This window comes from Streptomyces sp. NPDC001156, from assembly GCF_053598275.1.
Genome location: NZ_JBSFJX010000022.1, coordinates 1 through 57671, shown reverse-complemented (window position 1 = coordinate 57671; position 57671 = coordinate 1). Strand labels below are relative to the sequence as shown.

The 57671-nt window shown below is 70.4% G+C and carries 49 protein-coding genes, 1 tRNA gene and 1 pseudogene (1 of these 51 running past the window's edge); 34 read left to right on the top strand and 17 right to left on the bottom strand.

Going from position 1 to position 57671, the window contains the following annotated elements:
• The 3 genes from ACWDA7_RS14400 to ACWDA7_RS14390 form a co-directional block, all read right to left on the bottom strand.
• A protein-coding gene (locus ACWDA7_RS14400; protein ID WP_450604481.1) for an ABC transporter substrate-binding protein crosses the window boundary here: on the bottom strand, nt 1–431 show its 5' end (the start). The gene continues 709 nt to the left of window position 1, outside the view; 431 of the gene's 1140 nt are visible here — the first part of the coding sequence; its start codon is at nt 429–431; its stop codon lies beyond the left edge, outside the window.
• A 409-nt stretch (nt 432–840) separates the two neighbouring features.
• Nucleotides 841–3645: a SpoIIE family protein phosphatase gene (locus ACWDA7_RS14395; RefSeq protein WP_450604480.1), complete on the bottom strand. Its 2805-nt coding sequence runs from the start codon at nt 3643–3645 to the stop codon at nt 841–843.
• 329 nt (nt 3646–3974) lie between these two features.
• Nucleotides 3975–4745 (bottom strand): phytanoyl-CoA dioxygenase family protein, encoded by a 771-nt coding sequence (locus ACWDA7_RS14390; protein ID WP_450604479.1) that lies wholly within the window; start codon nt 4743–4745, stop codon nt 3975–3977.
• Nucleotides 4746–4935: 190 nt separating this feature from the next.
• On the opposite strand from ACWDA7_RS14390, the gene ACWDA7_RS14385 reads away from it, so the two are divergent.
• Nucleotides 4936–5802 carry a class I SAM-dependent methyltransferase gene (locus ACWDA7_RS14385; protein ID WP_450604477.1) on the top strand — a complete coding sequence of 289 codons (867 nt, stop codon included), beginning with the start codon at nt 4936–4938 and terminating at the stop codon, nt 5800–5802.
• Nucleotides 5803–5880: 78 nt separating this feature from the next.
• On the opposite strand, the gene ACWDA7_RS14380 is transcribed toward ACWDA7_RS14385, so the two are convergent.
• From ACWDA7_RS14380 to ACWDA7_RS14365, 4 genes are all read right to left on the bottom strand, one after another.
• Complete coding sequence (locus ACWDA7_RS14380; RefSeq protein ID WP_450604475.1) at nt 5881–6576, bottom strand: glycoside hydrolase family 75 protein; 696 nt, start codon at nt 6574–6576, stop codon at nt 5881–5883.
• A 289-nt stretch (nt 6577–6865) separates the two neighbouring features.
• A complete protein-coding gene (locus ACWDA7_RS14375; RefSeq protein WP_450604473.1) occupies nt 6866–7702 on the bottom strand; it encodes an aldo/keto reductase in 837 nt (278 codons plus the stop codon).
• A 636-nt stretch (nt 7703–8338) separates the two neighbouring features.
• The gene (locus tag ACWDA7_RS14370) at nt 8339–10165 is read right to left on the bottom strand and encodes an AMP-dependent synthetase/ligase (RefSeq protein ID WP_450604471.1); all 1827 of its coding nucleotides are present in this window, start codon (nt 10163–10165) and stop codon (nt 8339–8341) included.
• Between the two features lie 281 nt (nt 10166–10446).
• The gene (locus ACWDA7_RS14365) at nt 10447–11931 is read right to left on the bottom strand and encodes an MFS transporter (RefSeq protein ID WP_450604469.1); all 1485 of its coding nucleotides are present in this window, start codon (nt 11929–11931) and stop codon (nt 10447–10449) included.
• A gap of 117 nt (nt 11932–12048) precedes the next feature.
• Between ACWDA7_RS14365 and ACWDA7_RS14360 the strand changes: the two genes are divergently transcribed.
• The 5 genes from ACWDA7_RS14360 (at nt 12049) to ACWDA7_RS14340 (ending at nt 16637) form a co-directional block, all read left to right on the top strand.
• Nucleotides 12049–13023, top strand: a complete 975-nt coding sequence (locus tag ACWDA7_RS14360) for an Lrp/AsnC family transcriptional regulator (RefSeq protein WP_450604468.1) — start codon at nt 12049–12051, stop codon at nt 13021–13023.
• 315 nt (nt 13024–13338) lie between these two features.
• Complete coding sequence (locus ACWDA7_RS14355) at nt 13339–13857, top strand: toxin-antitoxin system HicB family antitoxin (RefSeq protein WP_450604467.1); 519 nt, start codon at nt 13339–13341, stop codon at nt 13855–13857.
• Nucleotides 13858–13933: 76 nt separating this feature from the next.
• The gene (locus tag ACWDA7_RS14350) at nt 13934–14776 is read left to right on the top strand and encodes a DUF4097 family beta strand repeat-containing protein (protein WP_450604465.1); all 843 of its coding nucleotides are present in this window, start codon (nt 13934–13936) and stop codon (nt 14774–14776) included.
• A 77-nt stretch (nt 14777–14853) separates the two neighbouring features.
• The gene (locus ACWDA7_RS14345; RefSeq protein ID WP_450604517.1) at nt 14854–15858 is read left to right on the top strand and encodes an ATP-binding cassette domain-containing protein; all 1005 of its coding nucleotides are present in this window, start codon (nt 14854–14856) and stop codon (nt 15856–15858) included.
• Nucleotides 15855–16637, top strand: coding sequence for an ABC transporter permease (locus tag ACWDA7_RS14340; RefSeq protein ID WP_450604463.1), 783 nt, complete (start codon nt 15855–15857; stop codon nt 16635–16637). Before ACWDA7_RS14345 ends, ACWDA7_RS14340 begins: the two co-directional genes overlap by 4 nt.
• 272 nt (nt 16638–16909) lie before the next feature.
• Here ACWDA7_RS14340 and ACWDA7_RS14335 read toward each other — a convergent pair whose 3' ends face one another.
• Nucleotides 16910–17359 carry a helix-turn-helix domain-containing protein gene (locus ACWDA7_RS14335; protein ID WP_450604462.1) on the bottom strand — a complete coding sequence of 150 codons (450 nt, stop codon included), beginning with the start codon at nt 17357–17359 and terminating at the stop codon, nt 16910–16912.
• Between ACWDA7_RS14335 and ACWDA7_RS14330 the strand changes: the two genes are divergently transcribed.
• Complete coding sequence (locus ACWDA7_RS14330) at nt 17349–17561, top strand: hypothetical protein (protein ID WP_450604460.1); 213 nt, start codon at nt 17349–17351, stop codon at nt 17559–17561. The genes ACWDA7_RS14335 and ACWDA7_RS14330 overlap by 11 nt on opposite strands.
• 25 nt (nt 17562–17586) lie before the next feature.
• On the opposite strand, the gene ACWDA7_RS14325 is transcribed toward ACWDA7_RS14330, so the two are convergent.
• A complete protein-coding gene (locus ACWDA7_RS14325; protein WP_450604459.1) occupies nt 17587–18195 on the bottom strand; it encodes a flavin reductase family protein in 609 nt (202 codons plus the stop codon).
• Nucleotides 18196–18260: 65 nt separating this feature from the next.
• Nucleotides 18261–19124 carry a LysR substrate-binding domain-containing protein gene (locus ACWDA7_RS14320; protein ID WP_450604457.1) on the bottom strand — a complete coding sequence of 288 codons (864 nt, stop codon included), beginning with the start codon at nt 19122–19124 and terminating at the stop codon, nt 18261–18263.
• Nucleotides 19125–19266: 142 nt separating this feature from the next.
• Here ACWDA7_RS14320 and ACWDA7_RS14315 point away from each other — a divergent pair, with 142 nt between their 5' ends.
• Together ACWDA7_RS14315 and ACWDA7_RS14310 are read left to right on the top strand one after the other, a co-directional pair.
• The gene (locus ACWDA7_RS14315; RefSeq protein WP_450604456.1) at nt 19267–20307 is read left to right on the top strand and encodes a bile acid:sodium symporter family protein; all 1041 of its coding nucleotides are present in this window, start codon (nt 19267–19269) and stop codon (nt 20305–20307) included.
• Nucleotides 20308–20388: 81 nt separating this feature from the next.
• Nucleotides 20389–20916: an isochorismatase family protein gene (locus tag ACWDA7_RS14310; protein WP_450604454.1), complete on the top strand. Its 528-nt coding sequence runs from the start codon at nt 20389–20391 to the stop codon at nt 20914–20916.
• A 3-nt stretch (nt 20917–20919) separates the two neighbouring features.
• Here the strand turns inward: ACWDA7_RS14310 and ACWDA7_RS14305 are convergent, their stop codons facing one another.
• Complete coding sequence (locus ACWDA7_RS14305) at nt 20920–21612, bottom strand: SDR family oxidoreductase (protein WP_450604452.1); 693 nt, start codon at nt 21610–21612, stop codon at nt 20920–20922.
• A gap of 171 nt (nt 21613–21783) precedes the next feature.
• Between ACWDA7_RS14305 and ACWDA7_RS14300 the strand changes: the two genes are divergently transcribed.
• A complete protein-coding gene (locus tag ACWDA7_RS14300) occupies nt 21784–22599 on the top strand; it encodes a LysR family transcriptional regulator (protein ID WP_450604451.1) in 816 nt (271 codons plus the stop codon).
• Between the two features lie 70 nt (nt 22600–22669).
• On the opposite strand, the gene fdhD is transcribed toward ACWDA7_RS14300, so the two are convergent.
• A complete protein-coding gene (gene fdhD, locus ACWDA7_RS14295) occupies nt 22670–23518 on the bottom strand; it encodes a formate dehydrogenase accessory sulfurtransferase FdhD (RefSeq protein WP_432934659.1) in 849 nt (282 codons plus the stop codon).
• 7 nt (nt 23519–23525) lie between these two features.
• Nucleotides 23526–23740 (bottom strand): annotated as a pseudogene (locus ACWDA7_RS14290) (2Fe-2S iron-sulfur cluster-binding protein); the annotation flags it as partial.
• 225 nt (nt 23741–23965) lie between these two features.
• On the opposite strand from ACWDA7_RS14290, the gene ACWDA7_RS14285 reads away from it, so the two are divergent.
• From ACWDA7_RS14285 to ACWDA7_RS14190, 20 genes are all read left to right on the top strand, one after another.
• Nucleotides 23966–25291, top strand: a complete 1326-nt coding sequence (locus ACWDA7_RS14285) for an OFA family MFS transporter (RefSeq protein ID WP_359402296.1) — start codon at nt 23966–23968, stop codon at nt 25289–25291.
• Nucleotides 25266–25430 (top strand): MFS transporter small subunit, encoded by a 165-nt coding sequence (locus ACWDA7_RS14280; RefSeq protein WP_450604450.1) that lies wholly within the window; start codon nt 25266–25268, stop codon nt 25428–25430. The genes ACWDA7_RS14285 and ACWDA7_RS14280 overlap by 26 nt, the downstream gene beginning before the upstream one ends.
• A gap of 159 nt (nt 25431–25589) precedes the next feature.
• Entirely contained in the window at nt 25590–26537 is a 948-nt protein-coding gene (locus ACWDA7_RS14275) for a beta-ketoacyl-ACP synthase III (RefSeq protein WP_450604448.1), read from the top strand.
• A 128-nt stretch (nt 26538–26665) separates the two neighbouring features.
• Complete coding sequence (locus tag ACWDA7_RS14270) at nt 26666–27343, top strand: GntR family transcriptional regulator (protein ID WP_450604446.1); 678 nt, start codon at nt 26666–26668, stop codon at nt 27341–27343.
• Nucleotides 27344–27517: 174 nt separating this feature from the next.
• Nucleotides 27518–28699 carry an ROK family protein gene (locus ACWDA7_RS14265; RefSeq protein WP_450604445.1) on the top strand — a complete coding sequence of 394 codons (1182 nt, stop codon included), beginning with the start codon at nt 27518–27520 and terminating at the stop codon, nt 28697–28699.
• 129 nt (nt 28700–28828) lie between these two features.
• Nucleotides 28829–30346 carry a sugar ABC transporter ATP-binding protein gene (locus tag ACWDA7_RS14260; RefSeq protein WP_450604444.1) on the top strand — a complete coding sequence of 506 codons (1518 nt, stop codon included), beginning with the start codon at nt 28829–28831 and terminating at the stop codon, nt 30344–30346.
• On the top strand, nt 30343–31362 hold the full coding sequence (locus ACWDA7_RS14255) for an ABC transporter permease (RefSeq protein ID WP_450604442.1): 1020 nt from the start codon (nt 30343–30345) through the stop codon (nt 31360–31362). Before ACWDA7_RS14260 ends, ACWDA7_RS14255 begins: the two co-directional genes overlap by 4 nt.
• A gap of 17 nt (nt 31363–31379) precedes the next feature.
• Nucleotides 31380–32426 carry a substrate-binding domain-containing protein gene (locus ACWDA7_RS14250; protein WP_450604441.1) on the top strand — a complete coding sequence of 349 codons (1047 nt, stop codon included), beginning with the start codon at nt 31380–31382 and terminating at the stop codon, nt 32424–32426.
• Nucleotides 32427–32485: 59 nt separating this feature from the next.
• Nucleotides 32486–33694: a Gfo/Idh/MocA family protein gene (locus tag ACWDA7_RS14245; protein ID WP_450604440.1), complete on the top strand. Its 1209-nt coding sequence runs from the start codon at nt 32486–32488 to the stop codon at nt 33692–33694.
• Between the two features lie 13 nt (nt 33695–33707).
• A complete protein-coding gene (locus ACWDA7_RS14240; protein ID WP_450604439.1) occupies nt 33708–34706 on the top strand; it encodes a sugar phosphate isomerase/epimerase family protein in 999 nt (332 codons plus the stop codon).
• A gap of 81 nt (nt 34707–34787) precedes the next feature.
• A complete protein-coding gene (locus ACWDA7_RS14235) occupies nt 34788–37301 on the top strand; it encodes a PQQ-dependent sugar dehydrogenase (RefSeq protein ID WP_450604438.1) in 2514 nt (837 codons plus the stop codon).
• A 14-nt stretch (nt 37302–37315) separates the two neighbouring features.
• Nucleotides 37316–38650, top strand: a complete 1335-nt coding sequence (locus ACWDA7_RS14230) for a ThuA domain-containing protein (protein WP_450604436.1) — start codon at nt 37316–37318, stop codon at nt 38648–38650.
• A gap of 85 nt (nt 38651–38735) precedes the next feature.
• The gene (locus ACWDA7_RS14225; protein ID WP_450604435.1) at nt 38736–39884 is read left to right on the top strand and encodes an inositol-3-phosphate synthase; all 1149 of its coding nucleotides are present in this window, start codon (nt 38736–38738) and stop codon (nt 39882–39884) included.
• Nucleotides 39881–40741, top strand: coding sequence for an SCO3242 family prenyltransferase (locus ACWDA7_RS14220; protein ID WP_450604434.1), 861 nt, complete (start codon nt 39881–39883; stop codon nt 40739–40741). The genes ACWDA7_RS14225 and ACWDA7_RS14220 overlap by 4 nt, the downstream gene beginning before the upstream one ends.
• Nucleotides 40738–41706, top strand: coding sequence for a sugar phosphate isomerase/epimerase family protein (locus tag ACWDA7_RS14215; RefSeq protein WP_450604433.1), 969 nt, complete (start codon nt 40738–40740; stop codon nt 41704–41706). Before ACWDA7_RS14220 ends, ACWDA7_RS14215 begins: the two co-directional genes overlap by 4 nt.
• On the top strand, nt 41703–42383 hold the full coding sequence (locus ACWDA7_RS14210) for an EboA domain-containing protein (protein WP_450604432.1): 681 nt from the start codon (nt 41703–41705) through the stop codon (nt 42381–42383). The genes ACWDA7_RS14215 and ACWDA7_RS14210 overlap by 4 nt, the downstream gene beginning before the upstream one ends.
• Nucleotides 42383–43231 (top strand): TatD family hydrolase, encoded by an 849-nt coding sequence (locus ACWDA7_RS14205; protein ID WP_450604431.1) that lies wholly within the window; start codon nt 42383–42385, stop codon nt 43229–43231. The genes ACWDA7_RS14210 and ACWDA7_RS14205 overlap by 1 nt, the downstream gene beginning before the upstream one ends.
• Before the next feature lie 3 nt (nt 43232–43234).
• The gene (eboE, locus tag ACWDA7_RS14200) at nt 43235–44404 is read left to right on the top strand and encodes a metabolite traffic protein EboE (RefSeq protein ID WP_450604430.1); all 1170 of its coding nucleotides are present in this window, start codon (nt 43235–43237) and stop codon (nt 44402–44404) included.
• Between the two features lie 14 nt (nt 44405–44418).
• Nucleotides 44419–45825 carry an alkaline phosphatase family protein gene (locus ACWDA7_RS14195; RefSeq protein ID WP_450604516.1) on the top strand — a complete coding sequence of 469 codons (1407 nt, stop codon included), beginning with the start codon at nt 44419–44421 and terminating at the stop codon, nt 45823–45825.
• Entirely contained in the window at nt 45822–46982 is a 1161-nt protein-coding gene (locus ACWDA7_RS14190) for a sugar phosphate isomerase/epimerase family protein (RefSeq protein ID WP_450604429.1), read from the top strand. The genes ACWDA7_RS14195 and ACWDA7_RS14190 overlap by 4 nt, the downstream gene beginning before the upstream one ends.
• Nucleotides 46983–47044: 62 nt before the next feature.
• Here the strand turns inward: ACWDA7_RS14190 and ACWDA7_RS14185 are convergent, their stop codons facing one another.
• From ACWDA7_RS14185 to frc, 4 genes are all read right to left on the bottom strand, one after another.
• On the bottom strand, nt 47045–48451 hold the full coding sequence (locus ACWDA7_RS14185; RefSeq protein WP_450604428.1) for an OFA family MFS transporter: 1407 nt from the start codon (nt 48449–48451) through the stop codon (nt 47045–47047).
• Between the two features lies 1 nt (nt 48452).
• On the bottom strand, nt 48453–49841 hold the full coding sequence (locus ACWDA7_RS14180) for an OFA family MFS transporter (protein ID WP_450604427.1): 1389 nt from the start codon (nt 49839–49841) through the stop codon (nt 48453–48455).
• Nucleotides 49842–49961: 120 nt separating this feature from the next.
• Nucleotides 49962–52157, bottom strand: a complete 2196-nt coding sequence (locus tag ACWDA7_RS14175; RefSeq protein WP_450604515.1) for an acetate--CoA ligase family protein — start codon at nt 52155–52157, stop codon at nt 49962–49964.
• A gap of 4 nt (nt 52158–52161) precedes the next feature.
• Complete coding sequence (gene frc, locus ACWDA7_RS14170; protein WP_450604426.1) at nt 52162–53391, bottom strand: formyl-CoA transferase; 1230 nt, start codon at nt 53389–53391, stop codon at nt 52162–52164.
• 248 nt (nt 53392–53639) lie between these two features.
• Between frc and sucC the strand changes: the two genes are divergently transcribed.
• The 4 genes from sucC (at nt 53640) to ACWDA7_RS14150 (ending at nt 57671) form a co-directional block, all read left to right on the top strand.
• The gene (gene sucC / locus ACWDA7_RS14165) at nt 53640–54770 is read left to right on the top strand and encodes an ADP-forming succinate--CoA ligase subunit beta (RefSeq protein WP_450604425.1); all 1131 of its coding nucleotides are present in this window, start codon (nt 53640–53642) and stop codon (nt 54768–54770) included.
• 11 nt (nt 54771–54781) lie between these two features.
• Nucleotides 54782–55681, top strand: coding sequence for a succinate--CoA ligase subunit alpha (sucD, locus tag ACWDA7_RS14160; protein WP_450604424.1), 900 nt, complete (start codon nt 54782–54784; stop codon nt 55679–55681).
• 146 nt (nt 55682–55827) lie between these two features.
• A complete protein-coding gene (locus tag ACWDA7_RS14155) occupies nt 55828–57369 on the top strand; it encodes an aldehyde dehydrogenase family protein (RefSeq protein ID WP_450604422.1) in 1542 nt (513 codons plus the stop codon).
• Nucleotides 57370–57586: 217 nt separating this feature from the next.
• A tRNA-Leu gene (locus tag ACWDA7_RS14150) sits at nt 57587–57671 on the top strand.

The window sequence follows — 57671 nt, the reverse complement described above, 5'->3', positions numbered from 1 at the left end:
ATCGAGTCGTACACGGCGACCTTGTACGGCGCGAGCAGGTGCTTCACCTCGGCCATGCGCGCGAACGTGTCGCCCAGGTCGATCACGTCGGGAGTCGTCGCCCGGCCGCCTCCCTTCTCCAGGGCGTCGACCTCCTCCTCGCTGTGGGCGTCGGGGGAGTCCACCGTCACCTCGATCCCGTACTTCTTCTCGAAGTCGTCGATGAGGGCGCCGTAGTTGGCCCAGTCACGCGGCAGGGCCATCGCCCGGAGCGCGCCCTCCCGCCGGGCGGCGGCGATCAGCGCGTTCATGCCGCCGACCTCGGCGGCGGATGTCGCTACCGACGGCTTCTGCGGCCCGGTGGGCGGAGGACTCCCGCAGGCGGTCAGGCCCTGTGTCACCACGGCGAGGCAGCCGATCGCGCCCGCTGCCCGGGCACGGAGTGCGGTCACGACGGCTCCAAGGGGTCCCAGGCGGGAAGCGCTGACACGTCCGGTCGTCGCGGGGAGTGCCCGGTCCGCCGGAGTGACCGGCCGGTGCCGCCCGACGCGCAGCCGCCGTTGCCGCCGCGCGGCGGTCGTGGAGTCCGCAGGCCTGAGCCCGCGCGTGCTCGGTCCGGCGGGCGCCCGGCACCCTCTCGCGGTCCCGGTGCCAAGGGCCCTTGGCGATGTCTCCCGGCCTCGTGGGAGGCGGTCTTGGGAGCCGGTGTACCCGGTCGTCCCGACGGCGGGTCCCCGGCGAAGAAACCTGTCATCGGCGTCCTCCGCGCCTCCGACACGGGATGGGAGGCCTGCGGGCGCCGCGGGCGGTGGTGCCCGTGCGTGGTGCCGTGCGGCCGCGCGGGCCTTTCGGAATGCGCTTTCACAGTGCCGTGTCGTCCCATTGGGAGAGCAGGATGTCGCCGAGTTCCTCCGCCTCCGGCGTGGCGCCGTCCAGCAGGGGCTGTTCGGCCCAGATGACCTTTCCGGTGGGCGTGTAGCGGGTGCCCCATCGTTCGGTCAGCTGCGCGACGAGGAAGAGTCCCCGACCGCCCTCGTCGGTGACGGCCGCCCGGCGCAGCCTGGGAGAGGTGCTGCTGCCGTCGGAGACCTCGAAGATCAGGGCGCGGTCGCGGATCAGCCGGACCCCGATGGGCTCGCTGCCGTAGCGGACCGCGTTGGTGATCAGCTCGCTGAGGACGAGTTCGGCGGTGAACGCCATGTGCTCGAGGCCCCACTCCGTGAGCCGGCGGACGCAGTCGTTGCGCACGGTGGCCACTGCGGCCGGGTCACGCGGCACCCGCCAGTCGGCGATCCGGGAGGGGTCCAGCCGGCGGGTGCGGGCCACCAGCAGCGCGATGTCGTCCCTGGGCTGAGTGGGCAGCACGGCCTCCATCACCGCCGCACACGTGGCCTCCGGGGTGCGATCGGGGCCGGTGAGAGCACGGCGCAGGGCCCTCAGACCGGCGTCCGGGTCATGGTCGTGGCCCTCGATCAGTCCATCGGTGTAGAGCACCAGCCGGGAGCGTTCGGGCACGCTCAGCTCGGTGCTCTCGAAGGGCAGACCGAGGCCAAGACCCAGGGGTGTGGAGACGGGTACCCGGGGGAATTCGACGCTTCCGTCGGGATGGACCACCGCCGGTCCGGGGTGGCCCGCGGTGGCGATGGCCAGGTTCCCGGAGGTGGGGTCGTAGACCGCGTACTGGCAGGTCGCGCCGGTCATGCCCTGTGCGTCGCCCTCCTGTGCGTCGAGCTGGGCCACCAGCTCGTCCAGCCGGCTCATCAGTTCCTCCGGAGGCATGTCGAGGCCGGAGAAGTTGTGCACGGCGGTGCGCAGCCGGCCCATGGTCGCCGCGGCGTGCAGTCCGTGCCCGACGACGTCGCCGACGACCAGCGCGACCCGGGTGCCGGACAGCGGAATCACGTCGAACCAGTCCCCGCCGACCCCGGCCCCTCCCGCTCCGCGGCCCCCGGCCGGCAGATAGCGGTAGGCCACCTCGAGTGCGGACTGCTCCGGCAGTCCGCGTGGCAGCAGGCTGTGCTGGAGGGTGACGGCCATGGTGTGTTCCCGCGTGTAGCGGCGGGCGTTGTCGATGGACACCGCGGCCCGGACGGCGAGTTCCTCGGCGAAGCTCACGTCGTCGTCCTCGAACCGCGGGGAGCTGTGCGACCGCCAGAAGTCCGCGGTTCCGAGCACCGCCCCGCGGGCCCGCAGCGGGACCACGAGCAGGGAGCGCAGGCCGCTGCCGAGGATGTGGCGGGCGCGTTCGGGGTCCTCGGCCCGCCACCCTTCGCATGTGCCCAGGTCGCGGACCAGGATCGTCCGGTTCTCGGTCATGGCGGCCGCGACGGGATGGCTGCCGGGGAACCGGATCAGCGCGCCGACGGGGTGAAGGAGCTGGTCCTCGTCCAGGCCCGCGACCGCGACACGGCGCAGTTCCGTGCTCACCTCGGGGGACTCCTCACCGTGCAGTACGGAATCCAGAAGCTCGATGGTGACGCCGTCGGCGAACCGGGGCGCGGCCACCTTCGCGAGTTCCTCGGCGGTGCGTCGCACATCGAGTGTGGTGCCGATCCGCGCCCCTGCGTCGTAGAGCAGTCGCAGCCGTTCCCGCGCTCCTTCGGCCCTGCCGTAGAGGGCCCGCAGCTCGGTGGTGTCCCGCAACGTCACCACGTTGCCGAGCGGTCCGCGCGGCGCGGTGGGCCGTTTGTTGACGGCCAGCAGCCGGTCGCCCGCCAGGTACACCTCGTCGGTGGCCGGCCGCTCGGAGGCCAGCAACTCGGCGAGATCCCCCTCCAGACCCAGATCGTTCACGAGGCGCCCTTCCGCGTCGACGGGAAGGTCCAGCAGACGCCGTGCCTCGTCGTTGGCCAGCAGCAGCCGGCCGTCGCCGCCGAGGATCAGCACCCCCTCCCGTACGGCGTGCAGGACCGCGTCATGGTGCTCGTACATCCGGGTCATCTCGGCCGGGCCGAGGCCATGGGTTACCCGTCGCAGCCGGCGGCTCACGAGTCCCGCCCCCGCCGCGGCGATGACCATGGCCCCGGCGGCACCGCCGAAGAGGACCGGCAGCTGGCGGTCCATCCGGTCCCGCACCTTGTCGACCGTGACGGGGACGGCGACAACGGCGATCACCGAGCCGTCCGGAGCCTGGACGGGCGCCGCCGAGACCACGGAAAGCCCCAGGGAGCCTTGGAAGGTCCTGGTGAACGCCTTGCCCATCGCGGCCGGCGCGTAGGGGCCGATGACATGCTTGCCGATCTGGCTCGGATCGCTGTGGGTGAGGGTGACGCCGTCCAGCCCGTAGACGATGACGGCGTCCACGCCCGCGGTCTTCCTGGTGGCCTCGGCGTACGGCTGCAGGTGTGCGGTGGGGTCGGGGCTCTTCAGGGCCGCCGCGATCCCCGGCGAGTGGGCGAACGTCTCGGCCGTCGCGAGCGTCCGGCGCTCGGCCTCGCCCATGATGTCGCGTCGGGCCTGTACCACGACAGCCGCCAGGGCGGCGACGACGAGGAGCACCACGACCGCCAGCTGCAGGAGGAAGACCTGGCCGGCGAGGCTGCGCACGCTCAGCCGCCGCACCAGGCGACGTGGCCAACGCGCCCTCGGACGCTGAGGCAGACCGGGCCCGTCGGACCGGGACGTACCAGCCGTCCCAGGACCGTCCTGACCCGAAATTTCACGCATATACCTTTTCTATCGCTTCTCGGGCGCTGACCACGGACTGCCATGACGACCGGACGTGCGGCGATGGCGGCGAGCGAGCCGTGCCCGGCAGTCGCCGGCGCGGTCGGCCACGCACAACCCGGTGGGTTCCACGGGGAAGCCCGACATCTGATGACCGCCTGCCACGGGGGACGGATGGCGCCGGGGGCGGCGGTCATGGCGTCGGGGGTGATGGCGTCAAACGGGTGGTCGGTCACGCGCCTCTACTGCACCGGTGGGGGCGAGGCGATCGCCACGAGGGCGGTCCGCAGCCCCAGGGACCCTCCCGTGGTCGGGGGCGACGCGCCGCGTCAGCCCTCGCGGGCCAGGCCCCGGCGGATCGCGCACTCCACGGGGGAGTGGTTCCCGTCCGCCCGTTCCAACTCGTACGGCACCGCCGGGTACAGCGGCGGCTGGGCCATGAAGCGGGGGCGTGTGCCGTGGTGGGGCTGGGCGGCGTGGACGAGGAAGGGGTGGCAGAGGTAGACGTCGCCCGGGCGGCCGGTGGCGTGGGCGAGCGGGCGGTGCGCGGAGGCAGCGTCGACCTTCGGGCCGAGTTCCAGGAACGAGGCGCCCCCTTCGCCGTACGGCTCGAGGACTGGGGGCACGTCGAGATGCGAGCCGACCCAGATGCGGGTCGGCGCGTCGCCCTCGGTGACCTCCGTGAACAGGAAGAGCATGAGCAGCGCGCGGCCCTTCGACCACAGGTTCGTGTGCCACAGGGTGGCCCCGTCGGGCAGATAGCTCCCCTCGATGTGCCAGCCCGCGTCGTCCGGCTCCTCCGCGTGCGGAAACCGCAGCGGGAAGCTGCCGAGCGAGTAGCGGGGCTCCCAGCGGCGCTCACCGACCAGCATGTCGAAGGCCTCGTGCAGAGCGGGGGAGTTGTGCGCGGCGGCGAACGGGCCCTGTGCCATTCCGCCCACCCAGTGCACCGGGTCCTTCCAGGTCCGGGGGTCGTCCGGGTCGTACCCGGTCTCCTGCCACAGCAGCCTCGCGCAGCCCTCGGCGACCCGCGGCGGAAAGGCGCCCTCGACCTTCACGAACCCGTCCTCGAGAAACCGCTCCACCAACTCTTCCGCCATGGGGCCATGGTGGGAGACGGCCGAGGACGGACGCATCCCGTTTTCCGGACGCGCTCTCTTTGCGGGTGCGGCGTGCGGCAGAGGACGCCGTGCCGTTTCCGCGTACGCGTTTGCCGTTCCTGCAACAGAAGTGGCCATGCACCGGTGCGTCGGCGCAGGCTGGGGTCCTCCGGACGAGAGGCTCACCACCATGGCGCACCACCACGACGACCACACCGATATCGACTGGGCCGTCATGGCTCCCCTGCTCGAGGCACAGGCAGAGCTGTTCACTCCCCTGTACGAGCGGGTCATGGCCTGGCTGGCCGAGGAGGTGAGCGCGCCCGGCCTGGTCGTCGACACGGGCAGTGGACCCGGTGTCGTCTCCTGCCTGTTCGCCGAGGCGTTCCCGGGCGCGCGGGTCGTCGCGGTGGACGGCTCCGAGCCCCTCCTCGAGCGGGCGCGCGCCCGGGCCGCACGCCTGGGCCTCGCCGATCGCTTCGCCACCGTCGCGGGCGAACTCCCCGACGCACTGGGTCACTTGGACTACCCCGCCGATCTGCTGTGGGCGAGCAACAGCCTGCACCACCTCGGTGACCAGCGGGCCGCCCTGGCCGCGTTCGCCGAGCGGCTGGCCCCCGGCGGCACTCTGGCCCTGCTGGAGGGCGGACTGCCCGCGCGGTTCCTGCCCCGGGACATCGGTATCGGCCGTCCCGGTCTGCAGGCACGGATCGACGCCGTGGAGACGGAGTGGTTCGCACGGATGCGGGAATCGCTGCCCGGTGCCGTGACCGAGACCGAGGACTGGCCGGCTCTGCTGACCGCCGCGGGTCTGAAGCACTCCGGCACGCGCAGCTTCCTGCTGGACCTTCCCGCACCCGTCACGGACCGGGCGCGTGCTTATGTGGCCGGCTCTCTGACCCGGCTCAGGGATGCGCTCACGGACGGCCTCGACGCCGAGGACCGCGCCACCCTCGACCGGCTCCTCGACCCGGAGGACGAGGCGAGCGTGCACCGCAGGCGCGATGTGTTCGTGCTGAAGGCGCACACGGTGTACACGGCCGTCCGGGCCTCCTGAGCCCTGCCGCCCGGCTGACGGGTGCCGGCGCCCGGTACCGCGCGTACCCGCGGTACCGGGCTTGTCGGCCCTGCCCGTTCAGTTGTTCCGGATGAACTGCTTGGCCAGCGACTGGCCGAGTGACACCGCAGCGCTGTGACTCTCGATCGGCGACACCTGCGAGTTCTTGAAGAGGATGTACGTCACGCCGGAGTCGGCGCCGCCGGTCTCCGGGTCGGGGTCGATGCCGAGCGCGTTGGCCGTGGCGTACGAGGCCTCGCCGATGATCTTCGTGGGGCCGGTGTCGCCGACGACGGCGTACTCGACCTTGTTGTTGTAGATGACGGCGACCACGCCGCCGCCCTTGATGCCGGAGCTGGAGTACTTCCAGATGCTGCTCGCGCTCGGCACGACGACGTACGGGAGGGAGTCGGCGCGCAGGGGCTTGCCGTCGGACTGGTGGAAGGCGGTGTCGTCCTGGAACCAGGGGTCGGTGTCGCCGTTGCACTTGCCGGTGACCTGGCCGTCGCAGTCGATGTCCATGTCGGCCTTCCAGAACACTGCGCCGTTCTTGCCGCACACGGGGACGGTGGCCGAGGTCTCGTCGTCGGTCTTGTACTTGCCGTTCGATATCTGCGAACAGGACGTCACCTTCGCGAGCAGGTCCGCGGCGCCGACCGTGCCCTCCTGAGCGGACTTGGGAGCGGCCGCTCCGGAGGCGCTGGTGGGGAGCACGGCGGTGGCGAGGAGCGCGGCGCCTGAGGCCGCGGCGAGGGTCAGTGTTCGAGTGCGCACTGTGGGGGATCCTTCTGTTAGGAAAGTTTCCTTACCGGGTGCCGTACAAGGTGGACCCGTCGGCATGGCCGCGTCAAGCCCCAACGAGGCCACAGATACGGTCAGTTGAGAGCCGACGGGAAACGGGCCGCCCGTGTGCGCGGTGGGGTGGAGCGACTCCCGACGCCTCTTGAGGCGTGCGGCCCCGAGGCTCGCCGGTCCTGGTCGGCGACTGCCCCCGGAACGCACGGCGACGCCCCTCGGAGCCGCCGGGCAAGCGGTCCGCGGGGCGTCGCCGGGATGTCGTCCGTCAGCCCATGTCGAACGTCGCCGGGTCCGGGCCGAGACGCCGGTCCTCGTTCAGCGCACTGATCGCCCCCATGTCCTCGACGTCCAGCGAGAAGTCGAAGACCTCGATGTTCTCCCTGATCCTGGCCGGAGTCACCGACTTCGGGATCACGATGTTCCCGAGCTGGAGGTGCCAACGCAGCACGACCTGGGCCGGCGTGCGGTTGTGCTTCTGTGCGATGGCGACGATCGCCGGGACCTCCAGAAGGCCCCTGCCCTGCCCCAGTGGGGACCAGCCCTCGGTCGCGACGCCCTGCTCGGCGTGGTACTCGCGCGCCGCGTGCTGCTGCAGGCGCGGGTGCAGCTCGATCTGGTTGACCGCCGGGATGACCAAGGTCTCGGCGATCAGCGTCCGGAGGTGTTCCGGGAGGAAGTTGGAGACACCGATCGCCTTCGCGCGGCCGTCGCCGTAGATCTTCTCGAAAGCCCTGTACGTGTCGACGAACTTGCCCCTCGAGGGCAGCGGCCAGTGGATCAGATAGAGGTCCACGTACTCCAGGCCGAGCTTCTCCAGCGACACGTCGAAGGCGCGCAGCGTGGCGTCGTACCCCTGGTCGCTGTTCCAGAGCTTGGTGGTGATGAAGAGGTCCTGGCGCGGGATCCCGGAGGCTGCCACCGCCTGGCCCACACCCTCTTCGTTGCCGTAGATCGCTGCTGTGTCGATGCTGCGGTACCCGGCATCCAGGGCGGTGGCCACGGCGGTCTCCGCCTCGTCGTCCGGCACCTGCCAGACGCCGAAGCCCAGCTGGGGCATCTCGACGCCGTTGTTCAGGATGATCGGGGGGACCTTGCTGCTCACGAACTCTCGATCCTTCAGTCGTCGGCTGGTACGTCCATCGTCAACGATCACAGCCCGTCGTGCATTCCTGGCCGGTCGTTTCCGCGCCGTATCCCGGCGGAGAGCAGCAGATCGGCCTGACATGGAACCGACCTTCTCGGTCCAGGGCATTGACCGGGTCCGGTCATCCCGTAACTCTGTATCGCGACCGAACGCGTCGTTGAACGCGGTGCAAGCATGTGTACATGCTGCCTGCCTGGGCCTTTCTGGGCTCATCCACTCCGCCCCATGCGGAAGCAGGTATGCGCACATGAACGAGAAGGTGTCCGCGGCGCGCCGACCGGAACCGCTCATTCGGGAGACATCGGAGGACAGGGTCTAGGAGAACCTTGACTCCTCGACGATGGAAACTGATCAGTCGGTCAGTAGACTTGACCGGCGAACAGCACACCGACACCTTGGGGTAAGCCGTCGAACCGGGCGTCGTCCCCGCCCCGTCCGTCCGGCACCGAACCACCGCCGGGCAGCACGGCACGCCCGGATTCGCCCGCCGCGCCCATCCACCGATCGAGACGAGCAGAGGTGCGGCGGACGGGTCCGACTTGATCTTCCGAGTGACCATCGACCACCCGTCGCCGCCGGGGCGGCGCGCCGGGCTCAGGCCCGGTACAACGCCTCCACCTCGGTCGCGTACGCGTTCTCGATCGCCTTGCGCTTCAGCTTCAGCGACGGGGTGAGCAGGCCGTGCTCCTCGGTGAACTGGTGCGCGAGGATACGGAAGGTGCGGATCGACTCGGCCTGCGAGACCAAGGTGTTCGCGGCGACCACGGCACGTCGCACCTCGGTCTCCAGATCGGAGTCGCGCACAAGCTGGGACGGGGACATCCTGGGCTTGCCCCGCATCTGCAGCCAGTGCTCCACGGCCTCCCCGTCGAGCGTGACCAGCGCGGCGATGTACGGGCGGTCGTTGCCGACCACGATGCACTGGGCGACCAGCGGATGGTCCCGCACCCGCTCCTCGAGCACCCCGGGCGAGACGCTCTTGCCGCCCGAGGTCACCAGGATCTCCTTCTTGCGCCCGGTGATGGTGAGAAAGCCGTCCTCGTCGAGCGAGCCCAGGTCTCCGGTGGCGAGCCAGCCGTCGTGCAGGGACTCGTCGGTGGCCTTCGGGTTGTTGAGGTACTCCTGGAAGACATGGCCGCCGTGCAGCCAGACCTCTCCGTCGTCGGCTATGTGCACGGTCGTGCCCGGGATGGCCTGGCCCACCGTGCCGTACCGGGTGCGCTCGGGCGGGTTGGCGGTCGCCGCCCCCGTCGACTCGGTCAGGCCGTACCCCTCGTAGATCTGGACCCCGGCACCGGCGAAGAACAGCCCGAGCCTGCGGTCCATCGCCGAGCCGCCGGACATGGCGTGCCGCACCCGGCCGCCCATCGCGGCACGGATCTTGGTGTAGACGACCTTGTCGAAGAACTGGTGCTGCATGCGCAGGCCCGCCGACGGGCCGGGGCCGATGCCCCAGGCTTTCGCCTCGATCGCGTCCGCGTACTTGACGGCGACCTCGACCGCCTTCTCGAAGGGGCCGGAGCGGCCCTCCTTCTCGGCCTTGCGGCGGGCCGCGTTGAAGACCTTCTCGAAGATGTAGGGCACGGCGAGGAAGAACGTCGGCCTGAACGCGGCCAGGTCGGGCAGCAGCGCCGCCGCGTTCAGCTGCGGCTGGTGGCCGATCTTGACCCGGCCGCGGATGCAGGCGACCTCGACCATCCGCCCGAAGACATGGGCCAGGGGCAGGAAGAGCAGGGTGGAGGCCTCGTCGCCCTTCTTGGAGTGGAAGACCGGCTCCCAGCGTTCGATGACCGTGTCGCCCTCGAACATGAAGTTGCCGTGCGAGATGACACAGCCCTTGGGGCGGCCGGTGGTGCCGGAGGTGTAGATGATCGTCGCCGTCGAGTCGGGGGTGACCGCCTGCCGGTGCCGGTGGACCACCTCGTCCTCGATGTGCGCGCCCGCGTCGTACAGCTGCTGCACGGCGCCGACGTCGAGCTGCCACAGCCGGTGCAGCTGCGGCAGCCGGTCGATGACCGTGGCGATCGTCATCGCGTGGTCCTCGTGCTCCACCATCGCGGCCGTCACCTGGGCGTCGTGGAGCATCCAGAAGACCTGCTCGGCCGAGGAGGTGGGATAGATGGGCACCACCTGGGCGCCGATCGTCCACAGCGCGAAGTCGAAGAGCGTCCACTCGTACCGCGTACGGCACATGATCGCGACCCGGTCCCCGAACCGGACGCCCTGGGCCAGCAGACCCTTGGCGAGGGCGAGGACCTCGTCGCGGAACTCGGCGGCGGTCACATCGCGCCACTGGCCCTCGTCGTCCTTGCGGCCGAGCGCGACACGGAGCGGATCTTCCTGGGCATAGTCGAAGACGACGTCGGCCAGACCGCCCACCGGCGGCGCCGATGCCAGTTGAGGGTTGGTGAACTCGTGCAATCCCCGCTCCTTGTGGCGCTCCGCACAGCGCCGTGAAAGCTACCCCACCGGGGGGCCGGGCGGGAGAGGGGCGAAATCCCGGGCACTCGTGGCAAACGCACAAGTCAGCCGGGAAGATAACCGCACAAGGGGGAAGGAGCGGACAGAATTCCTTACGGCCGCGTAGGTTCCTGGCCCGCAATCTCCACGGAATCTGTACGGCGCGCTTACCGCACGCGGCACTCTACCGGCCAGTAGCGACGGGGCGGTGGCCGGGGTCGCACGGACCACCGCCCCCGCGTTCAGCCCCGCGGCACCGACTCCTTCAGCGGATGGGGCGCCGATTGTGTCACTGCCTTCTTTGGCTGCCGCACCAGCATGAGGACCAGCGTGCCCGCGATCACGCCCGCCACACCCGCGACCTGCAGAGCCGCGTCGAGACCGGAGGCGAACGCGGTGCGCAGCACATGCTCGGAGAATCCGCCACGCAGGGCGCCGGCACCTCCACTCGCCAGGGTGTGCGCCGCATCGCGTGGCAACGTGTCCCGCATCCGGGAAGTCAGTACGGTGCCGAAGGCGGCGACCCCCAGCGCGTACCCCAACTGGCGGACCGTGTTCACCGCGCCGCCCGCCATGCCCGCCCGCTCCGGTGGCACCGAGGCGAGCGCCGCTCCGGCGACCGACGGCGACACGAAGCCGGTGCCGATGCCCACCACGACGAGCCCCGGGATGAGCGCGGTCCAGTCGCTGCCCGCATCCAGCACCGTCTGGCAGAGGGCGCCCGCGCCGATCAGCAGCAGCCCGCCGCCGACGGTCAGCCGGGCCGGCGCCCCGTGCAGCAGGCGCCCGCCCAGGATCGCGACCACCATGGCGGCGACCGTCAGCGGCAGCAGCGTCAGTCCGCCGCGCACCGGGCTCATGCCCAGCAGCGTCTGCGTCCAGATCGCGAGGTACGGCGTCACCCCGAAGGCCACGCCGCTGAAGGCGAACGCGCCCGCGAGCACGCCCACGAACGCGGGCTTGCGCAGCAGGGAGAGGTCCAGCAGCGGATGCGTCGACCGCAGCTCCACCAGCACGAAGAACATCAGAGCCAGCGCGGCGACCGTGAACGAGCCCAGCGTCACCGACGCGGTCCAGCCGCTCTCCCCGGCGCGCACCACAGCGTAGGTCGTCCCGCCCGCGAACCCCGCGATCATGACCGTGCCCGCCCAGTCGATCCGCCTGCCGTGGGCTCCCCGCGACTCCGGGACCGCCCGCAGCGTCATCCACACAGCGGCCACACTGACCGGCAGATTCACGAAGAAGATCCACCGCCAACCCGGCCCCTCGGTGAGCAGTCCGCCGAGCGCGGGGCCCACCGCCGCGGCCACGCCGCTGACCGCGCCCCACACACCGAGCGCCGCCGAGCGCTGCCGCCCTTGATATACCGAGCCGAGCAACGGCAGCGTCGTCGCGAACATCCCGGCCGCGCCCATGCCCTGCACCGCCCGCGCGGCCACCAGAGTCCCGGGCCCGGACGCGAGCCCGCACATCAGCGACGCCACCGCGAACACCACCACGCCCGCGACGTGCACCCGGCGCCGCCCGAGCACATCCGCCGCGGCCCCGGCCGCCAGCAGCAACGCCGCCAGCGCGAGCGCGTATCCGTCGACCACCCACTGCAGATCACTCAGCGACGCGTGCAGCGACCGCGCCATGTCCGGCAGCGCGACGACCACGATCGTCACGTCCACCAGCAACATGAACGTGCTCAGGCACACCGCCGTGAGCGGCTTCCATGCCCGCATGTCCCAACTCCTCGTGCGATGTATGCGCATGACTCCCTACGATGAGCGGACGGCGGCCGATCTCAGCGGAAGCGGATACATGAACGCCGGAACCCGACAGAGAAGGGGCCGACGGAGATGGAATCCCACACCCTCGACAGACTCGATCTGCAACTCCTCTCGGCCCTGGAGGTCGACGGCCGGGCCTCCTTCAGCCGGATCGGCGGGGTACTCGGCGTCTCCGACCAGACCGTCGCGCGCCGCTTCCGCAGGCTGCGTGCCGACGGCGGGCTGCGGGTCGTGGGTGTCCGTGACGCCCACCGGCTGGGCCAGGAGCAGTGGATGCTGCGGGTGCGCTGCGCCCCGGACACCGCGCTGACCATCGCGGACGCGCTCGCCAAACGCCCCGACACCAACTGGATCGGGCTTGCCTCCGGCGGCACCGAGGTCCTGTGCCTGACCCGGCCGCGCACTCGCGGCGACCACGACGACCTGCTGCTCGGCAAACTGCCGCGCACGCCCAGCGTGGTGGAGATCCGCGCCCACCAGCTGCTCCACCGCTTCTACGGCGGGGCCCACGGCTGGATCCGCAAGTTCGCCGCGCTCACGGACGATCAGATCGACGCACTGCGCCCCCACCCGGCCCCTGGTCCCGAGCAGGTGGGCCTCGACCCGGAGGACGAGCCGCTGCTGGCCGTACTGGAGCGGGACGGACGCGCCGGTTACCCCGAACTCCGGCGCGCCACCGGCCGTTCCGAGTCGGCGGTCAAACGCCGCCTGAACGCGCTGCTCGCCTCCGGCGCCCTGTACATCGACTCGGAGTGCAACCCCGATCTCCTGGGCCATCCGGTCGCGGCCGTCCTCTGGATCACCGCCGCCCCGGCCGCCCTGCGATCCGTCGGTGAAGCCCTCGCCGCCCACGACGAGATCGCCCACGCCTCCGCGACTGCCGGCCCCTCGAACATCGTCGCGACCGCACTGGCCAGGAACACACGGGCGCTGTACGCCTATCTGAGCGGCCCCCTCGGCTGTCTGGAGGGGGTCCAGCAGGTGGAGACGACACCGGTCCTGCGCCGGGTCAAACAACTCACCTACCAACCCCTGCCCCGCTGACCACAGCCCCGACCGGGCCGGGGCCGCCCGGTGCGTGCGCGGTCCCCTCGGCGCGCAGACGGCGAGGGGGCACGCACACCACCCCCTTGCGACCCGCATGGCATCACATGGCGCCGCGTGGTGCCACTTGGTGCCATCCAGTGCCGTCCTGGTGCCATTCCATGTTTTCGAGAGCGCGCAATCGCGCGTGGCGCCACAGTGGTCAGGCTGGTCCCATTATGTTTCCGCAGGCCAGAGCGGTGGTTCTCAGGCTTGTCCGACGTGCGGTGCCATTCGGGGTTGCATGTGGCGCCATAGTGGTGCCACCATGACGTCATGGACCTCACCCCGTATGTCGACACCCTCCGCCGCGAACTTGCGGTCGCCGCCGAAGCCGGCGGGGAAGACGCCCGTGAGCTGGCCGAGCGGCTCACCGCTCCTCTGGAGTCGGCGACCCGTCTGACCATGCTCAATGTGCTCTCCGCCGCGATGGACGAGATCACCCGCGAGCTCGCCCCCGGCTCGGTCGACGTACGGCTGCGCGGGCTCGACCCCGACTTCGTGGTGACGCTGCCGCCCGCCTACAGCGGCCCCACTGAAGCGACGGTCGCGCCCGTCGAACCGCTCAACGTGCAGGCACCCGCCGAAGGCGACGAAGGCGGCACCGCCCGCGTCAATCTGCGTCTGCCGGCCCACCTCAAGGCGCGCGCCGAGGAGGCCGCGAGCCGCGAGGGCCTGTCGGTCAACGCATGGCTGGTGCGGGCCGTGTCGGCCGCGGTCGACGGGGGCACGCGGCCGCGTACGCCGGAGAAGACCCGCACCATCGGACAGAACTTCACGGGCTGGGTGCGCTAGCCGCGCCCGCCCCGCCTCACCCACACCACGTCCCACCAGCGGGGACACCCCAAAGACTCAAGAGGACGGTACAGCCATGCCTTCTTTCGACACTCCCGAACCGATTTCGGTCACCGCCCACGTGGGCGCCGGGTCCATCCGGTTCACCGCGAGCGACCGCCTCGACACGGTCGTCGAGGTCCGGCCTCTCAACCCGAAGAGGGACAAGGACGTGCGGGCCGCCGAACAGACCGAGGTCGCCTACGCCAGCGGCGTCCTGACCGTCAGGACGAAAGAGCGCCGCCTCATCGGGCCCAGCGGCGCCGTCGACGTGACGGTGGACCTGCCCACGGGCTCGCGCATCGACATGAACGGCTCCTGGACCCAGGTGCTCGGCGAGGGCCGGCTCGGCGAGGTCCGGGTGAAGGCCTCGGGCGGTGACGTCCGCCTGGACTCGACCGGGCCGCTCCAGCTGACGGTCTCCCACGGCTCGATCACCGTCGACCGGGTCGAGGGGATGGCCGAGGTCGTCACCAGCTTCGGCAGCCTGCGGGTCGGCACCGTCGACGGCCCCGCCGTCCTGAAGAACTCGCACGGCACCACGACCGTCGGGGCCGCGATCGGCGACCTGCAGGTGAGCGGTGCCCACGGCAACATCGACATCACGCGCGCCGAGGGCTCGGTCACCGCCACCACCGCCCACGGCACCCTGCGCGTCGACGAAGTCGCCTGCGGAACCGTCCAGTTGGAGACCGCCTACGGCGCCATCGAGGTCGGCATCCGCGAGGGCACCGCCGCCTGGCTCGACGTCAGCTCCGAGCGAGGGCAGGTGCGCAACACGCTCGCCGCCTCCGAGGCCCCGGAGGAGAGCGAGGACACCGTCGAGGTCCGCGCCCGTACCCGCTGGGGCAACATCGACGTGCGCCGCGCCCGGGCCTGAGCGCCGGCCCGCCAACTCGCCCACTTCTCCCCGTCACTCCACCCTTCGAACGGGAGGGCTCCATGCCTTCATCTGTCATGCCCACGTCCAGGCGGGGCGACGGTTCGCAGTCGCCCGCCGCCGTCTCCACCATCGGCCTGCGCAAGTCGTACGGCGACAAGACCGTCCTGGACGGCATCGATCTGCGAATCCCGGCCGGGACCGTGTTCGCTCTGCTCGGGCCGAACGGCGCCGGCAAGACCACCACCGTGCAGATCCTGTCCACGCTCATCGCCGCCGACGGCGGGCAGGCCCAGGTCGCGGGCCACGACATCGCCACATCACCGGACGGGGTGCGCGCCGCGATCGGCGTCACCGGGCAGTTCTCCGCGCTCGACGACCTGCTCACCGCCGAGGAGAACCTGCTCCTCATGGCCGACCTGCTGCGCCTCGGCAAGCGTGCAGGACGGTTCCGTGCCCGGGAGTTGCTTCAGCGGTTCGACATCGCGGACGTCGCGGACAAACGGGCCGCGACCTTCTCCGGCGGCATGCGGCGCCGGCTCGACCTCGCCATGACACTGGTCGGCGACCCCCAGGTGATCTTCCTGGACGAGCCGACGACCGGGCTCGATCCGCGCAGCCGGCGCACCATGTGGGACACGGTGCGCTCGCTGGTCGCGGGCGGCACCACCGTCTTCCTCACCACTCAATACCTCGACGAGGCCGACCAGCTGGCCGACCGGATCGCTGTGCTCGACGGCGGCCGGATCGTCGCCGAGGGCACCGCCGACGAGCTCAAGGCGCAGATCCCCGGCAGCCACGTACGGCTGCGGTTCACCGACGCCGCCGAGTTCGAGCGCGCGGCGGCCACGTTCCCCGGCGCGGCCCGGGACGACGAGAACCTCGCCCTGCGCGTGGCGGGCGACGGTGGCCTCGACGCGCTGCGCGTCCTGATCGACCGGCTCGACGCCGCCGGCATCCGGTCCGTCGACTTCTCCGTGCACACCCCCGACCTCGACGACGTGTTCCTCGCACTGACCGGCCGCGGCAGCACCGAAACCGGCACCAGCACCCCGCTTCACGTCAAGGAGACCCTGCGATGAGCACCCTCACCTACGCCGTGCACGACTCCATGACGATGCTGCGACGCAACCTGAAGCACGCGATCCGCTACCCGTCCGTGGGGCTCGGCAGCGCCCTGATGCCGATCCTGATGCTTCTGTTGTTCGTCTACGCCTTCGGTGACTCGATCGGCGCCGGCATGGGCGGCGGCCGGGGCACGTACGTGAACTACCTCACCCCCGGCATCATCATCATGGGGGTGGCCGCCGGTTCGATGTCGACCTCGATCGCAGTCTGCTCCGACATGACCGAGGGCATCATCAACCGCTTCCGCACCATGAACATCACGCGCTCGTCGTTCATGACGGGGCATGTCATCGGCAGCGTCATCCAGACGATGGTGTGCATGGTCCCGGTCGTGGGCGTCGCACTCGCAGTCGGCTTCCGGTCCGGGGCGACCCCGCTGGAGTGGCTGGCCGCGGCCGGCCTCCTCACGGCCATCGCCTTCGCGGTGACCTGGCTGTCGGTGGCGCTCGGGCTGATCTCCAAGACCGTCGAGTCCGCGAGCAACAAGCCGCTGCTGATCCAGTTCCTGCCGTTCCTCGGCTCGGCGTTCGTACCGGCCGACTCGATGTCGCCGGGCCTGCGCTGGTTCGCCGAGTACCAGCCGTTCACGCCGATGACCGAGACCCTGCGCGGCCTGCTCTCCGGCTCGGAGATCGGCAACAACGGCTGGATCTCGCTCGCCTGGTGCGCCGGCATCACCCTGATCGGCTATGTCTGGTCGCGCTCGCTGTTCAACAGCACCACCAAGCGCTGAGAGAGCCCGTACGCAACCCCGCACGCAAGGCACTCTGCCCGCGGTGTCGGGCAGAGGGCCTGTTCACCAAATGCCTCCGAGGACGCCCCGGCCTTCAGGACTCCGTTGGGAAATCCGTGAAACGGCCGCATAAGCACCGCCTATGCGGCCGTTTCACGGATTTCCCAACGGAGTCCTTCAGCTGGGGGAGGATTCAAGTCGCACCAATACATCACCACAGCCGGCTCGACGCTGATCGCGATCTGATTCTGGTCGCCGTGGCAACAGCGACGTCAACGCCGTTCACGGGCCGAGCAACTGCTCCACCAAGGGAACCAGTTCCTCCGGGTCGGCCGCCGCCAGCGAGTCGATCCAATGGGACCAGACGCGGCGCGAAAGCGGGAGACCAGGACGCCCAACACCGTTCGGAGCGTCCGACTGAGCCTGTACACCTCATGCTCAGTCCCTAGGAACGGTCGACCAACCGGCGCCGCAGTTCCTCCCGTGCGGCGTTCTGGACCGCCGCATCCTGGCCCCTGGACCGCGGCCTGGAAAACGGGGCCCGGACCGTGCTGCCGGACGCGGTCGAGGAGCGCGAGCACGCGTCCGGGGTGGAGTAGGTCCTGCGGGACCTGGTGGCCTATTTCGGCGTCCAGCACGGCGATGTTGAGCTGGGTCTTGCCCCCGAAATATCGGGCGATCAGGGCCTGGTCCACTCCCGCCCGTTCGCCGATGTCCCGCACGGTGGTGCGCTCGAACCCACGCTCGGCGAGCAACTCAGGGCTCGCCTACTTCCACAACGACGGGGTCGCGGACGGAGTGACGATCCTCTCGGCCTGGGTGGTGTTCTGCTTCGCAGCCGTCTTCAGCCTCGACCGGATCGCCGCCTCGACGGCCATCGTGCACGTCGCACACCGCGGGAAGCCCTCGGGAGCGGGCTCCTGAACGCCGGTCGGCGTGCCGCCCGGGATCAGTCGGCGGAAGGCTCCTCGTACGGGATGCGCCTCAGGTGCAGGACCTCGCCCAGGGTGCCCCATTCGTCGCCGCCGAGCTTGGTGAGCGGGCGCAGCAGAGCGCTGCTGGGACGGCCGTCGACGAGGCGGTCCTCGTCGACTGCGGCGTGGACCACCCGTCCGAAGACCAGGGTGGAGTTGCCCATCCGCAGTGTGGTGTGCGAACGGCACTCCAGGACCACAGGGGAGACGGCCACCCTCGGTGGGCGCACGCGCCTGCTGGCTTCGCGTTCGATGCCGGCGGTGTCGAACTCGCTGACCGACCGGGGGTAGTCGATGGCGGTGGCGTTGATCAGATCCAGATGCGGCTCGGCGGAGAAGTTGACGACGAACTCCCCGGTGTCCTCGACGTTGCGCAGCGTGTCCTTCCGGCCGATCGAGGTGAACTGCACGATCGGCGGGTCGGTGCTGGCGATGCTGAAGAAGGAGTGCGGGGCGAGGTTCTCGCTGCTGCCGTCCGCAGTGACCGTGGAGATCCAGGCGATCGGCCGGGGAATCACGGCCGATGTCAGGAACCTGTAGAAGTCCGCGCTGCTCATCGCCTCGGGGTCGTGTTCGATCCGCATGCGCTCAGTATCGATGCGAACACACTGGGCGATGATCGCGACGCGGCCTCTCTTGGGGGCGAGTGTCAGCGACCGTGCAGCCGGTCCCCGCCGGCCAGGATCGCCGACGACAGTGCCTCTGCCGCGTGGCGTGCCGGGCCGGGGCGCTCTGCGTGCACCAGGACGAAGTCGACCTCGCCCAGGTCGGGCAGGCCCGCGCGCTCGGTGACGCGCACCAGGCCCGGTGGGACCAGCCCCCGGGAGTGCGCCATCACACCGAGACCTGCTCGTGCCGCCGCGAGCAGGCCGTTGAGGCTGCCGCTCGTGCACACGATGCGCCAGGCGCGGCCTTGTTCCTCCAGTGCCGCGAGGGCCCGGGTGCGGGTGATGCCCGGCGGTGGATAGACGATCAGTGGAACCGGGCGGTCGGGGTCCACGCGCAGCCGCTCCGCGCCGATCCACACCAGTCTGTCGTGCCGGACCAGGTCACCGCGCGGGTCCTGGGGCCGCCGCTTGGCGAGCACCAGGTCGAGCCGGCCGGCCGCGAGCTGTTCATGCAGTGTGCCCGAGAGCTCGACCGTCAGCTCCAGGTCCACCTCGGGGTGGTCGTACCGGAAGCCCTCCAGGATCTCGGGCAGCCGGGTCAGCACGAAGTCCTCCGAGGCGCCGAACCGCAGCCGCCCGCGCGGCCGTGTCCCGGTGAAGAAGGCGGTCGCCTGCTCGTGGACCTCGAGGATGCGCCGCGCGAAGCCGAGCATCGCCTCGCCGTCCTCGGTCAGCTCCACGGAGTGGGTGTCCCGGGAGAACAGCTGCCGGCCGGCTGCCTCCTCCAGCCGCCGTACGTGCTGGCTCACCGTCGACTGGCGCACGCCGAGCCGCCGAGCAGCCTGCGTGAAGCTGAGCGTCTGGGAGACGGCCAGGAAGGTACGCAGCTGGGAGGGGTCGTACATGCCTCAAGGCTATCGGGAAACGTGATGACAGTCAGAGCGGTATGCGGGATTCCCGATCGCGGACCGGAGGAGGACCATGGAGAGGTCACGTCCGTGCCCGGCACGGACGAACAGCGAACGCACAGCGAAGCAATGGAGCACAGTGAAACGCCTGCACTGGCCGCGTTGGGTGCCCGTCGACCCGTACATCCTCCTGTTGCTGGGGACCGTGGGTGTAGCGGCCCTGTTCCCGGCGCGGGGCACGATGGCCGATGTCGCGTCGGGCGCCTCCACCACGGCGATCGCGTTCCTCTTCTTCCTGTACGGGGCACGGCTCTCCACCCATGAGGCCCTGGCGGGGCTGAGGCACTGGCGGCTCCACACCACCGTGCTGGTCTGCACCTTCGTGATCTTCCCGCTGCTGGGTCTCGCCGCACGCGGTCTGGTGCCCGTGCTCCTGACGGACAACCTCTACACCGGGCTGCTCTTCCTCACCCTCGTCCCGTCGACCATCCAGTCCTCGATCGCCTTCACCTCGATCGCGCGCGGCAATGTGCCCGCCGCCATCTGTGCGGGCTCCTTCTCCTCCCTCGCCGGCATCGTCATCACCCCGCTGCTCGCGGCGGCCCTGCTCGGCAACAGCGGCGGCGGCTTCTCCGCGGACTCGCTCGTCAAGATCGTGCTCCAGCTGCTGGTGCCGTTCCTCGCGGGCCAGGTGCTCAGGCGCTGGATCGGCGGCTTCATCACCCGGCACAAGAAGGTCCTCGGCCTCGTCGACCGCGGCTCGATCCTGCTGGTCGTCTACACCGCCTTCAGCGAAGGCGTGGTCCAGGGCGTCTGGCACCAGGTGAGCCCGCTGCGGCTGGGCGGCCTGCTCGTCGTGGAGGGTGCGGTGCTCGCCGCGATGCTCGCCCTGACCTGGTACGGCGGCCGGGCGCTGGGCTTCGGCCGCGAGGACCGCATCGCCATCCAGTTCGCGGGGTCCAAGAAGTCTCTCGCCTCGGGACTGCCCATGGCGAGCGTCCTCTTCGGCGCGCACGCCTCCCTGGCCGTCCTGCCGCTGATGCTCTTCCACCAGATGCAGCTCATGGTCTGCGCCGTCATCGCCAAGCGCCGCTCCCGCGACCCCCAGCCGCGGGAGGCCGGCACCCGGACCGTCCCGGTGTCACGTACGGCGGTCGGTACGGGGACGCGCTCCGGCTGAGGGCCTCGTTCGTGACCCGTTCACGGGCCCGTCGATCCGGATTTCCGGTACGAACGAGTGATGGGGGTTTAACGTTCCGTCATGACCGCACCCCACGCACTTGATCCCGCGCGCACCGCCCTCGTGCTCGTCGATCTGATGGACCGCATCGTCGCCCTGCCGCTGGAGCCCCGCAAGGGCACCGAAGTCCTCGCCACGGCCGAGGAACTGGCGGCCGTGTTCCGCTCGGCCGGCGCCCTTGTCGTCCTGATCCGGGTCGAGCGTCCCTCGGTCGCCGAACAGCCGCCCGGCAGCGGACTGGTGCCCGGCCTGCTCCGGGAGGGCGACCTGGAGGTGGTGAAGCGGACCATCGGCGGCTTCCAGGGCACGGGCCTGGACGAAAGACTGCGCGAGCGGGGCATCACCACCGTGGTGCTCGGCGGTATCGCCACCAACCTGGGCGTCGAGTCCACCGCCCGCGCCGCCGCGGACCTCGGCTACGACCTCGTCTTCGTTGAGGACGCCATGAGCGCGTTCACCGCCGCTGAGCACGAGGCGTCCGTCAGGCTCGACTTCCCGCGGCTGGGATCGGTCGTGACCGCCGCCCAGCTGCGCCTCACCCGCGGCTGACCGTCACACCAGCACCCCGCCGCCGTCCACGACCACCACGGACCCGGTGCTGTAGCCGCCGCGCATCAAGTACAGGTACGCCTCGGCGATGTCGGCGGGCTCGCCCACCCGGCCGACGGGGAGTGACGCCGCGGAGGATTCGAACAGCCCGCTCTGTTCGTCCTGCGGCAGCTCCCGCCACACGTCGGTGCGGACCACGCCGGGTGACACCGCGTTGACCCGGATCGGGGCCAGCTCCAGGGCCAGTGCCCGGGTGAGCGACTCCATCGCGCCGCACAGGCTCGCCCCGACGGTGGAGCCGGGCAGCGGCCGGCGCCCCGCGGTCCCAGTGGTGAGCACCACGGAACCGCCCTTGCGGATGAACGACACGCCATGCTTGACGGCCGTGTAGGCGCCCCACAGCCGGGTGTCGAGAAAGCGCTTGGCCCGTGCCAGTTCGGAGTCCGCGAGGCTCTCCAGCAGCAGCGACTCACCGGCGGTGTAGACCAGGTGGTCGAATACGCCGATCCCCTGGAAGAAGTCGCGCACCGCGTCCTCGTCGCTCGCGTCGAGCAGCCGTCCCGTGGCGCCCTGCGGCAGCCGCTGCAGAGCCGCGTCCACGCTCTGCTGCCGGCGTGAGGCGACCACCACCTCCGCACCCTCCCGCGCGGCCCCCTCCGCGACCGCCAGTCCGATGCCGGACGTACCGCCGATCACGATGATCCGCTGTCCTTGCAGGCCATACCGATGTCCCTTTCACGCTGGTGCGGCGCCACTCCGGTGCCACGTGATCCAGCCTGCGGCCGCGGCCCCCCGGCCGTCCAAGACCTCTTTCGGCTGCGGCGATACCCTGAAGGCATCGCCACCCGTACGACGGAAGGGGCGGCCATGGATCTCGACCTGCGGAAGGTCCGCTACTTCACGGCGGTCGCCGAACAGCTGCACTTCGGGCGCGCGGCCGAGAGCCTGCACATCGCGCAGCCCGTGCTGAGCCGTCAGATCAGGGCACTGGAGAAGGACTTGGACGCCTGCCTCTTCGAACGGGACAGCCACGGGGTGACGCTGACGTCGGCGGGCCGGCAACTCCTCGACGACGCACGCCATCTGCTGGCGACCGCGGACGCCACCCGGCGCCGGGTGCTGAGGGCGGCCCGGGGACCACGCCGCCTCGTCGTCGGGTTCCGGGCGGGCGTCGTCGTCACCGGCGCACTGCGCGCCTTCGGCGCCGCGCACCCGGACGTCGAGGTCAAGGCGCGCCGCATCGAGTGGGACGACCAGGAGCAGCTGGTCCTGGATGGGACGGTGGACCTCGCGTACGTCCGACGGCCGATCCGCGAGCAGGGCCTGACGCTCGTTCCGCTGTTCAGCGAGAGTCGTGTGGCGATGCTGCCCGCCGACCACCGGCTCGCCGGCAAGCGGGAGCTGGTCCTGGCCGATCTGGAGGGCGAGCAGTGGCTGCGCTACTCCGACCCGGGGCCGGACGATCTGCCGATCCGGACCATCGAGGAGAAGTTCGAGTGCGTGGCGGCGGGTACCGGCATCACGCTCGTACCGCAGTCGGTCGCCGAACAGTACTCCCGCCCGGACATCGCGTATGTGCCGGTGCTCGACGCCAAGCCCGACCAGGTGTTCCTCGCCTGGGAGGCGGGGCGTGGAGCACCGCTGATCTCGGACTTCGCCCGGATCGCACAGGAACAGGGCTGAGGCGGGGCCCCTGCGGCGCAGGGGGCGCTCCCCGCCGTTCGGGGCCCCGCCGCCGTGACGCGGGAACCGGTCAGCCCTGCGTGGCCACGGCCCGCAGGGCGATGCGGTCCTCGCCCGCGTACACGTTCATGGAGCTGCCCCGCAGGAAGCCCACCAGGGTCAGGCCCGTCTCCGCGGCCAGGTCCACCGCCAGGGACGAGGGCGCCGAGACCGCCGCCAGCACCGGAATGCCGGCCATCACCGCCTTCTGCGCCAGTTCGAAGGAGGCCCGGCCCGACACCAGGAGGACGGCGCGGGACAGCGGCAGGTCCCCGTTCTGCAGGGCGCGGCCGACCAGTTTGTCGACGGCGTTGTGCCGCCCGACGTCCTCGCGGATGTCGAGCAGTTCGCCGTTCTCGGTGAACAGGGCCGCCGCGTGCAGACCCCCGGTCCGGTCGAAGACCCGCTGGGCGGCCCGAAGCCGGTCGGGGAGGCTAGCGAGCAATTCGGGATCCAGCCGGACCGGGGGAGTGTCGGCGATGGGCCAGCGCGCCGTCGTACGGACCGCGTCCAGGCTCGCCTTGCCGCACAGCCCGCAGGACGAGGTGGTGTAGACGTTGCGCTCCAGGGTGATGTCGGGGATCACCACGCCGGGGGCGGTCCTCACGTCCACCACGTTGTACGTGTTCGAACCGTCTGCGGTGGCCCCCGCGCAGTAGACGATGTTCAGCAGCTCCGACGCGGTCGCGAGGACGCCTTCGCTCACCAGGAAGCCGGCGGCGAGCGCGAAGTCGTCGCCGGGCGTGCGCATGGTGATCGCGAGCGGCTTGCCGTTCAGCCGGATCTCCAGCGGTTCCTCGGCCACGAGGGTGTCCGGGCGGGAGGACACGGCTCCGTCCCGGATGCGGATCACCTTGCGTCGTTCCGTGACTCGTCCCATGTCCTGATCAGCCCCGGTTCTGTAGGTGCTGGTGGCCGAATCGGCCCTTGCTGCCGAGGTCGCCGCCGGTCAAGGGTTGTTGTGCCCCGGGGTGACCTCGACGACCTCATTGTCCTGCACGTGCGGGGAGAGGTCGCGGCCCACTCCGCACGCGGCGCACACCGTGGTGGTCTGCGTCCCAGCCGGCTCGTCCCAGGTACCCGCCGCACGGATGTCGAACTTCCACCGGGGGACAGTCCGTTCGGTCGTGCGGGTGCCGCGGAGATATGGAGTGCCGAACCTTGTCGGCATAATACTGTCTACAGTATGGAACTTGCGGCGGCAAGAGTCCGCGGAGCATCCGGGAGGGGCCGACAACGACCGTTCGGCGCACACTGGATACCGCTCACCGCATACGGTCGACGCGAAGGTTCTCAACTCCGCCCCGCCTTCGTACCGTTCGGGATCATGAGTCCTCCGGTCGCTCCCCCGGGATGGAGCCGATGGCTGGTCCCGCCCGCCGCTCTGTCCGTCCATCTCTCCATCGGCCAGGCCTACGCCTGGAGTGTGTTCAAGCCGCCTCTCGAATCCGCGCTCCACCTCGACGGCACCGAGAGCGCGCTGCCCTTCCAGCTCGCCATCGTGATGCTCGGTCTGTCGGCCGCGTTCGGTGGCACGCTCGTCGAGCGCAAAGGGCCGCGCTGGGCGATGACCGTGGCCCTGATCTGCTTCTCGTCGGGCTTCCTGATCTCGGCGCTCGGCGCGCGGACCGAGCAGTACTGGCTGATCGTCCTCGGCTACGGCTTCGTCGGCGGCATCGGTCTCGGCATCGGCTACATCTCGCCGGTCTCCACGTTGATCAAGTGGTTCCCGGACCGGCCCGGCATGGCCACGGGCATCGCCATCATGGGTTTCGGCGGCGGCGCGCTGATCGCCTCGCCCTGGTCGGCGCAGATGCTGGAGTCGTTCGGCACCGGCCACTCCGGGATCGCGCTCGCCTTCCTCGTGCACGGGCTGTCGTACGCCGTCTTCATGCTGCTCGGCGTCCTGCTGGTGCGGGTGCCGCGCACCGAGCGGCCGGTCGAGTCCGGGCCGAGCGCCGTCGAGGGCGTGCAGGTCTCCGCGCGCAGCGCCGTGCGCACCCCGCAGTTTTGGTGCCTGTGGATCGTGCTCTGCATGAACGTGACCGCCGGGATCGGCATCCTGGAGAAGGCCGCCCCTATGATCACGGACTTCTTCGCGGACACCTCCACCCCCGTGTCGGTCTCCGCGGCCGCCGGCTTCGTCGCCCTGCTGTCGGCGGCCAACATGGCGGGCCGTATCGGCTGGTCCTCGACCTCCGACCTGATCGGGCGCAAGAACATCTACCGTGTCTACCTGGGCGTCGGCGCGCTCATGTACCTGGTCATCGCGTCGTTCGGCGACTCGTCGAAGCCGCTGTTCATCCTGTGCGCGCTGGTGATCCTCTCCTTCTACGGCGGCGGCTTCGCGACGATCCCCGCGTACCTGAAGGACCTCTTCGGGACCTACCAGGTCGGCGCGATCCACGGCCGGCTGCTCACCGCCTGGTCCACCGCCGGTGTCCTCGGCCCGCTGATCGTGAACTGGATCGCCGACCACCAGGAGGCCGCGGGCAAGCACGGATCGGCCCTCTACGGCCTGTCGTTCATGATCATGATCGGGCTGCTCGTCATCGGCTTCGTCGCCAACGAGCTGGTCCGGCCCGTCCACCCCCGCCACCACATCCCCGCACCGAAGGAGGCCGCCGATGGCCGGCGAGAGCAGCCCGCCTGAGACGCCCCCCGCCGGGCCTCACCCGGGCGGGGGCAACCGCACCGCATTGATCCTCTTCTCCTGGCTGTGGGTGGGCGCGCCCCTGTGCTACGGCCTCTACGAGCTCGTCCTGAAGGCCAGGCAGCTGTTCACGGGATGAGTTCCGTACGGCAGGGCAGGCGATGCCCGGGCGTCCAAGGGGCTGCGGGAAGCCGACAACGCGGGCGCCCCATTCCTGTCGCTTTGCATGCCGTCGTACTCGTCGGTCACTGATCAGACTGGTGGATCCCGCTACGCACGGCAACGAGGGGATCCGCCCATGAACGGCTCGCGCATCGCCGCCGTCGGTCATTACCAGCCCGCCAAGGTGCTCACCAACGAGGACCTGGCGGGCATGGTCGACACGAGCGACGAGTGGATCAGGACCCGGGTGGGTATCCGGACCCGCCACATCGCGGGGGGCGACGAGCCCGTCGACGAACTCGCCGGGCACGCCGCCGCCAAGGCGCTCGCCGCCGCGGGGCTGGCACCGGGCGACATCGACCTGGTCGTGGTCGCCACCTCCACCGCCGTCGACCGCTCGCCGAACACCGCCGCCCGGGTCGCGGCCCGGCTCGGCATTCCGTCGCCCGCGGCCATGGACGTCAACGTCGTCTGCGCCGGTTTCACCCATGCGCTGGCCACCGCCGACCACGCCGTGCGCGCGGGCGCGGCCACCCGGGCGTTGGTCGTCGGTGCCGACAAGATGTCCGACGTGACGGACTGGACCGACCGTACGACGTGTGTGCTGGTCGGGGACGGTGCCGGGGCCGCCGTCGTCGAGATCTGCCCGCCGGGCGAGGAGCCGGGGATCGGCCCGGTGCTGTGGGGCTCGGTGCCCGAGATGGGGCACGCGGTGCGGATCGAGGGCACGCCTCCGCGGTTCGCGCAGGAGGGGCAGAGCGTCTACCGGTGGGCGACCAACCAGCTGCCGCCCATCGCGCGCCAGGTCTGCGAGCGGTCCGGTATCGCGCCGGAGGACCTCGCCGCGGTCGTGCTGCACCAGGCCAACCTGCGCATCATCGAGCCGCTCGCCGAGAGGCTCGGCGCCGTCAACGCTGTCGTGGCGCGCGATGTGTCCGAGTCCGGCAACACATCGGCGGCGAGCATCCCGCTCGCGCTGTCCAAGCTCATGGAGCGCGGGCAGATCTCGACGGGCGACCGGGTGCTGCTGTTCGGCTTCGGCGGGAACCTGTCGTACGCGGGGCAGGTCGTCCGCTGCCCGTGAGCAGCCCGAAAAGGGCGGTGTGAGAAGTCCAACTCGCCCAGCCCCTGGCCATGGTGCGCCGTAGACTGTAGACGAAAGACACTGGCAGTCAGGCTACTGCGCTGCCGTTGCCCTGGAGGGGGACCGCGATGTTGTCGACAGGACTGCCGCACGGGTCGGTGCCCAAACTCGAGCGGCCCGGCCCGCTACGCGACCGGGTCTACGAGGCGCTGCTCGAACTCATCACCACGCGCGCCCTTCAACCCGGCCAGCACCTCGTCGAGAGCGAACTGGCCGGGCATCTCGGCGTCTCCCGGCAGCCGGTGCGCGAGGCCCTGCAGCGGCTGAACACGGAAGGATGGGTCGATCTGCGGCCGGCCCAAGGCGCGTTCGTCCATGAGCCCACGGAGGAGGAGGCCGACCAGCTCCTGACCGTGCGCACGCTGCTGGAGGCCGAGGCGGCCCGGCTCGCCGCCGTCAACGCGGGCAGCGCCGGTATCTCGGCCCTCGAAGAGCTGTGTGCGGAGGGCGAGCGTGCCGTCGCCGCCGACGACGTCGACGGGGCCGTCGCGATGAACGCCCGTTTCCACACGAAGGTGATGGAGCTGGCGGGCAACGCGGTGCTCGCCGAACTCGCCGCGCAGGTCGACCGCCGGGTGCGGTGGTACTACACACCGATCGCCCGTCAGCGCGGACAGCAGTCCTGGGTCGAGCACCGCGCACTGATAGCGGCGATCGCGGGCCGCGACGAGCAGCTCGCCACCCAGCTGATGCGCGAGCACACCGAGCACACGCGGCGGTCGTACCACGCGCGGCCGAAGTCCTGAACTCCGGTCTCTCCAGGCCACGGCGGCGCTGTCGGTTCTTCTTTGTCCTGTGAGTGGAGAAAGTTAGAGGCAATCGCTGCGCAACTTCTTCCCAGTCCCGGCAGCCGCTGCTACGTTCCTCTCGAAAGCCCGACGCTGGCGGCCAATTGAGGCGGGGAGGGGCGCGTGAGACGTATGACTGCACGACCCGCGAACGCGCACCAGGCCCGGCTGCTCAGGCTGTTGCGCGACGGGGGACCCAACTCCCGGGCCCGGCTGGGCGACGAGATCGACCTCTCGCGCTCCAAGCTCGCCGTGGAGGTGGACCGGCTCCTGGAGACGGGACTGGTCGTCGCGGACGGGCTCGCCGCCTCACGCGGCGGCCGGCGCTCGCACAACATCCGGCTCACCCCGGGCCTGCGCTTCCTCGGTGTCGACATCGGCGCGACCTCGGTCGACGTCGCGGTCACCAACCCCGAACTGGAAGTGCTGGGCCACCTCAACCAGCCCATGGACGTACGCGAGGGCCCCGTCGCGGTGTTCGAGCAAGTCCTGGCCATGACCGCGAAGTTGAAGGACTCTGGGCTCGCGGAGGGCTTCGACGGCGCCGGTATCGGGGTTCCGGGCCCGGTCCGCTTCCCCGAAGGCGTCCCGGTGGCGCCGCCGATCATGCCGGGCTGGGACGGCTTCCCGGTGCGGGAGGCGCTCAGCCAGGAACTCGGCTGCCCGGTCATGGTCGACAACGACGTGAACCTGATGGCGCTGGGGGAGCAGCACGCGGGCGTCGCACGCTCCGTGGGCGACTTCCTCTGCATCAAGATCGGTACCGGCATCGGCTGCGGCATCGTCGTCGGCGGTGAGGTCCACCGCGGGGTGACGGGCAGCGCGGGCGACATCGGGCACATCCAGGCCGTGCCCGACGGACGCCCGTGCGCCTGCGGCAACCGGGGCTGCCTGGAGGCCCACTTCAGCGGCGCGGCCCTTGCCCGTGACGCGCTGGAGGCGGCCCACGAGGGACTCTCGGCGGAACTCGCCTCGCGGCTGGAGACGAACGGCGGTCTGAGCGCCGTCGATGTCGCCGCCGCGGCAGCGGCGGGAGACGCCACTTCGCTCGACCTCATCCGGGAGGGCGGCACCCGCACCGGCCAGGTGATCGCTGGCCTGGTCAGCTTCTTCAACCCCGGCCTGGTGGTGATCGGCGGCGGAGTGACCGGCCTCGGCCACACCCTGCTCGCCGCGATCCGCACCCAGGTCTACCGCCAGTCGCTCCCGCTGGCGACCGGCAACCTGCCCATCGTCCTCGGGGAACTGGGCCAGAACGCCGGTGTCATCGGCGCGGCCCGGCTCATCAGCGACCACCTGTTCTCACCCGCGTAAGCACTCGTCCACCGCACCCGCACCGCGGGACCACCCGCACAGCGCCCTGCTCTGCCCTGCCCTGAAAACGCCTGCCCGGCACGCGTTCCGCCCTGAAACCGGCTCGCACGCCCGCCAAGGGGAACCCACATGGCACCAGAAACACCGCTGCTCAGCATGTCCGGCATCACCAAGTCGTTCCCCGGAGTCCGGGCCCTCGACGGCGTCGACCTCGACGTCCGGGCCGGTGAAGTGCACTGCCTGCTCGGCCAGAACGGGGCCGGGAAGTCCACCCTGATCAAGGTGCTGGCCGGTGCGCACCAGCCCGACACCGGCACCATCCAATGGCGGGGCGAATCCGTCACGCTCCGCTCGCCCATCGCCGCCATGCGCCTCGGTATCGCGACCATCTATCAGGAACTCGACTTGGTGGAGCATCTGTCGGTGGCCGAGAACGTCCATCTCGGCCACGAGCCCACGGCCGCCGGCTTCGTCGTACGGGCCAGGACCGCGAAGGCGTCGACGGCCGCGCTGCTGCGACGGCTCGGGCACCCCGAGATCGACCCGGCCAGGCTCGTCGGAGAACTCTCGGCGGCCCAGCAGCAGATCGTGTCCATGGCCCGGGCACTCTCCCACGACGTACGGCTCATCGTGATGGACGAGCCGTCCGCCGCGCTCGACCCGGACGAGGTCGACAACCTGTTCCGCATCGTCGGCGACCTCACCGCCGCCGACGTCGCCGTCGTCTACATCTCCCACCGCCTGGAGGAGATCCGCCGCATCGGCGACCGGGTCACCGTCCTCAAGGACGGGCGGGCGGTGGCCCGTGGACTTCCGGCGAAGACGACGCCGACCCGCGAGGTCGTGGCGCTGATGACGGGACGGAACGTCGAGTACGTCTTCCCGGAACGGCCGTCCTCGGCTCCCACGGGCACGCCCGTCCTTCAGGTGCAAGGGCTGGCGAGGGAAGGGGAGTTCGCGCCCCTTGACCTCGTCGTCCGTCCAGGCGAGATCGTCGGCCTCGCCGGACTCGTCGGCTCCGGGCGCTCCGAGATCCTCGAGACGATCTACGGCGCCCGCAAACCCACGACCGGTCAGGTCCTCGTCGACGGACGCCCGTTGCGTCCCGGGGGCGTCCGCGCTGCGGTCCGTGCCGGACTCGGGCTCGCCCCCGAGGAACGCAAGGCGCAGGCACTGCTCATGCTGGAGTCCGTCACCCGCAATGTGTCGGTCTCCTCCCTGTCCCGCTTCTCGCGCGGGGGCTGGATCGACCGGGGCGCCGAACGGGGCGCCGCACGCGCCGCGACCCGTGAGCTCTCGCTCCGCCCCGACAACCCCTCTGTACCGGTCCGCACGCTCTCCGGCGGCAACCAGCAGAAGGCCGTCCTGGCCCGCTGGCTGCTACGCGGCTGCCGCGTGCTGCTGCTCGACGAACCGACGCGCGGTGTCGACGTCGGCGCCCGCGCCGAGCTGTACGCGGTCGTCCGCCGCCTCGCCGACGAGGGCCTCGCGGTCCTGCTGGTCTCCAGTGAGGTACCCGAGGTGCTCGGCCTCGCCGACCGCGTCCTGGTGCTGCGCGAGGGGCACGTCGTGCACACGGCGCCCGCGCGCGAACTCGATGAGCACCGCGTCCTCGACCTCGTCATGGAAGGAAGTCCGGCGTCATGACGCAGCCCGTTTCCCCGCCGCGGGACAGCACCGGCAAGTTGCCGTCGTTCGGCCCGCTCCCCGCCTGGCGCGCCCTCGTCGCCCGCGCGGACGTCCGCACCCTGTCCCTGCTCGGCGTGCTCGCCGCGCTTGTCGTCATCGGCGGGATCACCAAGCCCGACGAGTTCCTCGACACCCGCAACCTCCAACTCGTCCTCACCCAGGCCTCGGTGATCGGGGTCGTCACCGTCGGTATGACCTTCGTCATCACCTCAGGCGGCATCGACCTGTCGGTGGGCGCGATCGTCGCTCTGGCCTCGGTGTGGGCCACCACCATCGCCACCCAGGAGTACGGCTTCTGGGGCATCCTCTTCACCGCGGTCGTCGTCGGAGTGGGCTGCGGTCTGGTCAACGGCGTGCTCATCGCGTACGGCGGGATGGTCCCGTTCATCGCCACGCTCGCCATGCTGGCCTCGGCACGCGGACTGGCCCTGCAGATCACCGATGGCAGGACGCAGATCGTCACGGTCGACGGGATCCTCAAGCTCGGTGAACGCGACTCCTATGTGCTCGGCATCCCGCCGCTCGTGCTGGTCTTCGCCCTCGTCACGGTCATCGGCTGGCTGGTGCTCAACCGCACCACCTTCGGGCGCCGCACGGTCGCCGTCGGCGGCAACGCGGAGGCGGCGCGGCTCGCCGGCATCGACATACGCCGCCAGCGCCTCTACCTCTACCTGCTGTCCGGCCTGTGCTGCGGTATCGCGGCCTTCCTGCTGATCATCCTGTCCGGCTCGGGCCAGAACACCAACGGCAACCTGTACGAACTGGACGCCATCGCGGCCGCGATCATCGGCGGCACCCTGCTCAGCGGGGGCCGCGGCACCATCACCGGCTCCGTCCTCGGCGTCCTGATCTTCACCACGATCACCAACATCTTCGCCCTGAACAACCTGCAGAGCGACGTCCAGCAGATCGCCAAGGGCGCGATCATCGTCGCCGCCGTGCTGGTCCAGCGCCGTACCGCAAGCACGACCTGAGGAAAGGGTTCACCGCCATGCCACAGCCGCCTGTCACAAGCCGCAGAGGACTGCTCTTCGGGACCGCCGCCGTCTCGGCCGGTGCCTTCCTCGCAGGTTGCACGAGTAACGAGACCAAGTCCGACAAGCCGGCCGCGAACGACAAGCCGGCCGCCGACGACAAGCCCGGCAAGCACGTCACCATCGGCTTCGCCGGCCCGCAGGCCGACCACGGCTGGCTCAACGCCATCAACGACAACGCCAAGAGCCGCGCCCAGAAGTACTCGGACCTCACGCTGGAGATCACCGAGGGCTCCAACGACACCGCGGCGCAGATCGGCCAGATCGAGACCCTCATCAACAAGAAGGTCGACGTGCTGGTGGTGCTGCCCGCCGACGGCAAGGCCCTCACCCAGGTCGGACTGAAGGCGATGCGCGCGGGCATCCCGGTCATCAACCTCGACCGCATCTTCAACACCCCGCAGGCCTACCGGTGCTGGATCGGCGGCGACAACTACGGCATGGGCCTGAACGCCGGTCACTACATCGGCGAGAAGCTCAAGGGGAAATCGGACGCCCGCGTCATCGAGCTGGCCGGCATCGACAACCTGGAACTGACCAAGCAGCGCACCCAGGGCTTCGACGACGCCCTGAAGAACTACCCGAACATCAAGAAGGTGGCCCGCCAGGCCGCCGAGTTCACGGTCGAGTCCGGACAGGCCAAGATGGCCCAGCTCCTCCAGGCACAGCCCAAGTTCGACGCGCTGTGGAACCACGACGACGACCAGGGCGTGGGCGCGCTGCGCGCCATCGAGCAGGCCGGTCGCGATGACTTCCTGATGGTCGGCGGGGCCGGGGCGCTGTCCGCCTTCCAGGCCATCAAGCAGGACAACGGCGTCCTCAAGGCGACCGTCCTGTACCCGCCGACCATGGCCGCATCCGCCATCGACCTCGCGCGCGCACTCGGCCAGGGCAAGGGCGTCGGCGGCCTCGCCGAGTACGAGATCCCGGCCTCGATCACCCTCTACTCGGCCGTCGTCGACAAAAACAACGTCGAGCAGTACATGCCCACCGGCTTCCGCTGACAGGTTCCGCCCCGCACCCCCCACGGCGTAACCACGACGAGGACGAGGAGGACATCCGTATGGGACAGCTGCAGCAGGCAGAAGGGGCCGAGGCCGGAACACCGCCGCTGCGCGTCGGCATGGTGGGGTACGCGTTCATGGGTGCCGCCCATTCACAGGGCTGGCGCACCGTGGGCCATGTCTTCGACCTGCCCCGACGCCCGGTGCTCGGCGCGATATGCGGCCGGAACGCGGCGGCGGTGCGTGCCGCGGCCGACCGGCACGGTTGGGCGGCGGTCGAGACCGACTGGCGGACGCTGATCGACCGGGACGACATCGACCTCGTCGACATCTGCACCCCGGGCGACAGTCACGCCGAGATCGCCCTCGCCGCCTTGGCGGCTGGCAAGCACGTGCTGTGCGAGAAGCCCCTCGCGAACACCGTCGAGGAGGCCGAGGCCATGGCGGCGGCGGCCGAAGCGGCGGCCGGACGGGGCCAGGTGGCGATGGTCGGCTTCAACTACCGCCGCCTCCCGGCCACCGCACTGGCCCGCCGCATGGTCGCGGACGGCCAGCTCGGCACACTGCGCCATGTGCGGGTGACTTACCTTCAGGACTGGCTGGTGGACCCGCAGTTCCCGCTCACCTGGCGGCTGCAAAGGGAACACGCCGGCTCGGGGTCGCTGGGCGACCTCGGTGCCCATGCCATCGACCTCGCCCAGTACCTCGCCGGCGAGGAGCTGGCCGGGGTCTCCGCCCTCACCGAGACCTTCGTACGGGAGCGGCCGCTGCCCGCCGGCGGGAGCAGCGGCCTGTCCGCGGTGTCCGCCGCCGGCACCGGACCGGTCACCGTGGACGACGCCGCCCTGTTCACCGGGCGCTTCGCCTCCGGCGCCCTCGCCTCGTTCGAGGCCACCCGGTACGCCACCGGACGGAAGAACGCCCTGCGCATCGAACTCAACGGGGAGCTCGGCTCACTCGCCTTCGACCTGGAGCGGCTCAACGAGTTGGAGTACCACGACGGTGCCGAGCCGGGCACGCTCGCCGGATTCCGCCGCATCCTCGTCACCGAACCCGACCACCCCTATCTGGACGCCTGGTGGCCGCCGGGCCATGGCCTCGGCTATGAGCACACCTTCGTCCACCAGGCCCGCGACCTCGTGCGCGCCGTCGCGGAAGGCCGCAGACCCGAACCCTCCTTCGCCGACGGACTCCAGGTCCAGCGTGTGCTCGCGGCGGTGGAGGAGAGCGCCCAGAAGAACTGCGTCTACACCCCCATAGCGGTCTGAGGAGGCCTTGCGCATGCCGCGTACCTTCACACTCTTCACCGGCCAGTGGGCCGACCTCCCGCTGGAGGAGGTCTGCCGCCTGGCCCGCGACTTCGGCTACGACGGACTCGAACTCGCCTGCTGGGGCGATCACTTCGAGGTCGACAAGGCGCTCGCGGACCCGTCCTACATCGCCTCGCGCCACCAACTGCTCGACAAGTACGGACTCAAGTGCTGGGCGATCTCCAACCACCTGGTCGGCCAAGCGGTGTGCGACGCCATCATCGACGAGCGCCACGAGGCCATCCTCCCGGCCCGTATCTGGGACGACGGGGACCCGGAGGGCGTACGCCGGCGGGCCGCCGCCGAGATCGCCGACACCGCCCGGGCGGCGGCCGCGTTCGGCGTCGACACCGTCATCGGCTTCACCGGCTCCGCGATCTGGCACCTGGTCGCCATGTTCCCGCCCGCCCCCGAGGCGATGATCGAGCGCGGCTACGACGACTTCGCCGAGCGCTGGAACCCGATCCTCGACGTCTTCGACGCCGAGGGCGTGCGGTTCGCGCACGAGGTCCACCCGAGCGAGATCGCCTACGACTACTGGACGACACAGCGCGCTCTGGCCGCCGTCGACCACCGCCCCGCCTTCGGGCTGAACTTCGACCCCTCGCACTTCGTCTGGCAGGACCTCGACCCGGTCGGCTTCCTGTGGGACTTCCGCGACCGCATCTACCACGTCGACTGCAAGGAGGCCCGCAAGCGTCTCGACGGCCGCAACGGCCGCCTCGGCTCCCATCTGCCCTGGGGCGACCCGCGCCGCGGCTGGGACTTCGTGTCGGCCGGGCACGGCGACGTGCCCTGGGAAGACGTCTTCCGGATGCTGCGCTCCATCGACTACCAGGGCCCGATCTCCGTCGAGTGGGAGGACGCCGGCATGGACCGGCTCCAGGGCGCACCCGAAGCCCTGACCCGGCTGAAGGCGTACGACTTCGAGCCCCCGTCGGCCTCCTTCGACGCGGCGTTCGGCAACTGACTTTCTCCGACTCTCCGGGATGACGGCGCATCCCGGCGTTCGCAACCGCCCGTACAACCGGCCCCTTTTCTGGAGGCATTCGTGCACGGGAACCACCGCACCACAGGCAACGACAGAATCGAGACCCACATACCAGGGCGATTCCGCAAGGCCCTGGCCCTGTTCAGCGGGGCGCTGCTCGCCGGCGCCACCCTCACCCTCACCTCCCCCCAGGCCGGCGCAGCCGTCGCCGACCGGGAAGCCGCACCGGCGGCCTCCGCCGCCGAGGACTTCCAGCAGGTCACTCTCGCCAAGGGCGAGGCGGAAGTCGGCGAGCCCATGTCGCTCGCCGTCCTCCCCGACCGCTCGGTCCTGCACACCTCCCGCGACGGTGAACTCCGCCTCACCGACGCGGCGGGCAACACCAAACTCGCAGGCAAGCTCGACGTGTACTCCCACGACGAGGAAGGCCTCCAAGGCGTCGGTGTCGACCCGGACTTCACCGACAACCGCTTCATCTACCTCTACTACGCGCCCCCGCTGAACACTCCGGCGGGCGACGCCCCGGAGAATGGCACCGCCGCCGACTTCGCCCCCTTCGACGGAGTGAACCGCCTCTCCCGCTTCGTCCTGAAGACGGACGGCACCCTCGACGCCGCGAGCGAGAAGAACATCCTCGAGGTCAAGACGTCGCGTGGCATCTGCTGCCACGTCGGCGGTGACATCGACTTCGACGCGGCGGGCAACCTGTATCTGTCGACGGGCGACGACAGCAATCCCTTCCAGTCGGACGGGTACGCCCCCATCGACGAACGCTCCGACCGCAACCCGGCCTTCGACGCCCAGCGCAGCGCCGGGAACACCAACGACCTGCGCGGCAAGATCCTGCGCATCAAGGTGAACGCCGACGGCTCCTACTCCATCCCCGACGGCAATCTCTTCCCGCCGGGCACCGCCAAGACGCGGCCCGAGATCTACGCCATGGGCTTCCGCAACCCGTTCCGCTTCAGCGTCGACAAGAGGACCGGCATCCTCTACGTCGGCGACTACGGCCCCGACGCCGGCACCGCTGACCCGAAGCGCGGGCCCGCCGGGCAGGTCGAGTTCGCCCGGGTCACCGGCCCCGGCAACTTCGGCTGGCCGTACTGCACCGGCAAGAACGACGCCTACGTGGACTACGACTTCGCCACCAAGGCGTCCGGCGCCACCTTCGACTGCAACGCCCCCAAGAACGACTCCCCGCACAATACGGGCCTCACCGACCTGCCCCCGGCGCAGCAGGCATGGATCCCCTATGACGGCGGATCCGTACCCGAGTTCGGCAGTGGCTCCGAGTCCCCGATGGGCGGCCCCGTCTACCACTACGACCCCGCCCTCGACTCGCCGGTGAAGTTCCCGCAGGCGTACGACGGGAACTTCTTCGCCGGTGAGTTCGGCCGCCGCTGGATCAAGCGGATCGTCAGTGACTCCAGCGGCACCGTGCAGTCGATCAACGCGTTCCCGTGGACCGGCACGCAGGTGATGGACATGGCCTTCGGGCCCGACGGCGCGCTGTATGTCCTGGACTACGGCACCGCCTGGTTCGGCGGGGACGACAACTCGGGCCTGTATCGCATCGAGAACGCGACCGATGGCCACTCGCCCGTGGCGCAGGCTTCGGCGGACCGGACCTCCGGGCAGGCACCGCTGAAGGTGGCCTTCTCCTCCGCCGGCTCGAGCGACCAGGATGGCGACGCGCTCACCTACAGCTGGGACTTCGGTGACGGCGGCACGTCGACCGTCGCCAATCCGACCCACAAGTACAAGGCCAACGGCACCTACACCGCGACCGTCACCGCGAAGGACCCGACCGGCCGCACCGGCAGCGCGAGCGTGCAGATCGTCGTCGGCAACACCGCACCCAAGGTCACCCTCGAACTCCCGCAGGACGGGCAGCTGTTCAGCTTCGGCGACGCCGTCCCGTTCAAGGTGAAGGTCACCGACCCCGAGGACGGGAGGAGCATCGACTGCTCCAAGGTCACCGTCAACTTCGTCCTCGGCCACGACACCCACGGCCACCCGCTGACCTCGGCCACCGGCTGCTCAGGCACCATCCAGACCAGCGCCGACGGCGGCCACGACCAGGACGCCAACATCTTCGGGGTCTTCGACGCCGAGTACACCGACGGCGGGGGCGGCGGCCAGGCCCCGCTCACCACCCACGATCAGAATGTCACCCAGCCCAGGCACCGCCAGGCCGAGCACTTCAGCGCCTCCTCCGGCGTCACGGTCAACAACAAGGCGACCGCACATGGCGGCCGGACCGTCGGTGATATCGACAACGGCGACTGGATCTCGTTCACGCCGTACGCGCTGAGCAACGCCAAGTCGATCAGCGCCCGGATCTCCTCCGGCGGCGTGGGCGGCACCCTCGAGGTCCGCGCGGGCTCGGCGACGGGCACCCTGCTCGGCAAGGCCACCGTGCCTGTGACCGGCGGCTGGGAGACCTTCCAGGACGTCAGCGCCGACCTGAGCCGGGCACCGCGCGGCACCACCACGCTCTACCTCGTCTTCAAGGGGACCACCGGCTCCGGCGCTCTGTTCGACGTCGACGACTTCACCTTCACGACGGCCTGAGAGGAGGGGACACCATGCGCTCAACCGGCAGACTGACCACCTCAGTCATGGGTGCCGCCCTGCTACTCGGTTGCGTGACCGCACCCGCCGTCTCGCACGACGCCGACGCCAAACGCGTCCTGGTCTTCTCGAAGACCGCCGGCTTCCGGCACGACTCGATTCCCGCGGGCATCGCGGCGGTCAAGCAACTCGGTGAGGCCAACGGCTTCACGGTCGACGCGACCGAGGACGCCGGCGCCTTCACCGGCAAGAACCTGCGCCGGTACGACGCGGTCGTCTTCATGTCAACGACCGGCGACGTGCTCGACGCCGGCCAACAGGAGGCATTCGAGGGGTACATCCGCCACGGCGGGGGCTACGTGGGCGTCCACTCGGCCGCCGACACCGAGTACGACTGGGCCTTCTACGGCGGACTCGCGGGCGCCTACTTCCAGAACCACCCGGCGATCCAGCCCGCCACGGTGAACGTGGAGGACCGCGCCCACCCGGCGACCTCGCACCTGGCCGCGACCTGGAACCGCACGGACGAGTGGTACAACTACCGCTCCAACCCACGCGAACGGGCCCACGTCCTCGCCTCCCTCGACGAGGCGTCGTACACCGGCGGCACCATGAACGACGACCATCCGATCGCCTGGTGCCAGGACTACCAGGGCGGCCGCGCCTTCTACACCGGCGGTGGCCACACCAGGGAGTCCTACGCCGACCCCGCCTTCCGGCAGCACCTGCTGGGCGGCATCCGCTGGGTCATCGGCGATGTTCAGGCCGACTGCCGCCCGGAGAACGGCTACCGGCCGCTCTTCGACGGCACGGCCGGCTCACTGTCCGGCTGGAAGCAGGCGGGCCCCGGCTCCTTCACCCTCGACGCCGACGGCACCCTGACGTCGACGGGCGGCATGGGCCTGCTCTGGTACGCCACGTCGGGCTTCTCCGCGTACTCGCTGAAACTCGACTGGAAGACGGCTGGCGACGACAACTCCGGTGTGTTCGTGGGCTTCCCGCCCTCGGACGACCCGTGGTCGGCCGTGAACAACGGCTACGAGATCCAGATCGACGCCACGGACGTGCCCGACAAGACCACCGGGTCCGTCTACGGCTTCCAGTCCGCCGACCTGAAGAAGCGCGACCGCGCGCTGAATCCGCCGGGGGAGTGGAACACGTACGAGATCCGCGTGGAGGGCGAGCGCCTCCGCCTCTGGCTCAACGGCGTGAAGATCAACGATTTCACCAACACCGATCCGGCCCGGAGCCTGCGCGACGGACACATCGGCATCCAGAACCACGGATCCGGTGACCAGGTGTCCTTCCGCGACATCCGGATCAAGGAACTGCCCGTCAAGGGCAACTGAGCGACGGCGGGCGGGGGACGCCGGACTCCCGCCCGCCGTCTTCCTCCCGTCTCTGCCGTTTCCCGCACGACCAGGAGGCTGACCCATGCCCGCGTCCCTTTCCCGAACCCGTGCCGGGGTGTGGCTGATCGGCGCCCGCGGCTCCGTCGCCACGACCGTCGTCGCCGGGTGCGCCGCCGTCAGCGCGGGCCTGCACCCGCCCACGGGCATGGTCACCGAGACGCCCGTGTTCGCCGGATCGCGCCTTCCGGAGTTGCCGTCCCTAGTCTTCGGCGGCCACGAAACGGTGGACTGCCCCTTGCCCAAACGCGCCGAGGCACTGGTGGCGGGCGGTGTGCTGCCGCCCGGTCTCCCCTCGGCGGTCTCGGCCGAACTCGGCGCCGCAGACCGTGAGATCAGGCCGGGCGGCCCCGTCCCGGCGGACACGCGGAGCGAGGAGGAGCTGATCGCCGCCTTCGCCGCGGACATCCGCGACTTCGTGGAACGGCGCGGGCTTGCCCGGGCGGTGGTGGTGAACGTGGCGTCCACCGAGCCCCCGGGCAGCGGTGACGCGCTGCCGCCGAGCTCGCTGTACGCGGCGGCGGCACTCCGGGCGGGCTGCCCCTATGTGAACTTCACCCCCTCGACGGGTCTGCACCACTCGGCGCTGGCGTCCGCCGCGGCAGCGAGCGGGCTGCCGTACGCGGGCCGCGACGGCAAGACCGGCCAGACGCTGCTCCGCTCCGTGCTGGGACCGATGTTCGCCCAGCGTGCGCTCGCCGTGCGGGCCTGGTCCGGGACCAACCTGCTGGGCGGCGGCGACGGCGCGTCCCTGGCTGACCCGGCCGCGGCGGCCGCCAAGAACGCGGGCAAGGAGCGGGTCCTCGCCGACACCCTCGGCACGGCCCCCGAGGGCGAGGTGCACATCGACGACGTCCCCGCCCTCGGCGACTGGAAGACCGCCTGGGACCACGTCGCCTTCGACGGCTTTCTCGGGACACGCATGGTGTTGCAGACCACCTGGCAGGGGTGCGACTCGGCGTTGGCGGCACCGTTGGTGCTCGACCTGGCCCGGCTGGTGCTGCGCGCGCACGAAGCCGGACTGTCCGGCCCGCTGGGAGAGCTGGGCTTCTACTTCAAGGACCCGGCGGGCGACGGGCCCGCGGCACTGGGGGAGCAGTACGCGGAGCTTGCGGGGTTCGCGGGCAGGCTGCGCGGAGCCCGGACGGCAGAGCACCCCGGGGTACCGCGATGACCCGGCTCGGTGCGGCGGACGTGCGGGCCTGGGCCGAACTGCTCCGCGTCCCCGCCCTGTTCACCGTCCCCGGCGACGCGATCGCCGGCGCGGCGGTCTCGGCGCGGCCCACCCGCCGCGCCCTCCTGGCCATCGGCTCCTCACTCTGCCTGTACGAGGCCGGTATGGCCCTCAACGACTGGGCCGACCGCGACGAGGACGCCGCGGAGCGCCCCCACCGCCCCCTTCCCTCCGGCCGTGTCCGTCCCGCCGCCGCCTTCACGGCCGCCTGTGCCCTCACCGCGGCGGGCCTCGCCCTCGCCGGGCGCGCCGGACGTCCCGCACTCTCCGTCGCCGCACCTCTCGCGGCCACCGTCTGGGCTTACGACCTCGGCCTGAAGCGGACCTGGGCGGGACCGGTCGCGATGGCGGCGGCACGAGGCCTGGACCTGCTCCTGGGGGCGGCGGCCACCGCGGGCCGCATTCGCCCCGCCCTCGCTCCGGCCCTCCTTCTCGGCACCCACACCCTGGCGGTCACGACCGTCTCCCGTGGGGAGACCCGGGGCGGCTCAGCCCTGCCTCCGCTGGCAGCGCTCGCCGCCACGGGCGTACTGACCCGCCTGCTGGCACAGGGACGTACCCCCCTGAGCGGGGCCCTCGCCGCGACCTACCTCGCGACCGCGGGCCGCCCCTACCTCCACGCCGGCCTCAACCCGTCACCCCCGCTCACCCAACGCGCCGTCGGCGGCGGCATCCGCGCCACGATCCCGCTCCAGGCAGCGCTGTCCGCCCGTTCCGGTGCTCCCGTAGCAGCGCTGCTCACCATGGCGCTGGCCCCGCTCGCAGGCCGACTCGCCAGGAAGGTGAGCGTCACATGACCCCGCAGCCACGTGTCGCCCCGGCGCCCGAGCAGGGCCCCGACAGCAATCCGCTCCGCTTCGGATACGGCACCAACGGCCTCGCCGACCTCCGCCTCGACGACGCCCTCTCCCTGCTCGCGGACCTCGGCTACGACGGCGTCGGCCTGACCCTCGACCACATGCACCTCGACCCGCTCGCCCTCGACCTCGCCCACCGCACCCGCCGGCTCGCGAGCCGCCTGCAGACGCTCGGCCTGGAGGTCACCGTCGAGACGGGGGCGCGCTATGTGCTCGACCCGCGCCGCAAACACGCTCCTTCCCTGCTCGACCCCGACCCGGACGACCGCGCCCGCCGTGTCGACCTGCTGCTCCGGGCCGTCCGGGTCGCCGCCGAACTCGGCGCCCACGCGGTGCACTGCTTCAGCGGCACCACCCCGGCGGGAGGCGACGAGGACACGGCGTGGCAACGGCTGGCCGAGAGCCTCACCCCCGTCCTGGACGTCGCCACCGCCGCCGGCATCCCCCTCGCCGTCGAACCCGAACCCGGCCACCTCCTCGCCACCCTCGCCGACTTCCATCGCCTGCGGCACGCCCTCGGGAACCCCGCAGGCCTCGGCCTCACCCTCGACATCGGCCACTGCCAGTGCCTCGAACCCCTCCCGCCCGCTGACTGCGTACGTGCCGCCGCACCCTGGCTGCGCCACGTCCAGATCGAGGACATGCGCCGCGGCGTCCACGAGCACCTCCCCTTCGGAGAGGGCGACATCCACTTCCCCGCCGTCCTCGCGGCCCTGTCCGCCGCCGGCTACCGCGGCCTGACCGTCGTCGAACTGCCCCGCCACTCCCACGCCGGGTCTTACCACGCACAACAGTCCCTGCCGTTCCTCCGCAAGGCGGCGGCGACCGCCACCGCCCGGCACGCGCCGGTCCCCGTCACCGCCCACGGCGAGCCCTCCGCCACCCCTGAAGGGAGCACCGCATGACGCACCCGCACGCCGCGTCGGACACCCCGGCGGCCGGCACCCCGCTGGGCGAGTTGCATGCTCACGTCGAAGCGGCCCTCGCGGGAGCCGCACGGGCCTGGCTCGACCAGGCACTCGACGAGGCCGCCGCTCTTCCGTCCGCCCACGGGCCCATTTCCGTCTGGGAGTTGCGCCTGGCCGAGGCCGGACGTCGCTGCGGCCCCGCGTACGCCGACGCCGTCCGTGTCCTCATCCTCCACACGGCCCGCGCCGACACCGCCGCGCTCACCCGGGTCTACCGCCAGGGCACCGCCGACGAACGCCGTGCGGTCCTGCACGCCCTGCCCCACCTCGTACCGGGCCCCGAGGCCGTCCCGCTCCTCGAGGACGCGCTGCGCACCAACGACACCCGGCTCCTCGCCGCCGCCGTCGGCCCGTACGCCGCACGCCACCTCGCCGCCCACGTCTGGCGGCACGCGGTCCTCAAGTGCCTGTTCACCGGCGTTCCCCTCGACGGCGTCGCGGAGCTGGCAGGGCGCGCCCGCGGTGACGCCGAACTCGCCCGCATGCTCCGCGACTACGCCGCCGAACGCACCGCCGCGGGCCGTTCCGTACCGGAAGACCTGTACCGCGTCCTGGCACTGGCCGAGTTTGCCCCTCCGCCCCCCACGGACGCCCCCCACGGCAAGGAGTCCTGATGCGCATCTTCGACCCGCACATCCATATGACGTCACGGACCACCGACGACTACGAGGCCATGTACGCCGCGGGCGTCCGTGCCGTGGTCGAACCCTCCTTCTGGCTCGGGCAGCCCCGCACGTCCCCCGCCTCCTTCCTCGACTACTTCGACTCCCTGCTGGGCTGGGAACCCTTCCGCGCCGCCCAGTACGGCATCGCCCACCACTGCACCCTCGCCCTCAACCCCAAGGAGGCGGGCGACCCCCGCTGCGTCCCCGTCCTCGACGAACTGCCCCGCTATCTCGTCAAGGACCAGGTCGTGGCCGTAGGCGAGATCGGCTACGACTCCATGACCCCCGCCGAGGACACCGCCCTCGCGGCCCAGCTCCAGCTCGCCGCCGACCATGAGCTGCCCGCCCTCGTCCACACCCCGCACCGCGACAAGCTCGCCGGGCTGCGCCGGACCCTCGACGCGGTCCGCGAGTCCGCACTGCCCGCGGAACGCGTCCTGGTCGACCACCTCAACGAGACCACCGTCAAGGAGGCCAAGGACAGCGGCTGCTGGCTGGGCTTCTCCGTTTATCCCGACACCAAGATGGACGAGCGGCGGATGGTCGCGATCCTGCGCGCGTACGGACCCGAGCAGGTGCTGGTGAACTCGGCCGCCGACTGGGGGAGGAGCGACCCGCTCAAGACCCGTGCGGTCGCCGACGCGATGCTCGCCGACGGCTTCACCGAGGAGGACGTGGACCGGGTGCTCTGGCGCAACCCCGTCGCCTTCTACGGGCTCAGCGGCCGTCTGAACCTCACCCCCGCCGGCACGACGGCGACCCACGAGGGCAACTCCGTTCTGCGTGGCGGGGAGTGACCGATGCGTTTCCGCCACCCCGACGGCACCACCGTCCACCTCGCCTACTGCACCAACGTGCACCCGGCGGAAACCCTCGACGGCGTCCTCGCCCAGCTCCGCGACCACTGCGAGGCCGTCCGCCGCCGCCTCGGCCGCGACCGCCTGGGGATCGGCCTCTGGCTCGCCGCCGACACCGCGCGGGCCCTCGTCACCGACCCGTCCACGCTGCGCCGTCTGCGCACCGAACTCGACCATCGCGGCCTCGAGGTCGTCACCCTCAACGGCTTCCCGTACGAGGGCTTCGGCGCCGAGCAGGTCAAGTACCGTGTCTACAAGCCGGACTGGGGCGACCCGGTACGCCTCGAGCACACCACCGCCCTCGCCCACGTCCTCGCGGCCCTGCTTCCCGGCGACGTGACCGAGGGCAGCATCTCCACCCTGCCGCTCTTCTGGCGCACCGCCGACGACGGGCGGCGCGCGCAGACGGCCCACGCGGCTCTGCGCACCCTCGGCCAACGCCTCGACGCCCTGTCGGAGCTGACCGGCCGTTCGATCCGTGTCGGCCTGGAGCCGGAACCGGGCTGCACCGTCGAGACCACCGGCGACGCCATCGCCCCGCTGACCGCGATCGGCCACGACCGCGTCGGCGTCTGCGTGGACACGTGCCACCTCGCCACCTCCTTCGAAGATCCGCACACGGCTCTGGACGCGCTCGGCCGGGCCCGTATCCCCGTCGTGAAAACCCAGATGTCCGCCGCCCTGCACGCCGAACACCCCCACCTCCCCGATGTCCGGGCGGCCCTCGCCGCCTTCGACGAACCCCGTTTCCTGCACCAGACCCGCGCCGCCACAACCGCCGGCCCGCGCGGCACCGACGACCTCGGCGAGGCCCTGCGGGGAGGCGTCCTGCCGGGCGGCACCCCATGGCGAGCCCACTTCCACGTCCCGCTGCACGCGGCCCCAGCCGCACCCCTGACCTCCACACTCGACGTCCTGAAGGCGGCACTGGCCCACCTCCTCGGCGGCCCGCATCCCCTCACCCGTCACCTCGAGGTCGAGACCTACACCTGGCAGGTCCTCCCGCCCGAGCTGCGGCCCCACACCAGCGCCCGGCTAGCCGACGGCATCGCCGCCGAACTCACCCTCGCCCGCGACCTGTTGACCGACCTTGGCCTGAAGGAACTCCCATGAGCGCCCGACGGACCATGACCGGCCCCACCCCGCTGCTCGTGCTGGACGTCGTCGGGCTCACCCCTCGTCTCCTCGACCACATGCCCCACCTCCAGGCGCTCGCCCGGTCCGGTTCCCACGCGCCGCTCGGCACTGTCCTGCCCGCCGTGACCTGTGCCGCCCAGTCCACCTTCCTGACCGGCGCTCTGCCCTGCGAGCACGGCATCGTCGGCAACGGCTGGTACTTCCGCGAACTCGGCGACGTACTCCTGTGGCGGCAGCACAACGGTCTCGTCGCCGGGGACAAGCTGTGGGACGCGGCCCGCCGCGCCCAGCCCGGCTACACGGTCGCCAACATCTGCTGGTGGTACGCCATGGGCGCCGACACCGACATCACCGTCACTCCGCGCCCCGTCTACTACTCCGACGGCCGCAAGGAACCCGACTGCTACACCAGGCCCCCGGCCCTGCACGACGAACTCACCGAGCAATTGGGCACGTTCCCCCTCTTCCACTTCTGGGGGCCCGGGGCCGACCTGGTCTCCAGCCGATGGATCATCGACGCCACCCGCCACATCCTGCGCACCCGCCACCCCGACCTGGCCCTGTGCTACATCCCTCACCTCGACTACGACTTGCAGCGCTTCGGCCCCGACGACCCGCGCTCTCTGAAAGCGGCCACGGAACTGGACGCCGCCATGGCCCCCCTCCTGGAAGACGCACGTGCCGAGGGCCGTACCGTCGTCGCGCTGTCCGAGTACGGCATCACCCGCGTGGACCGCCCGGTCGACATCAACCGCGCCCTGCGCCGCGCAGGCCTGCTCGAGGTGCACACGCAGGACGGCATGGAATACCTCGACCCGATGGCCTCCCGTGCCTTCGCGGTCGCCGACCACCAGATCGCCCACGTCTACGTGCGGCGCCCTGAGGACTTCGACGCCACCCGGGCCGCACTCGCCGACCTGCCCGGCATCGCGGAACTCCTCGACGACGAGGGCAAGAAGGCCCATCACCTTGACCATCCGCGCTCCGGTGAACTCGTCGCGGTCGCGGAGCCGGACGCCTGGTTCACGTACTACTACTGGCTCGACGACGACCACGCGCCCGACTTCGCGCGACTCGTCGAGATCCACCGCAAACCCGGCTACGACCCGGTCGAGCTCTTCATGGATCCGCTCGACCCCTACGTCAAGGTCAAGGCGGCTACCGCCCTGGCCCGCAAGAAACTCGGCATGCGCTACCGCATGGCGATCGTGCCCCTCGACCCGTCCCCCCTGCGCGGCAGCCACGGCCGCCTTCCCATGAGCGACGACGACGGTCCGCTCATCATCTGCTCCACCCCCCGCGCTGTCGGCGACCGCGTCGCGGCCACCGACGTGAAGTCACTCCTGCTCGCCCTGGCGGGCCTACCGGACCACCAGACAAGAGAGAGGCACCCGTGAACGACTTCCACACCACCGTCAACGGCACCGACGAACCCCTGCGCCGCAGCCTCGGCATCGACCGCCGCCGCTTCCTGGGCACGTGTACCGCCGTCGCGGCGGGGGCGATCGCCGCTCCCGTGTTCGGCGCGGGCCCGGCGCAGGCCGCGCCAGCGGCCCCGGCGGACGAGCAGGCCAAGGGGCAGTTGCTCGTCCCCGCGGACAAGCGCGGCATCATCCTCTACACGGTCCGCGACGCCACCGGCCGCGACCCGCTCTCCACCGACCTGCCCTCCGGGTTCCGCGAGGTGTTCAAGCAGCTCAGCCGCTTCGGCTACCGCCAGGTCGAGTTCGCGGGCTACGGGCAGCACGCCAACGCGCCCGGCGGCGCCAACCTGGAGTCCGTCGAGGGCGCCGGGCTGCTGCGCGGCTGGCTGGACGAGTACGGGCTGCGGGCGCAGGGCAACCACGGCTTCATCCCCGGCTCCTGGCCCTTGACCACCGCGGACCTCGACACCTTCAAGAAGCACCTCGAGATCGCGAACATCCTCGGCATGGACCACATGGGCACCGGCGGTGACCCCACCAGCAGCTCCTACAAGGCCGACTGGGACGTGGCCGCCGACAAGTGGCACGTCCTCGGTGAGATCGCCCGCAAGGCCGGGATCAAGCTCTACACCCACAACCACGACACGGCGTACGGCTTCCTGATCGACGGCGGACCGCTCGACGCCCAGGGCCGCCCGACCCGCAGCTCCGGCATCCGCAAGCTGGAGTACTTCCTGTCCATCACCGACCCGAAGGTGATCTGGCTGGAGATGGACATCTTCTGGGCGCACGTGGCCCAGTACAAGTTCCACACGTACACCGCCCACGACGGCTCCACCCAGGAGAACGTCTTCGACCCGGCGGGCCTGGTCGTCCGCCACAACAAGCGCTACCCGCTGTTCCACGCGAAGGACGGCGTCGTCAACACCACCAACGGGATGGGCTACGACATGGTCCCGTTCGGCACCGGTGTCATCGACTACACGACGTTCTTCTCCCGTGTCGGGCACCCCAACTACCACAACCCGATGGTGGAGCAGGACAACGCGCCCAGCTCCACCAACCCGGCCCAGTCGCTGGAACACGCACGGATCGGCTACGGCAACCTGGCCGCCCTGCGCCGGAAGTAGCGGGCCACACAGGAACACGAGGAGGCCCTCCCCGGGGAGGGCCTCCTCGCCTACGCGGTGGATCAGGCCGTCGGCTGCGGTTGTGGCTGCGGAGCCGTTGTGGCCCTCAGGTCCCGCCCCGGCTGGCGCAGCAGCAGCGCGATCGCCGCCGCCACCATGGAGACGCCGCCCGCCAGGGCGTACGCGCCGTTGTAGCCCCACGCGGCGACCACCATCGAGCCGAGACCGCCGCCGAACAGGCCGCTGATCAGCTTGCCGCTGTACACCAGGCCGTAGTTGGTGGCGTTGTAGTTCTCGCCGAAGTAGTCCGGGGTGAGGGCCGCGAACATCGGGTAGAACGCGCCGCCGCCGAAGCCGGAGAGGAAGGCGAAGAAGAGGAACAGCCATTCGCTCTTGATGTCACCGGCCCAGATCACCCCGAACTGGGCGAGGCCCAGGACGACGATGACGAACACCAGGGTCAGCTTGCGGCCCCAGATGTCGGACAGCCAGCCCACGACACCGCGGCCGATGCCGTTGATGACGGCCATGACGCCCATCGACGAGGCCGCCACCAGGGGGCCGAAGCCCACTTCCTTGGCGAAGTCGACCTGGAAGGAGATTCCGAAGATCGACACGCCGGCGGTCAGCACGATGGACACCCACATGAGCGGCAGCATGCCCGTCCTGACGGCCTCCATCGGCGTGTACTGCTTCGCCGCCGGCGGGTTCTTGGCCAGGCTCACCGCGTTCTTCTGGTTGCCGGAGAAGGTCAGCGGGTCGATGTCGCCGGGCCACCAGTTCTTCGGCGGGTCCTTGAAGAAGAAGGCGCAGGCGAAGACGACGACCAGGATGTAGCAGCCGATCAGGTCCAGCACCCGGTGGTAGTTCGCGGTGTCGAACGCGTAGTTGAAGATGAAGATGAACGGCAGCGAGCCGTACGCGAAGCCGCCGTTGACGAACCCGGTTCGCGCGCCGCGCCGTTCGGGGAACCACTTGCCGACCATGTTGATGCAGGTCGCGTAGATCAGTCCGGCGCCGAGGCCGCCGACGACGCCGAAGCCCAGGATCGCCAGCAGTACGTTGTCCAGGTGCGACAAGGCAAGGAAGCCGACGACGCACATCCCGGAGCCGACGAACATGGCCTTGCGCGCGGTCAGGATGCCCTTCTCCCGCAGCCAGCCAGCCGGGAAGGCGACACCGGCCTGGAAGAAGACCCAGACGCTGAGGATCCAGAAGGTGTTGCTCTGCGTCCAGCCGTGGGCGTGGGAGAGGGTGTCCTCCGCGGAGCCGTAGGCGTATTCGAAGACGCTGATGGCCATCATGGCGATCCACGGCAGATACACCATGAGTTTGCGGGAGTGGCCGAGGATGTCCCGGTCGGTCTCACCGATGCGGTAGACACGGCCGTGGGAGTCGGTCACCTCGCGGTAGGGACGGTTCGCGGCGTCGGCCGACGAGCTGTTGGTTGCTATGGGGTCTGCCGTCATGTCAGGCCATCTCCTCGCCGAGCGGCTGCGGGTTGGGGAGGATGCGCCGGGCCTTGGGCCTGCCCGGAGCCTTGAGGAAGAGCGCCAGCACTGCGGAGGCCAGTCCGATGGATCCCGCCAGGACGAACGCGCCGTCGTAGTCCCACTCACCGACGACGACCGCGCCCAGGCCGGAGCCGACGAGCCCGGAGATCAGCTTCGAGCTGTAGACGATTCCGTAGTTGGAGGCGTTGTGGTTCTCACCGAAGTAGTCCGCGGTCATGGCTGCGAACAGCGGGAAGATCGCGCCGCCGCCGAAGCCCGAGACCATGGAGCAGAACAGGAAGAACGGCATGCTGCCCATCTGGCCGGAGACCAGCACGCCGAACTGCGCCGTGCCGAGCACGATGCAGACGATGATCAGTGTGTTTCTGCGGCCGTAGCGGTCGGAGATCCAGCCGATGACGCCGCGTCCGGTGCCGTTGACGATCGCCTTCAGGGACATCGCCGTGGCGACGATGCCGCCCGCGAAGCCCATGTCCTTGCCGAACGGGACCTGCATGGCGATCCCGAAGATGTTGATGCCGGCCGTGCACAGCAGACAGAACCACATCATCCACAGCACGGGCGTGCGCGCGGCCTCCCTGGGGGTGTACTGCTTGACCGCCGGAGGGTTCTTCTGCAGCGCCCGGCGGATCTTCGGGTCGTCGGCGGCCGTGAGCGGGTCGACGTGCGCGGGCCACCAGTTCCTCGGGGGGTCCCTGAAGAAGACGCCCACCGTGGCCACCACCAGGCACAGCCCGATGCCGACCGCGGTCAGTACGGCCTTGTAGTTGCTCAGGTCCAGCACGGAGGTGAAGAGGAAGACGAAGGGCACGGATCCGTAGGCGAAGCCGCCGTTGACGAAGCCGGTCTTGCCGCCCTTTCGCTCCGGATACCACTTGCCGACCATGTTCACGCAGGTCGCGTAGACGAGGCCGGCGCCTATACCGCTGCACATGCCGAAGCCGAGGTAGGCGACGAGCACGTTCGGCGCGTAGGCCAGTGACAGATAGCCCAGCAGGGTGCCGAGCGCGCCGATCATCATGGCCGTACGGGCGGGCAGTTTCCCGCTCTCCCGCAGCTGACCGGCGGGGAAGGCCACGGCCGCCTGGAAGAACACCCAGACGCCCATGAGCCAGAAGATGTGGCCACTGCTCCACAGGTGAGCCTCGTGAAGCGTGTCCTCCGCCGACGTGAACGCATACTCGGCGGAGCTGATGCCCATCATGCCCACCCAGGGCAGAATGACCATCCATTTCCGTGGTCGGCCCATGATGTCGACGTCTGATTCGCCGACCCGATACACGCGGCCGTTCCGGTCCGTCACCTCCCTGAACGGGACGGAGGTCGAATAGTCGGTGGTTGCCATTGCTCAGTACCCCTAGCGTCGAAAGATCTGGCCAGCGCCCCCTGTCCAATGCCTTTCGTGCGCGCACGGGTCCCGGGCGCGGCCGACGCGCACCGTCGGCCGGGCCCGCTTCCGCTCAGGTCATGACCCGCCCCCCAACATCCCGCCGTCTCCCGCCACGGCCCTGACGGAAGGGCCTTCGGCCCTCAGCCGTCCGGCGGCCCGCGCCCATCGGTACTTCGCACCGAGCACGGCCACCGGCTTCTCGGTGGTGTAGGGGTACGCCACGACCCCTCGCTCGTAGAGGTACTGGCTGGCTTCCTCGACCTCGACATCGCCGGCGAGCGACGCCACCACCGGCTTCTCGATGCCGCGTTCGCGGTACTCGGCCACCACGCGCGCGGTGAGCTCGGCGAACACCATGGGAGGAGTCACGATGGTGTGCCAGTAGCCGAGGACGAGCGCGTGGATCCGCGGGTCCTCAAGACCCAGCCGGATCGTGGCCTCGTACGTCGACGGCGGCTCACCGCCGGTGATGTCCACCGGGTTGCCCGCGGCCCCGAAGGGCGGGATGAACTTCCTGAAGGCCGCGTCCAGGTCGGGCGGGATCTCCATCAGGGACAGGCCGTTGTCGCTGACCGCGTCGGACAGCAGCACGCCGCTGCCGCCGGCGCCCGTGATGATCACGACGTTGCCGCCCTTGGGGGTGGGCAGCACCGGCAACGCGCGCGCGTACTCCAGCATGTCGTTCAGTCCGGGCGCCCTGATGACACCGGCCTGGCGCAGGATGTCGTCGTACACGGCGTCGTCGCCCGCGAGCGCCCCGGTGTGCGAACCTGCGGCCCTCGCGCCCGCGGCTGTACGCCCCGCCTTCAGCACCACGACCGGCTTCTTCGGCACGGTCGCGCGTGCCGCCTCCACGAAGGCACGCCCGTCCTTGAGGTCCTCCAAGTGCATGGCGATGCACTCGGTGTGCGGGTCCTCGCCGAACCACGTCAGCAGGTCGTCCTCGTCGAGGTCCGACTTGTTGCCGAGCCCGACGATCGCGGACACGCCCGTCTTCGTAGTCCGCGCGAAGCCCAGGATGGCCATCCCGATCCCGCCGGACTGCGAGGTCAGTGCGACACCGCCCTTGACGTCGTACGGCGTGCAGAACGTGGCGCACAGGTCCTGCCAGGTGGAGTAGTAGCCGTAGATGTTCGGCCCGAGCAGCCGGATGCCGTACCGCTCGCCGATCGCCACGACCTGCTCCTGCAGTTCGTGCTCGCCGGTCTCGGCGAACCCGGAGGGGATGAGGACGGCGTTGGGGATCTTCTTGCGTCCGACCTCCTCCAGCGCCGCGGCCACGAACTGGGCGGGAATAGCGAAGACCGCCACATCCACCTCACCGGGAACGTCCGTGACACTCTTGTACGCCTTGCGGCCCAGAATGTCATCGGCCTTGGGATTCACCGGATGAATCTCTCCGGGGAAGCCGCCGTCGACGAGGTTGCGCATCACCGAATTGCCGATCTTGCCCTGCTCGTTGGAGGCGCCGATCACGGCCACCGACGACGGCTGCATCAACCGGCGCATGGACGTGAGGATCTCGTCGCGCGTGTAGCGCCTGCGCTCCTTGGCGGGGGTCTTGGAGAGGATGACACGGATGTCGGCCGCGACGGCGCCCTCGGGGGTGGCGATCACCGGGTTGAGGTCCACCTCGGCGATCTCCGGGAAGTCGGCTACGAGTTGGGAGACCCGACAGATCTGCTCGCCCACCGCCCACCGGTCCACGCCCGCCCGGCCGCGCACTCCGCGCAGGATCTCCGCCGAGCGGATGGAGTCCAGCATGGACAGTGCTTCGTCGGCGTCCACGGGCGCGAGCCGGAACGTGACGTCCTTGAGGACCTCGACGAGCACCCCGCCGAGACCGAAGGCCACGACCTTGCCGAAGGTGGGGTCGGTCACCGCGCCGACGATGACCTCCTGGCCCTGCGGCAGCAACTCCTGTACCTGCACGCCCTCGATACGGGCGTCGGCTTTGTGGTTGCGCGCGTTCTCGATGATCGTGTGGAACGCGGCACGCACGTCCTCGGCGCCCTCCACGCCGACGATCACACCCCCGGCGTCGGTCTTGTGCAGGATGTCGGGGGAGACGATCTTCATGACGACAGGTCCGCCGAAGCGTGCGGCGTACGCCACCGCCTCTTCGACGTCCGTCGCCAACTCCTCGCCCGGTACGGCGATCCCGTACGCGTCGGCGATCACCTTGCCCTCGGGCGCGGTGAGCGCGGTCCGCCCCTCGGCCCGCACCGCGTCAAGGACGGACCTGACCGTCAGCTCCCGGTCTTCGGCCATCACGTCAGATCACTCCGTTCGACTTGAGCAGGCGCAACTCCTCGTCTCCGAGGCCGAGTTCTCCGATGTAGATCTCCTCGTTGTGCTCGCCGAGCAGCGGCGAACCCGTCACCTCGACCGGGGAGTCGGAGAGCTTGAGCGGGCTGCCGACGGTCACGAACTCGCCGCGCTCCGGGTGCGGTACACGCACCACCATCTCGTTGGCGGCCAGTGACTCGTCCTCGATGATCTCCTTGGTGGACAGGATCGGCCCGCACGGGATGTTGTGGGCGTTGAGCCGCTCGAGGACCTCCCACTTGGGCAGCGTGGAGGACCACTCCTCGATCATCTGGAACATCTTGGCGAGCTTCGGCAGCCTGGACCGGGGCGTCGCCCACTCGGGGTCGTCCGCGAGTTCGGGCCGGCCGATGAGCTCGCTGATCGGCTTCCAGCCGACGGGCTGGACGATGACGTACACGTAGTCGTTCGGGCCGCCCGGTGCGCACTTGACCGCCCAACCGGGCTGGCCGCCGCCGGACGCGTTGCCCGAGCGGGGGACTTCGTCGCCGAAGTCCTCGTTGGGGTATTCGGCGAGCCGCCCGTGTGCCAGGCGTTGCTGATCGCGCAGCTTGACCCGGCACAGGTTGAGAACGGCGTGCTGCATGGCCACGTTGACCCGCTGCCCGCGCCCGGTGTTCTCCCGCTGGAACAGGGCCGCGAGAATCCCCGCCACGGCGTGCACTCCCGTGCCCGAGTCCCCGATCTGGGCCCCGGTCGCGAGTGGGGGTCCGTCCTCGAAGCCGGTGGTCGACATCGACCCGCCCATGGCCTGCGCGACGACCTCGTACGCCTTGAAGTTGGTGTACGGGCCGTCGCCGAACCCCTTGATGGAGGCATAAACGATGCGTGGATTGATCTCCTGGATGCGGTCCCAGGTGAAGCCCATGCGGTCGATGGCGCCCGGTCCGAAGTTCTCGACCATGACGTCGGAGCGGCGGATCAGCTCGGTGAGGAGCTCCTTGCCGCGCTCGGTCTTGGTGTTGAGCGTGATGCTCCGCTTGTTGCAGTTGAGCATCGTGAAGTAAAGGGAGTCGACGTCCGGGAGGTCGCGCAGCTGCCCACGCGTGATGTCCCCGGTCGGCGCCTCCAGTTTGACGACATCGGCACCGAGCCAGGCGAGCAGCTGGGTTGCGGAAGGACCGGACTGCACATGGGTCATGTCCAGGACGCGGATGCCGTCGAGGGCTTTGGTCATGACAGCGCTCCTCACTCGTACGTGGTCTGGTTCGCCCTTGCGGGGCCGTGCGCGTCCGGGTGTGCCCGGACGTCAAGCAATGAGGGCTTCCCAGGAGGTCGGGACGCCCTCGGGTACATTGCATACAGTCGACGAATACTGTATGAAGCTTGTTTATCCCGCATCCAGTGAGTGGTGTCCAGGGGGCGTGCGGCACTTTTCAGTCGTCGGAGGCCGGCCTCTCGACGACATCGCAGACAGGAGCCGAGATGGACCTGTACGAACATCAGGCAAGAGAGCTGTTCGAGGAACACGGCATCGTGGTGCCGAGGGCCGAGGTCACCGACTCGCCCAAGGAGGCCCGTGACATCGCCCGCCGGCTCGGCGGCCAGGTCGTCGTCAAGGCTCAGGTGAAGACGGGCGGCCGCGGCAAGGCGGGCGGCGTCAAGCTTGCCGCCGACCCGGCGTCCGCCGAACTGACGGCGCGCCAGATCCTGGGCATGGACATCAAAGGGCACACGGTCGGCAAGGTGATGCTCGCCGAACCCGTCTCCATCGAGCGCGAGTTCTACGTGAGTTATGTACTCGACCGCGCCGCGGGCCGCTTTCTCGCCATCGCCTCGGCCGAGGGAGGCATGGAGATCGAGGAGGTCGCCGCGAGCCGTCCGGAAGCGGTGGCGCGCGTACACATCGACCCGGCCGAGGGCGTCACCTCCTCGAAGGCGGGCGAGATCGCGGCGGCGGCCGGCCTGCCGGCCCGGACCGTCGACGTGCTCGTACGGCTGTGGCAGGTGCTCGTCCGCGAGGACGCCGTACTCGTCGAGGTCAACCCGCTCGTGCAGACGCAGCAGGGCCACATCCTCGCCCTGGACGGCAAGGTCACCCTCGACGACAACGCCCGTTTCCGGCAGACCCGCTGGGGCGCAGAGGACGCGGAGCACGACGACCCGCTCGAGGCACGGGCCGCCGCCAAGGGCCTCAACTACGTCAAGCTGGACGGCGAGGTCGGCATCATCGGCAACGGCGCAGGCCTCGTCATGTCGACGCTCGACGTGGTCGCGGGCTGCGGCGCCCGACCCGCCAACTTCCTCGACATCGGCGGCGGAGCGTCCGCCCGCGTCATGGCCGACGGCCTGTCGGTCATCCTCTCCGACCCGGCCGTCAAGTCGGTCTTCGTCAATGTCTTCGGCGGCATCACCGCCTGCGACGCGGTCGCCGACGGCATCGTGCAGGCGCTGGACTCCGTCCGGCTCACCAAGCCGCTGGTCGTCCGCCTGGACGGCAACAACGCGGCGCGGGGACGCGCGATCCTCGACGACCGCGCGCATCCCCTGATCCAGCAGGCCACCACCATGGACGGCGCCGCGCGCCGGGCCGCCCAACTCGCAGGCGCCGTCTGAAGGAGCACGCCATGGCCATCCACCTCACCACGGAGAGCAAGGTCCTCGTCCAGGGCATGACCGGCGGCGAGGGCATGAAGCACACCCGTCGCATGCTCGCGGCCGGTACGGACGTCGTCGGCGGCGTCAACCCGCGCAAGGCGGGCCGTACCGTCGACTTCGACGACCGTACGGTCCCCGTCTTCGGCACGGTGCGCGAGGGCATGGAGGCGACCGGCGCCGACGTCACCGTCGTCTTCGTGCCACCCGCCTTCGCCAAGGCCGCGGTGATGGAAGCCGCCGAGGCGGGCATCGGCCTCGCCGTCGTCATCACGGAGGGCATCCCGGTACACGACTCGGTCGCCCTCATCGCGTACGCCAAGGCGAACGCCACCCGAATCATCGGCCCGAACTGCCCGGGCCTGATCACCCCCGGCCAGTCGAACGCCGGCATCATCCCCTCCGACATCACCAAGCCGGGCCGCATCGGCCTGGTGTCGAAGTCCGGCACGCTCACGTACCAGCTCATGTACGAGCTGCGGGACATCGGCTTCTCCACCTGTGTCGGCATCGGCGGTGACCCCGTCGTCGGCACCACCCACATCGACTGCCTGGCCGCCTTCGAGGCCGACCCCGACACCGAACTAATCGTGATGATCGGCGAGATCGGCGGCGACGCGGAGGAACGGGCGGCCGACTACATCCGCGAGCACGTCACCAAGCCCGTCGTGGGCTATATCGCGGGCTTCACCGCCCCCGAAGGGAAGACCATGGGCCACGCCGGCGCCATCGTCTCCGGCTCCTCCGGCACCGCACAGGCGAAGAAAGCGGCGCTGGAAGGGGTAGGAGTGAAGGTGGGCGGAACCCCCACCGAGACGGCGCACCTGGTACTCGCCCTGCTGGAAGCGGAGCGTGACGTCACTCATAGTTGACGTGAGATCACTTACAGGTGCGCCGGCGCCTCGCTAGCGTCCCACGTACGACGTCCGAGTACGACATGTGCGATCACGACGATCACGTACACGGACGAGCCATGCACCCCCCGCCCCCGAATGTGCACCGAGAGCGGAGCTATCCGATGGCACCCACCCTCACCCTCAAGTCCGGAACGTCCTGGACCGACGCCTGGCAGCGCTGCCTGGCCGTCGCTCCCGAGGCCTTCCGGGACGACCGTGTCCTCAACCTCTGGAACTCCTCCTGGCAGCTGGACGGCCGGGCACTGCCCGCCACCAGCCCGGTGGACGGCAGCCCCATCGCGAGCCCACCGCGCCTGGACCGGGCGGCCGCCCGGCGCGCCGTGCAGGCCTCGCTCGACCAGCACCGCGCCTGGCGCCACGTGCCCCTGCCCGAACGCCGGGCCCGCGTCGCCGCGACCCTGGACGCACTCACCGAGCACCGCGAACTGCTCGCCCTGCTCCTCGTCTGGGAGATCGGCAAGCCCTGGCGGCTCGCCCAGGCCGACGTGGACCGGGCGATCGACGGCGTGCGCTGGTACGTCGACGGAATCGAACCGATGATCGGCGACCGAGTCCCGCTGGACGGCCCGGTCTCGAATATCGCGAGCTGGAACTACCCGATGAGCGTGCTGGTCCACGCGATGCTGGTCCAGGCCCTGGCAGGGAACGCGGTCATCGCCAAGACCCCGACCGACGGCGGTCTCGCCTGCCTCACCCTGGCCTGCGCGCTCGCCGCACGCGAGGGCATACCGGTCACCCTCGTCAGTGGCAGCGGCGGAGAGCTGTCGGAGTCACTCGTACGGGCGCCCGAGATCGGCTGCGTCTCGTTCGTCGGCGGCCGCGACACGGGCGCCGCAGTGGCCACGGCCGTCGCCGACCTCGGCAAGCGGCACATCCTCGAACAAGAGGGCCTGAACACCTGGGGCATCTGGAACCACACGGACTGGGAGTCGTTGACGGCGGTCATCCCGAAGCTCTTCGACTACGGCAAGCAGCGCTGCACCGCATATCCGCGCTTCGTCGTCCAGCGCGAGCTGTTCGACGAGTTCCTGGCGGCGTACCTGCCAGCGGTCCGCACCCTCAAGGTGGGCCACCCGCTGGCGGTGGAGAATCAGGACGACCCCTACCCGGCCCTGGACTTCGGCCCGCTGATCAACGCGGCCAAGGCGAAGGAGCTGACCGACCAGGTCACCGAGGCGATCGACCGCGGCGCGATCCCGCTGCACCGCGGCAACGCGGAGGACGCGCGCTTCCTGCCCGGCCAGGACACATCGGCGTACGTCCACCCGGTGACGCTCCTGAACCCGCCCCCCTCCTCTCCGCTCCACCACGCGGAACCGTTCGGCCCGGTCGACACGATCGTCCTGGTCGACACGGAGGCGGAGCTGCTGGCGGCGATGAACGCGTCCAACGGCGCGCTGGTCGCCACGCTGTCCACGGACGACAGGACCACGTACGACCGCCTGGCCCCGCAGATCCGCGCCTTCAAGGTCGGCCACGGCAAGCCGCGCTCCCGCGGCGACCGCGATGAACTGTTCGGCGGCTTCGGCGCGTCCTGGCGCGGCGCGTTCGTGGGCGGCGACCTGCTGGTCCGCGCGGTGACACAGGGCCCGGAGGGGGAGCGGCTGCCGGGCAACTTCCCGGAGTACCAGCTGATGCCATGACGGCTGCCGGGCGGTGCGCGCCCCATGCGGGCACCGCCCGGCTGTATCCCTGCTGACCTGGCCTTTTCCGTGTCGATGTAGTCGCTCGGCTGCTGAGAGTGAGAGGGCGCTCGAACGCCCCCAGGCCAGGAATATGCAGGTGAATGCCACTCCGAAACCTTGGTATTGTTGTCCCTGTCGCCGCGGGGAAGACCTCCGGCCAGGCGGCAGACACCTAGTCCGGGTGGCGGAATGGCAGACGCGCTAGCTTGAGGTGCTAGTGCCCTTTATCGGGCGTGGGGGTTCAAGTCCCCCCTCGGACA

Coding starts and splice junctions, on each gene's coding strand:
- ACWDA7_RS14395 (WP_450604480.1), bottom strand. CDS start 3,645: ATGCGTGAAATTTCGGGTCAGGACGGTCCTGGGACGGCTGGTACGTCC.
- ACWDA7_RS14390 (WP_450604479.1), bottom strand. CDS start 4,745: ATGGCGGAAGAGTTGGTGGAGCGGTTTCTCGAGGACGGGTTCGTGAAG.
- ACWDA7_RS14385 (WP_450604477.1), top strand. CDS start 4,936: ATGGCGCACCACCACGACGACCACACCGATATCGACTGGGCCGTCATG.
- ACWDA7_RS14365 (WP_450604469.1), bottom strand. CDS start 11,931: ATGCGGGCATGGAAGCCGCTCACGGCGGTGTGCCTGAGCACGTTCATG.
- ACWDA7_RS14360 (WP_450604468.1), top strand. CDS start 12,049: ATGGAATCCCACACCCTCGACAGACTCGATCTGCAACTCCTCTCGGCC.
- ACWDA7_RS14355 (WP_450604467.1), top strand. CDS start 13,339: ATGGACCTCACCCCGTATGTCGACACCCTCCGCCGCGAACTTGCGGTC.
- ACWDA7_RS14350 (WP_450604465.1), top strand. CDS start 13,934: ATGCCTTCTTTCGACACTCCCGAACCGATTTCGGTCACCGCCCACGTG.
- ACWDA7_RS14345 (WP_450604517.1), top strand. CDS start 14,854: ATGCCCACGTCCAGGCGGGGCGACGGTTCGCAGTCGCCCGCCGCCGTC.
- ACWDA7_RS14340 (WP_450604463.1), top strand. CDS start 15,855: ATGAGCACCCTCACCTACGCCGTGCACGACTCCATGACGATGCTGCGA.
- ACWDA7_RS14330 (WP_450604460.1), top strand. CDS start 17,349: ATGTCCCGCACGGTGGTGCGCTCGAACCCACGCTCGGCGAGCAACTCA.
- ACWDA7_RS14325 (WP_450604459.1), bottom strand. CDS start 18,195: ATGCGGATCGAACACGACCCCGAGGCGATGAGCAGCGCGGACTTCTAC.
- ACWDA7_RS14320 (WP_450604457.1), bottom strand. CDS start 19,124: ATGTACGACCCCTCCCAGCTGCGTACCTTCCTGGCCGTCTCCCAGACG.
- ACWDA7_RS14310 (WP_450604454.1), top strand. CDS start 20,389: ATGACCGCACCCCACGCACTTGATCCCGCGCGCACCGCCCTCGTGCTC.
- ACWDA7_RS14300 (WP_450604451.1), top strand. CDS start 21,784: ATGGATCTCGACCTGCGGAAGGTCCGCTACTTCACGGCGGTCGCCGAA.
- fdhD (WP_432934659.1), bottom strand. CDS start 23,518: ATGGGACGAGTCACGGAACGACGCAAGGTGATCCGCATCCGGGACGGA.
- ACWDA7_RS14285 (WP_359402296.1), top strand. CDS start 23,966: ATGAGTCCTCCGGTCGCTCCCCCGGGATGGAGCCGATGGCTGGTCCCG.
- ACWDA7_RS14280 (WP_450604450.1), top strand. CDS start 25,266: ATGGCCGGCGAGAGCAGCCCGCCTGAGACGCCCCCCGCCGGGCCTCAC.
- ACWDA7_RS14275 (WP_450604448.1), top strand. CDS start 25,590: ATGAACGGCTCGCGCATCGCCGCCGTCGGTCATTACCAGCCCGCCAAG.
- ACWDA7_RS14270 (WP_450604446.1), top strand. CDS start 26,666: ATGTTGTCGACAGGACTGCCGCACGGGTCGGTGCCCAAACTCGAGCGG.
- ACWDA7_RS14265 (WP_450604445.1), top strand. CDS start 27,518: ATGACTGCACGACCCGCGAACGCGCACCAGGCCCGGCTGCTCAGGCTG.
- ACWDA7_RS14260 (WP_450604444.1), top strand. CDS start 28,829: ATGGCACCAGAAACACCGCTGCTCAGCATGTCCGGCATCACCAAGTCG.
- ACWDA7_RS14255 (WP_450604442.1), top strand. CDS start 30,343: ATGACGCAGCCCGTTTCCCCGCCGCGGGACAGCACCGGCAAGTTGCCG.
- ACWDA7_RS14250 (WP_450604441.1), top strand. CDS start 31,380: ATGCCACAGCCGCCTGTCACAAGCCGCAGAGGACTGCTCTTCGGGACC.
- ACWDA7_RS14245 (WP_450604440.1), top strand. CDS start 32,486: ATGGGACAGCTGCAGCAGGCAGAAGGGGCCGAGGCCGGAACACCGCCG.
- ACWDA7_RS14240 (WP_450604439.1), top strand. CDS start 33,708: ATGCCGCGTACCTTCACACTCTTCACCGGCCAGTGGGCCGACCTCCCG.
- ACWDA7_RS14230 (WP_450604436.1), top strand. CDS start 37,316: ATGCGCTCAACCGGCAGACTGACCACCTCAGTCATGGGTGCCGCCCTG.
- ACWDA7_RS14225 (WP_450604435.1), top strand. CDS start 38,736: ATGCCCGCGTCCCTTTCCCGAACCCGTGCCGGGGTGTGGCTGATCGGC.
- ACWDA7_RS14220 (WP_450604434.1), top strand. CDS start 39,881: ATGACCCGGCTCGGTGCGGCGGACGTGCGGGCCTGGGCCGAACTGCTC.
- ACWDA7_RS14215 (WP_450604433.1), top strand. CDS start 40,738: ATGACCCCGCAGCCACGTGTCGCCCCGGCGCCCGAGCAGGGCCCCGAC.
- ACWDA7_RS14210 (WP_450604432.1), top strand. CDS start 41,703: ATGACGCACCCGCACGCCGCGTCGGACACCCCGGCGGCCGGCACCCCG.
- ACWDA7_RS14205 (WP_450604431.1), top strand. CDS start 42,383: ATGCGCATCTTCGACCCGCACATCCATATGACGTCACGGACCACCGAC.
- eboE (WP_450604430.1), top strand. CDS start 43,235: ATGCGTTTCCGCCACCCCGACGGCACCACCGTCCACCTCGCCTACTGC.
- ACWDA7_RS14195 (WP_450604516.1), top strand. CDS start 44,419: ATGACCGGCCCCACCCCGCTGCTCGTGCTGGACGTCGTCGGGCTCACC.
- ACWDA7_RS14185 (WP_450604428.1), bottom strand. CDS start 48,451: ATGACGGCAGACCCCATAGCAACCAACAGCTCGTCGGCCGACGCCGCG.
- ACWDA7_RS14180 (WP_450604427.1), bottom strand. CDS start 49,841: ATGGCAACCACCGACTATTCGACCTCCGTCCCGTTCAGGGAGGTGACG.
- ACWDA7_RS14175 (WP_450604515.1), bottom strand. CDS start 52,157: ATGGCCGAAGACCGGGAGCTGACGGTCAGGTCCGTCCTTGACGCGGTG.
- frc (WP_450604426.1), bottom strand. CDS start 53,391: ATGACCAAAGCCCTCGACGGCATCCGCGTCCTGGACATGACCCATGTG.
- sucC (WP_450604425.1), top strand. CDS start 53,640: ATGGACCTGTACGAACATCAGGCAAGAGAGCTGTTCGAGGAACACGGC.
- sucD (WP_450604424.1), top strand. CDS start 54,782: ATGGCCATCCACCTCACCACGGAGAGCAAGGTCCTCGTCCAGGGCATG.
- ACWDA7_RS14155 (WP_450604422.1), top strand. CDS start 55,828: ATGGCACCCACCCTCACCCTCAAGTCCGGAACGTCCTGGACCGACGCC.